The 57,671-nt window shown below is 61.1% G+C and carries 48 protein-coding genes and 2 pseudogenes (1 of these 50 running past the window's edge); 28 read left to right on the top strand and 22 right to left on the bottom strand.

Going from position 1 to position 57,671, the window contains the following annotated elements:
• The 4 genes from clpX to BBF94_RS25690 form a co-directional block, all read left to right on the top strand.
• A protein-coding gene (gene clpX / locus BBF94_RS25705) for an ATP-dependent Clp protease ATP-binding subunit ClpX (protein WP_065261733.1) crosses the window boundary here: on the top strand, positions 1–900 show its 3' portion. It extends 384 nt beyond the left edge of the window; the window shows 900 of its 1,284 coding nt (coding positions 385–1,284); its start codon lies beyond the left edge, outside the window; the stop codon is at positions 898–900.
• Between the two features lie 162 nt (positions 901–1,062).
• Positions 1,063–3,459: an endopeptidase La gene (gene lon / locus BBF94_RS25700; RefSeq protein ID WP_065261732.1), complete on the top strand. Its 2,397-nt coding sequence runs from the start codon at positions 1,063–1,065 to the stop codon at positions 3,457–3,459.
• 147 nt (positions 3,460–3,606) lie between these two features.
• A complete protein-coding gene (locus BBF94_RS25695) occupies positions 3,607–3,879 on the top strand; it encodes an HU family DNA-binding protein (protein ID WP_003183171.1) in 273 nt (90 codons plus the stop codon).
• 233 nt (positions 3,880–4,112) lie between these two features.
• Complete coding sequence (locus tag BBF94_RS25690) at positions 4,113–5,984, top strand: SurA N-terminal domain-containing protein (protein WP_065261731.1); 1,872 nt, start codon at positions 4,113–4,115, stop codon at positions 5,982–5,984.
• 60 nt (positions 5,985–6,044) lie between these two features.
• Here BBF94_RS25690 and BBF94_RS25685 read toward each other — a convergent pair whose 3' ends face one another.
• Positions 6,045–7,250, bottom strand: coding sequence for an MFS transporter (locus BBF94_RS25685; protein WP_065261730.1), 1,206 nt, complete (start codon positions 7,248–7,250; stop codon positions 6,045–6,047).
• Positions 7,251–7,371: 121 nt separating this feature from the next.
• On the opposite strand from BBF94_RS25685, the gene BBF94_RS25680 reads away from it, so the two are divergent.
• From BBF94_RS25680 to BBF94_RS28275, 3 genes are all read left to right on the top strand, one after another.
• Positions 7,372–8,271, top strand: a complete 900-nt coding sequence (locus tag BBF94_RS25680) for a LysR family transcriptional regulator (RefSeq protein WP_065261729.1) — start codon at positions 7,372–7,374, stop codon at positions 8,269–8,271.
• Positions 8,272–8,363: 92 nt separating this feature from the next.
• Entirely contained in the window at positions 8,364–9,221 is an 858-nt protein-coding gene (locus BBF94_RS25675; protein ID WP_065261728.1) for a DUF2242 domain-containing protein, read from the top strand.
• A gap of 155 nt (positions 9,222–9,376) precedes the next feature.
• Complete coding sequence (locus BBF94_RS28275; protein ID WP_263970172.1) at positions 9,377–9,505, top strand: hypothetical protein; 129 nt, start codon at positions 9,377–9,379, stop codon at positions 9,503–9,505.
• 4 nt (positions 9,506–9,509) lie between these two features.
• Here BBF94_RS28275 and BBF94_RS25670 read toward each other — a convergent pair whose 3' ends face one another.
• Positions 9,510–10,550, bottom strand: a complete 1,041-nt coding sequence (locus BBF94_RS25670) for an AraC family transcriptional regulator (protein WP_065261727.1) — start codon at positions 10,548–10,550, stop codon at positions 9,510–9,512.
• A gap of 3 nt (positions 10,551–10,553) precedes the next feature.
• Entirely contained in the window at positions 10,554–11,672 is a 1,119-nt protein-coding gene (locus BBF94_RS25665; protein WP_065261740.1) for a nitrilase-related carbon-nitrogen hydrolase, read from the bottom strand.
• Positions 11,673–11,877: 205 nt separating this feature from the next.
• Here BBF94_RS25665 and BBF94_RS25660 point away from each other — a divergent pair, with 205 nt between their 5' ends.
• Positions 11,878–13,914, top strand: a complete 2,037-nt coding sequence (locus BBF94_RS25660) for an oxidoreductase (RefSeq protein ID WP_065261726.1) — start codon at positions 11,878–11,880, stop codon at positions 13,912–13,914.
• A 174-nt stretch (positions 13,915–14,088) separates the two neighbouring features.
• Positions 14,089–15,003: a 1-aminocyclopropane-1-carboxylate deaminase/D-cysteine desulfhydrase gene (locus BBF94_RS25655; RefSeq protein WP_065261725.1), complete on the top strand. Its 915-nt coding sequence runs from the start codon at positions 14,089–14,091 to the stop codon at positions 15,001–15,003.
• Here BBF94_RS25655 and BBF94_RS25650 read toward each other — a convergent pair.
• The 3 genes from BBF94_RS25650 to BBF94_RS25640 all read right to left on the bottom strand — a co-directional run bounded on the left by BBF94_RS25650 (position 14,994) and on the right by BBF94_RS25640 (position 17,766).
• Entirely contained in the window at positions 14,994–15,548 is a 555-nt protein-coding gene (locus tag BBF94_RS25650; protein ID WP_065261724.1) for a cytochrome b, read from the bottom strand. The genes BBF94_RS25655 and BBF94_RS25650 overlap by 10 nt on opposite strands.
• A gap of 190 nt (positions 15,549–15,738) precedes the next feature.
• The gene (gene phnX, locus BBF94_RS25645) at positions 15,739–16,566 is read right to left on the bottom strand and encodes a phosphonoacetaldehyde hydrolase (RefSeq protein ID WP_065261723.1); all 828 of its coding nucleotides are present in this window, start codon (positions 16,564–16,566) and stop codon (positions 15,739–15,741) included.
• Positions 16,567–16,656: 90 nt separating this feature from the next.
• The gene (locus BBF94_RS25640; RefSeq protein WP_065261722.1) at positions 16,657–17,766 is read right to left on the bottom strand and encodes a 2-aminoethylphosphonate--pyruvate transaminase; all 1,110 of its coding nucleotides are present in this window, start codon (positions 17,764–17,766) and stop codon (positions 16,657–16,659) included.
• 113 nt (positions 17,767–17,879) lie between these two features.
• Between BBF94_RS25640 and BBF94_RS25635 the strand changes: the two genes are divergently transcribed.
• Positions 17,880–18,740 carry a LysR substrate-binding domain-containing protein gene (locus BBF94_RS25635; protein WP_065261721.1) on the top strand — a complete coding sequence of 287 codons (861 nt, stop codon included), beginning with the start codon at positions 17,880–17,882 and terminating at the stop codon, positions 18,738–18,740.
• 103 nt (positions 18,741–18,843) lie between these two features.
• Here BBF94_RS25635 and BBF94_RS25630 read toward each other — a convergent pair whose 3' ends face one another.
• Entirely contained in the window at positions 18,844–19,716 is an 873-nt protein-coding gene (locus tag BBF94_RS25630) for a LysR family transcriptional regulator (RefSeq protein WP_065261720.1), read from the bottom strand.
• A 270-nt stretch (positions 19,717–19,986) separates the two neighbouring features.
• Between BBF94_RS25630 and BBF94_RS25625 the strand changes: the two genes are divergently transcribed.
• Both BBF94_RS25625 and BBF94_RS25620 read left to right on the top strand, forming a co-directional pair.
• Positions 19,987–21,312, top strand: a complete 1,326-nt coding sequence (locus BBF94_RS25625; protein ID WP_065261719.1) for an MFS transporter — start codon at positions 19,987–19,989, stop codon at positions 21,310–21,312.
• A gap of 67 nt (positions 21,313–21,379) precedes the next feature.
• The gene (locus BBF94_RS25620) at positions 21,380–22,777 is read left to right on the top strand and encodes an FAD-dependent oxidoreductase (protein WP_141676630.1); all 1,398 of its coding nucleotides are present in this window, start codon (positions 21,380–21,382) and stop codon (positions 22,775–22,777) included.
• 3 nt (positions 22,778–22,780) lie between these two features.
• On the opposite strand, the gene BBF94_RS25615 is transcribed toward BBF94_RS25620, so the two are convergent.
• Positions 22,781–24,187, bottom strand: a complete 1,407-nt coding sequence (locus BBF94_RS25615) for a type VI secretion system Vgr family protein (protein WP_065261717.1) — start codon at positions 24,185–24,187, stop codon at positions 22,781–22,783.
• A 218-nt stretch (positions 24,188–24,405) separates the two neighbouring features.
• On the opposite strand from BBF94_RS25615, the gene BBF94_RS25610 reads away from it, so the two are divergent.
• Complete coding sequence (locus BBF94_RS25610; RefSeq protein WP_065261716.1) at positions 24,406–25,110, top strand: YebC/PmpR family DNA-binding transcriptional regulator; 705 nt, start codon at positions 24,406–24,408, stop codon at positions 25,108–25,110.
• A 124-nt stretch (positions 25,111–25,234) separates the two neighbouring features.
• Here BBF94_RS25610 and BBF94_RS25605 read toward each other — a convergent pair.
• Both BBF94_RS25605 and zapE read right to left on the bottom strand, forming a co-directional pair.
• Positions 25,235–26,547, bottom strand: a pseudogene (locus BBF94_RS25605) (leucine-rich repeat-containing protein kinase family protein).
• Between the two features lie 61 nt (positions 26,548–26,608).
• Complete coding sequence (zapE, locus tag BBF94_RS25600) at positions 26,609–27,739, bottom strand: cell division protein ZapE (protein WP_065261715.1); 1,131 nt, start codon at positions 27,737–27,739, stop codon at positions 26,609–26,611.
• Positions 27,740–28,037: 298 nt separating this feature from the next.
• Between zapE and BBF94_RS25595 the strand changes: the two genes are divergently transcribed.
• The 7 genes and pseudogenes from BBF94_RS25595 to BBF94_RS25565 all read left to right on the top strand — a co-directional run bounded on the left by BBF94_RS25595 (position 28,038) and on the right by BBF94_RS25565 (position 34,468).
• Positions 28,038–28,547 (top strand): Csu type fimbrial protein, encoded by a 510-nt coding sequence (locus tag BBF94_RS25595; RefSeq protein ID WP_065261714.1) that lies wholly within the window; start codon positions 28,038–28,040, stop codon positions 28,545–28,547.
• Positions 28,548–28,629: 82 nt separating this feature from the next.
• A complete protein-coding gene (locus BBF94_RS25590; RefSeq protein ID WP_065261713.1) occupies positions 28,630–29,163 on the top strand; it encodes a Csu type fimbrial protein in 534 nt (177 codons plus the stop codon).
• A gap of 19 nt (positions 29,164–29,182) precedes the next feature.
• On the top strand, positions 29,183–29,719 hold the full coding sequence (locus tag BBF94_RS25585; protein ID WP_065261712.1) for a Csu type fimbrial protein: 537 nt from the start codon (positions 29,183–29,185) through the stop codon (positions 29,717–29,719).
• A 4-nt stretch (positions 29,720–29,723) separates the two neighbouring features.
• Complete coding sequence (locus BBF94_RS25580) at positions 29,724–30,224, top strand: Csu type fimbrial protein (protein ID WP_065261711.1); 501 nt, start codon at positions 29,724–29,726, stop codon at positions 30,222–30,224.
• Between the two features lie 22 nt (positions 30,225–30,246).
• Positions 30,247–31,034 (top strand): annotated as a pseudogene (locus tag BBF94_RS25575) (fimbrial biogenesis chaperone).
• A 108-nt stretch (positions 31,035–31,142) separates the two neighbouring features.
• Positions 31,143–33,500, top strand: a complete 2,358-nt coding sequence (locus BBF94_RS25570) for a fimbria/pilus outer membrane usher protein (RefSeq protein WP_065261710.1) — start codon at positions 31,143–31,145, stop codon at positions 33,498–33,500.
• Positions 33,497–34,468: a Csu type fimbrial protein gene (locus tag BBF94_RS25565; RefSeq protein ID WP_065261709.1), complete on the top strand. Its 972-nt coding sequence runs from the start codon at positions 33,497–33,499 to the stop codon at positions 34,466–34,468. The genes BBF94_RS25570 and BBF94_RS25565 overlap by 4 nt, the downstream gene beginning before the upstream one ends.
• A 5-nt stretch (positions 34,469–34,473) precedes the next feature.
• On the opposite strand, the gene BBF94_RS25560 is transcribed toward BBF94_RS25565, so the two are convergent.
• Positions 34,474–35,226: an anti-sigma factor family protein gene (locus tag BBF94_RS25560; RefSeq protein WP_065261708.1), complete on the bottom strand. Its 753-nt coding sequence runs from the start codon at positions 35,224–35,226 to the stop codon at positions 34,474–34,476.
• On the bottom strand, positions 35,223–35,729 hold the full coding sequence (locus BBF94_RS25555; RefSeq protein ID WP_065261707.1) for an RNA polymerase sigma factor: 507 nt from the start codon (positions 35,727–35,729) through the stop codon (positions 35,223–35,225). The genes BBF94_RS25560 and BBF94_RS25555 overlap by 4 nt, the downstream gene beginning before the upstream one ends.
• Before the next feature lie 274 nt (positions 35,730–36,003).
• Between BBF94_RS25555 and BBF94_RS25550 the strand changes: the two genes are divergently transcribed.
• From BBF94_RS25550 to BBF94_RS25530, 5 genes are all read left to right on the top strand, one after another.
• Entirely contained in the window at positions 36,004–37,566 is a 1,563-nt protein-coding gene (locus BBF94_RS25550) for an amino acid adenylation domain-containing protein (protein ID WP_065261739.1), read from the top strand.
• On the top strand, positions 37,563–38,897 hold the full coding sequence (locus tag BBF94_RS25545; protein ID WP_065261706.1) for a ferredoxin reductase domain-containing protein: 1,335 nt from the start codon (positions 37,563–37,565) through the stop codon (positions 38,895–38,897). The genes BBF94_RS25550 and BBF94_RS25545 overlap by 4 nt, the downstream gene beginning before the upstream one ends.
• Before the next feature lie 46 nt (positions 38,898–38,943).
• Entirely contained in the window at positions 38,944–39,723 is a 780-nt protein-coding gene (locus tag BBF94_RS25540; protein ID WP_065261705.1) for an enoyl-CoA hydratase-related protein, read from the top strand.
• A gap of 106 nt (positions 39,724–39,829) precedes the next feature.
• Positions 39,830–40,924 (top strand): catalase family peroxidase, encoded by a 1,095-nt coding sequence (locus BBF94_RS25535; RefSeq protein WP_065261704.1) that lies wholly within the window; start codon positions 39,830–39,832, stop codon positions 40,922–40,924.
• Complete coding sequence (locus BBF94_RS25530; protein WP_065261703.1) at positions 40,921–41,466, top strand: cytochrome b; 546 nt, start codon at positions 40,921–40,923, stop codon at positions 41,464–41,466. The genes BBF94_RS25535 and BBF94_RS25530 overlap by 4 nt, the downstream gene beginning before the upstream one ends.
• A 9-nt stretch (positions 41,467–41,475) precedes the next feature.
• Here BBF94_RS25530 and BBF94_RS25525 read toward each other — a convergent pair whose 3' ends face one another.
• From BBF94_RS25525 to BBF94_RS25515, 3 genes are all read right to left on the bottom strand, one after another.
• Entirely contained in the window at positions 41,476–42,684 is a 1,209-nt protein-coding gene (locus tag BBF94_RS25525; RefSeq protein ID WP_065261702.1) for an MFS transporter, read from the bottom strand.
• A 150-nt stretch (positions 42,685–42,834) separates the two neighbouring features.
• Positions 42,835–43,986, bottom strand: a complete 1,152-nt coding sequence (locus BBF94_RS25520) for a M14 family metallopeptidase (RefSeq protein ID WP_065261701.1) — start codon at positions 43,984–43,986, stop codon at positions 42,835–42,837.
• A 477-nt stretch (positions 43,987–44,463) separates the two neighbouring features.
• Complete coding sequence (locus BBF94_RS25515; protein WP_065261700.1) at positions 44,464–44,802, bottom strand: DUF6124 family protein; 339 nt, start codon at positions 44,800–44,802, stop codon at positions 44,464–44,466.
• Positions 44,803–44,931: 129 nt separating this feature from the next.
• Between BBF94_RS25515 and BBF94_RS25510 the strand changes: the two genes are divergently transcribed.
• Positions 44,932–45,588: a LexA family protein gene (locus BBF94_RS25510; RefSeq protein WP_065261738.1), complete on the top strand. Its 657-nt coding sequence runs from the start codon at positions 44,932–44,934 to the stop codon at positions 45,586–45,588.
• A gap of 40 nt (positions 45,589–45,628) precedes the next feature.
• Here BBF94_RS25510 and BBF94_RS25505 read toward each other — a convergent pair whose 3' ends face one another.
• Genes BBF94_RS25505 through BBF94_RS25490 form a run of 4 tightly spaced genes read right to left on the bottom strand, consistent with a single transcriptional unit; the run spans position 45,629 to position 51,190 of the window.
• A complete protein-coding gene (locus tag BBF94_RS25505; RefSeq protein ID WP_065261699.1) occupies positions 45,629–47,578 on the bottom strand; it encodes an acetyl/propionyl/methylcrotonyl-CoA carboxylase subunit alpha in 1,950 nt (649 codons plus the stop codon).
• On the bottom strand, positions 47,578–48,393 hold the full coding sequence (locus BBF94_RS25500; RefSeq protein WP_065261698.1) for a gamma-carboxygeranoyl-CoA hydratase: 816 nt from the start codon (positions 48,391–48,393) through the stop codon (positions 47,578–47,580). Before BBF94_RS25500 ends, BBF94_RS25505 begins: the two co-directional genes overlap by 1 nt.
• A gap of 13 nt (positions 48,394–48,406) precedes the next feature.
• Positions 48,407–50,014: a carboxyl transferase domain-containing protein gene (locus tag BBF94_RS25495; protein WP_065261697.1), complete on the bottom strand. Its 1,608-nt coding sequence runs from the start codon at positions 50,012–50,014 to the stop codon at positions 48,407–48,409.
• A gap of 12 nt (positions 50,015–50,026) precedes the next feature.
• Entirely contained in the window at positions 50,027–51,190 is a 1,164-nt protein-coding gene (locus BBF94_RS25490; protein ID WP_065261696.1) for an isovaleryl-CoA dehydrogenase, read from the bottom strand.
• Between the two features lie 201 nt (positions 51,191–51,391).
• On the opposite strand from BBF94_RS25490, the gene BBF94_RS25485 reads away from it, so the two are divergent.
• Positions 51,392–53,089: an AMP-binding protein gene (locus BBF94_RS25485; protein WP_065261695.1), complete on the top strand. Its 1,698-nt coding sequence runs from the start codon at positions 51,392–51,394 to the stop codon at positions 53,087–53,089.
• Positions 53,090–53,683: 594 nt separating this feature from the next.
• On the opposite strand, the gene BBF94_RS25480 is transcribed toward BBF94_RS25485, so the two are convergent.
• The 3 genes from BBF94_RS25480 to BBF94_RS25470 form a co-directional block, all read right to left on the bottom strand.
• A complete protein-coding gene (locus BBF94_RS25480) occupies positions 53,684–54,583 on the bottom strand; it encodes a hydroxymethylglutaryl-CoA lyase (RefSeq protein WP_065261694.1) in 900 nt (299 codons plus the stop codon).
• 142 nt (positions 54,584–54,725) lie between these two features.
• Positions 54,726–55,127 carry a MerR family transcriptional regulator gene (locus BBF94_RS25475; protein WP_011334998.1) on the bottom strand — a complete coding sequence of 134 codons (402 nt, stop codon included), beginning with the start codon at positions 55,125–55,127 and terminating at the stop codon, positions 54,726–54,728.
• 55 nt (positions 55,128–55,182) lie between these two features.
• The gene (locus BBF94_RS25470; protein WP_065261693.1) at positions 55,183–56,127 is read right to left on the bottom strand and encodes a LysR family transcriptional regulator; all 945 of its coding nucleotides are present in this window, start codon (positions 56,125–56,127) and stop codon (positions 55,183–55,185) included.
• Between the two features lie 177 nt (positions 56,128–56,304).
• Here BBF94_RS25470 and BBF94_RS25465 point away from each other — a divergent pair, with 177 nt between their 5' ends.
• On the top strand, positions 56,305–57,534 hold the full coding sequence (locus BBF94_RS25465; RefSeq protein WP_065261692.1) for an acyl-CoA dehydrogenase: 1,230 nt from the start codon (positions 56,305–56,307) through the stop codon (positions 57,532–57,534).
• The last annotated feature ends 137 nt before the right edge of the window (positions 57,535–57,671 follow it).

The raw sequence follows: 57,671 nt of genomic DNA, 5'->3' as shown, positions 1-57,671 counted from the left end.
CTGCTGGCCGAAACCCTGGCCCGCCTGCTGAACGTTCCGTTCACCATTGCCGACGCAACCACCCTCACCGAGGCCGGTTACGTGGGCGAAGACGTCGAGAACATCATTCAGAAGCTGCTGCAGAAATGCGACTACGACGTGGAAAAGGCCCAGATGGGCATTGTCTACATCGATGAAATCGACAAGATTTCCCGCAAGTCCGACAACCCGTCGATCACCCGGGACGTTTCCGGTGAAGGCGTGCAACAGGCCTTGCTCAAGTTGATCGAAGGCACGGTTGCTTCCGTTCCGCCGCAAGGTGGCCGCAAGCACCCGCAGCAGGAGTTCCTGCAGGTCGACACCCGTAACATTCTGTTCATCTGCGGCGGTGCGTTCTCCGGTCTGGAGAAGGTCATTCAGAACCGTTCCACCAAAGGTGGCATCGGTTTCAATGCAGAAGTGCGCAGCAAGGAAGAAGGCAAGAAAGTCGGTGAGTCCCTGCGTGAAGTCGAGCCTGACGATCTGGTCAAGTTCGGTCTGATCCCGGAATTCGTCGGTCGTCTGCCGGTCCTCGCGACGCTGGACGAGCTGGATGAGGCTGCGCTGATGCAGATTCTCACCGAGCCGAAAAACGCCCTGACCAAACAGTACGCCAAGCTGTTCGAGATGGAAGGCGTGGACCTGGAATTCCGGTCCGATGCGCTGAAGTCGGTCGCCAAACGTGCGCTGGAGCGTAAAACCGGTGCCCGTGGCCTGCGTTCGATTCTCGAAGGTGTGCTGCTCGACACGATGTATGAAATCCCGTCGCAGTCCGACGTGAGCAAGGTCGTGATCGATGAAAGCGTGATCGAAGGCAAGTCCAAGCCACTGTATATCTACGAAAACAGTGAGCCGACGGCCAAGGCCGCACCGGACGCGTAAGCGTTCTGTCTGCCGAAATAAAAGAGGGGCCTTCGGGCCTCTTTTTTTTATGTCGTTTTTTACATCCGCTTTACGCTTGTTTTTTTTCAAGGCAGCCCCCATCTTGGTTTCAAGCTTAATTCCATCTGATTACGGCCATATGGCCGCCGTAGAGGCGAAATCATGAAGACAACCATCGAATTGCCTCTCCTGCCATTGCGTGATGTCGTGGTGTATCCGCACATGGTTATCCCGCTGTTCGTGGGGCGCGAGAAGTCCATCGAAGCCCTTGAGGCCGCGATGACGGGTGACAAGCAGATTCTGCTGCTGGCCCAGAAAAACCCGGCTGACGATGATCCCGGAGAGGATGCCCTCTATCGCGTGGGTACCATTGCCACGGTCTTGCAGCTGCTCAAACTGCCCGATGGCACCGTGAAGGTTCTGGTCGAAGGCGAGCAGCGCGGCACCGTCGAGCGCTTCAGCGAAGTCGATGGCCACTGCCGGGCCGAAGTGGCGCTGATCGAAGAGGTCGATGCGGCCGAACGCGAGTCTGAAGTGTTCGTACGTACGCTGCTGTCGCAGTTCGAACAATATGTCCAGCTGGGCAAGAAAGTCCCGGCTGAAGTCCTGTCGTCCCTCAACAGCATCGATGAGCCGAGCCGCCTGGTGGACACCATGGCTGCACATATGGCGCTGAAGATCGAGCAGAAGCAGGAAATCCTCGAAATCATCGACCTGCCGGCCCGTGTTGAGCACGTCCTGGCCTTGCTGGATGCCGAAATCGATTTGCTGCAGGTCGAAAAACGCATCCGTGGTCGGGTCAAGAAACAAATGGAGCGCAGTCAGCGCGAGTATTACCTGAATGAGCAGATGAAGGCCATTCAGAAAGAACTCGGTGACAGTGATGAAGGCCACAACGAAATCGAAGACCTGAAAAAGCGTATCGACGCTGCCGGTCTGCCGAAAGACGCCCTGGCCAAGGCCACCGCGGAGCTGAACAAGCTCAAGCAAATGTCGCCGATGTCCGCCGAAGCCACCGTTGTGCGTTCTTACATCGACTGGCTGGTGCAGGTGCCGTGGAAGGCTCAGAGCAAGGTGCGTCTGGACCTGGCCCGCGCTGAAGACATTCTCGATGCCGATCACTATGGTCTGGAGGAGGTCAAGGAGCGCATCCTTGAATACCTCGCCGTGCAGAAGCGTGTGAAGAAGATCCGTGGCCCGGTGTTGTGTCTGGTCGGTCCTCCGGGCGTGGGTAAAACCTCGCTGGCGGAGTCGATCGCCCATGCCACCAACCGTAAATTCGTGCGCATGGCCCTCGGTGGCGTGCGTGACGAAGCGGAAATCCGTGGTCACCGTCGTACCTACATCGGTTCGATGCCAGGAAGATTGATTCAAAAGATGACAAAAGTGGGCGTTCGCAACCCGCTTTTCCTGCTCGACGAAATCGACAAGATGGGCAGCGACATGCGGGGCGATCCGGCGTCGGCGTTGCTGGAGGTGCTCGATCCGGAGCAGAACCACAACTTCAACGATCACTATCTGGAAGTCGATTACGACCTGTCGGATGTGATGTTCCTGTGCACCTCGAACTCGATGAACATTCCGCCGGCACTGCTGGACCGGATGGAGGTGATTCGTCTGCCGGGTTACACCGAGGACGAAAAAATCAACATCGCCGTCAAGTACCTGTCGCCAAAGCAGGTTGCAGCCAACGGTCTGAAGAAGGGCGAGCTGGAATTCGACGAAGAAGCGATCCGCGACATCATCCGTTACTACACTCGTGAAGCCGGTGTGCGTGGACTCGAGCGGCAGATTGCCAAGGTCTGCCGCAAGGCGGTCAAGGAACATGCCCTGGAAAAACGTTTCTCGGTGAAAGTGACAGCCGATTTGCTGGAACACTTCCTCGGCGTGCGTAAATTCCGTTACGGTCTGGCCGAACAGCAGGATCAGATCGGTCAGGTGACCGGCCTGGCCTGGACTCAGGTCGGCGGTGAATTGCTCACCATCGAAGCAGCCGTCGTGCCGGGCAAGGGGCAGTTGATCAAGACCGGTTCGCTGGGTGACGTCATGGTCGAATCGATCACTGCAGCCCAGACCGTGGTCCGCAGCCGCGCCAAGAGCCTGGGCATTCCTCTGGACTTCCACGAGAAGCGCGATACGCACATCCACATGCCGGAAGGCGCTACACCGAAAGACGGCCCGAGCGCCGGTGTAGGCATGTGTACCGCACTGGTGTCCGCTTTGACGGGTATTCCTGTGCGTGCCGATGTAGCCATGACCGGCGAAATTACCCTGCGCGGTCAAGTTCTCGCCATTGGCGGCCTGAAGGAAAAACTCCTGGCCGCGCACCGTGGCGGAATCAAGGTCGTGATTATTCCGGAAGAGAACGTGCGTGATCTGAAGGAGATTCCTGACAATATCAAGCAGGATCTGCAGATCAAACCGGTTAAATGGATTGACGAGGTCCTGCAAATTGCGCTGCAATACGCGCCGGAGCCCTTGCCGGATGTGGCTCCGGAGATTGTCGCGAAGGATGAAAAACGCGAGTCCGATTCCAAGGAAAGAATTAGCACGCATTAATACGTATTTGGCTGGGGGGCTTGTTGACAGTTTTTTAGAGCCCTTGTTATAAAGCGGCTCTTAAGTGTCTGTAGGCCATTCAGCACTCGTTTTTGCTTTCACCAAAAAACTTAGAATCATACTCAAATAGATATAAGGGGACTTAGAGTGAACAAGTCGGAACTGATTGATGCTATCGCTGCATCCGCTGATATCCCGAAAGCTGCTGCTGGCCGTGCGCTGGACGCTGTAATCGAATCCGTCACTGGCGCTCTGAAGGCTGGCGACTCCGTAGTTCTGGTAGGTTTCGGTACTTTCTCGGTAACCGACCGTCCAGCCCGTACCGGCCGTAACCCACAGACCGGCAAGACGCTGGAAATTCCAGCGGCTAAAAAACCAGGTTTCAAAGCCGGTAAAGCCCTGAAAGAAGCCGTCAACTAAGTTTGATTCAGGTTTTTACCCATCCGGGTCGGGGTCAAGCCTGACCTGGCAGCGGAGCGGTAGAGCAGGCTGTCTGGAATGATTGTCCGCTACACCGGGATCGAAGGTTCGATCCCTGTCCGCTCCGCCAGTTACGAGAAGGCGCATCCTCGGATGCGCCTTTCTTCTATCCGGATTCTACCCACGCTCCACGGTTGCCCAATTTTTGAAGTTCAACCGTTTATGGGGGACGCATGCTGCAGAACATCAGGGACAATTCACAAGGCTGGATTGCCAAGACCATTATCGGGGTCATCGTCGTACTGATGGCCCTGACCGGTTTCGACGCCATTTTCAAGGCCGCCACTCACAAGAACGAGGCAGCCAAGGTCAATGGTGAAGAAATCAGCCAGAACGAGCTGAGCCAGGCCGTTGACATGCAACGCCGTCAGCTGATGCAACAGCTGGGCAAGGACTTCGATGCCTCCTTGCTTGACGAAAAGATGCTGCGCGAATCGGCCCTCAAGGGTTTGATCGATCGCAAGCTGCTGCTGCAAGGTGCAGAACAATCGAAATTCGCTTTCTCGGACGCTGCTCTGGATCAAGTGATCCTGCAAACGCCTGAGTTCCAGGTCGATGGCAAGTTCAACTCCGACCGCTTTGACCAGGTGATCCGCCAGCTGGGCTACAGCCGGATGCAATTCCGCCAGATGCTGGCTCAGGAAATGCTGATCGGCCAGCTGCGCGCCGGTGTGGCCGGCAGCGGTTTTGTCACCGACGCACAAGTTCTGGCCTTCGCCCGTCTGGAAAAGCAGACCCGTGATTTCGCTTCGTTGAACGTCAAGGCTGACCCGGCTGCGGTGAAGCTGACCGACGATGAGGTCAAGGCCTACTACGACGAGCACGCCAAGGAGTTCATGACTCCGGATCAGGTGGTCATCGATTACCTCGAGCTGAAGAAGTCCTCGTTCTTTGATCAGGTCACCGTCAAGGACGAAGAGCTGCAGGCGGCGTATCAGAAAGAAATCGCCAACCTGTCGGAACAGCGTCGCGCGGCGCACATCCTGATCGAGGTGAACGACAAGACCACCGAGGCGCAGGCCAAGGCGAAGATCGAGGAAGTTCAGGCACGACTGGCCAAGGGCGAGAAATTCGAAGCGCTGGCCAAGGAGTTCTCGCAGGATCCGGGCTCGGCCAACAATGGCGGCGATCTCGGTTTTGCAGGTCCTGGCGTCTATGATCCGGCCTTCGAGAAAGCCCTGTACGCGCTCTCCAAGGATCAGGTATCCGGACCGGTTCGCACCGACTTCGGCTTCCACCTGATCAAGCTGCTGGGTGTCGAAGCGCCTGAAGTGCCGACCCTGGCCAGCCTGAAAGACAAATTGACCCGCGAGCTGAAGGCCCAGCAGGTCGAGCAGCGTTTCGTCGAGGCGACCAAGCAACTGGAAGACTCGTCGTTCGAGGCGTCTGATCTGGCACAACCGGCGCAGGACCTGAAACTGACGGTACACACTTCCAAGCCGTTCGGCCGTGAAGGTGGTGAAGGTGTTGCAGCCAACCGCGCGGTGGTCACTGCCGCATTCAGCAGCGAAGTGCTGGATGATGGTGCCAACAGCACCGCCATCGAGCTGGACCCGGAAACCGTGATCGTGCTGCGCGTGAAGGAACACCTCAAGCCTGCGCAACTGCCGCTGGAGGCCGTGGCGACCGCCATTCGCACCCAGTTGGCCAAAGAGCACGCGAGTGCGGCGGCCAAGACCAAGGCCGAGCAACTGATCGCTGATCTGCGCGACGGCAAGATGCCGCTCGACAAGGCCATCGACGGTCAGAACTGGAAAGCCACCCAGGCGGCCACCCGCGCTCAGGAAGGTGTCGATCCTGCGGTGCTGCAAGCGCTGTTCCGTATGCCGAAGCCGGCAGCCAAGGACAAGCCGACTTTCAGCAGCGTGACACTGCCGGATGGCAGCCTGACCATCGTGCGTCTGAATGCAGTAAACGAAGCCGCTGCGCCTACCGATGAAGAGAAAGCGCAATACCGTCGTTTCCTCGCTTCTCGTGAAGGCCAGCAGGACTTCGCGGCGTACCGCAAGCAACTGGAAAGCGAAGCGGACATCAAGCGTTTCTGATGTCTGACTGAGCGGCAGGAAATGAGCCCCGGATGAAAATCCGGGGCTTTTTTCTGCGCGCTATTCGCTGCGCGCAAAGCCATGCTTGCGGGCATTTGCGGTCGTCCACAGAGTCAGTAGCAAGAGACCGGTGACGATCCAGGGAAACGTCTGCACGCCTGGCACGTTGAGCAGCAGGCCGCCTGCCAGCCCGCCGGCAGCGATGCCCACGTTCCAGAGTGTCACCAGCATCGATTGTGCGGTGTCTGCCGCCTCTGCGGCGGCTTTCGCCGAGGCCGTCTGCAACAGTGAAGGCATCGCGCCAAACGCCAGCCCCCATACAGCCGTCGCGGCATAGACCACGCCAGGCTGTTCCTGCCACAAGGCCAGTGCAATCGCCGACAGCATGAACAGTGTCGCGCTGCTCAGCACCAGTTGCCGCAACCAGCGATCGATCAGGCTGCCGACGATCCACAGACTCAGCACCGAGGCGAGACCGAACACCAATAACACCCGGTCAATTTCGCTGCCCAGACCGGACGGCTCCAGGAATGGCGCGATGTAGGTGTACAGAAGGTTATGCGCGACCACGTAGGACAGCGTCACGAACAGCACTGATCGCACGCCCGGCAAGATCAGGACCTGATGCAGTGGCAGTCGTTTGCCAGCCCGTTCACCGGCAAAATCCGGCACTTGCCAGCGCACCCAGATCACCAGCAGAAGGGTCATGCCGGTCATGATCGCGAAGCTCAGGCGCCAGCCGACGGCGGTGCCCAGCAGCGTCCCCGCCGGTATGCCCAGCGACAGGGCGAGCGGCGCGCCGAGCATGGCCACGGTAATTGCGCGACCTTGCAGCCGGGGTTCGACCATACGGCTTGCGTATCCGGCCAGCAACGCCCAGAGCAGCCCGGCGAATACGCCGGCCAGGAAACGTGCAGCCAGCGTCAACCAATAAACCTCCGACAGCGCGGTAACGCTGTTGGCGATGGCAAAGCCGCCAATGGCCGATAACAGCAGCGGTCGGCGGCGCCAGCCGCGCGTGACGATGGTCAGCGGAATGGCGGCCAGTATCGAGCCGATGGCGTACAGGGTGACCAATTGCCCGATCAGGGCCTGGGAGACGCCGAGGCCGGTGCTCATCTGTGGCAGCAGACCGGCAGGCATGGCTTCGGTCAACACGGTGATGAAACCGGCGGTAGCCAGTGCCAGCAACGCACCCAACGGCAACCGGTCGTTACGCTCGGCGGGTCTGGCAAGGGAGGGAGAGGTGAGCGGTGTGTCGTTCATGAATCAGCATCCATGTGGCCGAGGGAGATGAAGGCCACAGGGTAGGGCGCTGCATATTCGGGAAAAACAGGTTAGGGTTCCGAACATCTCGGACAGGAATGTCGTGAATCAGGGAAAAAGAATGGACAGTCTGGGCAGCATTTCCGTTTTTGTGCAGGTGGCGGAAACCCGCAGTTTCACCGAGGCCGGCCGCTTGCAGGGGGTGTCTTCATCGGCGGTCGGCAAGAGCATTGCGCGGCTGGAGGCGCGACTGGGCGTGAGGTTGTTCCATCGCACCACCCGCAGCATCACACTGACCAGCGAAGGTGCGCTGTTCCTCGAGCGTTGCCGCAAGATTCTGGCGGAGGTCGAAGCGGCAGAGTTCGAACTGTGCGACGCCGCGTCAGCACCCCATGGCAGGCTGCGGGTCAGTCTGCCTCAGGTGCATGAACTGGTGATGCCGGTGATGAACGAGTTCATGGCCTTGTACCCACAGATCGAGCTGGACCTGGACCTGACCGATCGCATGGTCGATGTGGTCGAGGAGGGCTTCGACGCCGTGATTCGTACCGGAAAACCCCGGGATTCGCGGCTTATGGCGCGACCGCTGGGCGAATTTCATATGGTCCTGGTCGCGAGTCCGGCCTATCTGCAAACACGCGGCGTGCCGCAGACACCTGCGGATCTGGCGCAGCACGCCTGTTTGCGCCACACGTTTCACGCCACCGGCAAACTGGAGCCGTGGCCGCTGAAGCATGAGGAGGGTACTGGCGAGCCACGCTTGCCGACACGCCTGGTCAGTACGTCGATAGAAGCCGTGCAGCATGCGGCGTTGGCAGGCATGGGAATCGCCTGCCTGCCGGACTTCATGATCCATGAAGCGCACCGTCAGGGGCGTCTGCAGCGGGTGCTCGATCATCACATCGAGCACGTCGGACAGTTCTGGATCCTGTGGCCGTCGAGCCGTCATGCCACCGCGAAATTGCGGGTGTTCATCGATCACCTGTCAACGCGACTTTTTCCTGTCGTCGACGGTCAATAGCGTTGTAACTGTTTTAAGACACTAATCGGTACGCCGCAGGGCCACGTTATGTTGCACAATACGCCCCGGACCGTTTTCCCTCAGGATGTTTAATGTTGAATTCTATTCCCGTGCGTTTTTTCGGGTTGGCGTTGTTGCTGACCGCCGCTGCCGGCTGCTCCAAGGACAAGCCTATCTACGAGCATGAGAACTTCGACGACTCCGGCACCTTTTCGCGCAATTACCCGGTCAACGATACAGCCAGTTGCGAAGCGGCACGCCGTGCCTTGCTCAGTCAGGGTTACATCATCACCAGCAGCGACCCGAAACTGGTCAGCGGGCACAAGAGCTTCCAGCAGACCGGTGAAACCCACATGGAGATCAGCTTCAACGTGGTGTGTACCGATGACGGCAGTGCCGCACACCACGCGACGGTGTTCGCCAACGCCCTGCAGGACCGCTACGCGTTGAAGAAAACCAACAACTCGGCCAGCCTGGGGGTGGGTGTGCTGGGTTCGGTGTCGATGCCGATCGGTTCCTCTGACGACTCGATGGTCAAGGTGGCCAGCGAAACCGTGTCCTCGCAGAAGTTCTACGAGCGTTTCTTCTCGTTGGTCGAATTGTTCCTGCCAGCCGAAGCAAAGAAGGCCGCACACATTACCGAGAAACCGAAAACCGACCTCGGTGTGCCTGAAGCCAAGGCGGCACCGGCAGCGCTGGCGCCGACACCGGCGACTGAACCGGCACCTGCCGCCGCGCCCGCTGCGACTCCTGCCGCTGCAGAGCCGGCACCGGTCAGCTCCGAGCCGGTCGTTCCACCCGCCGAAGCTGCGCCGATTACGCCGGCACCTGGCTCGGAGCTGGTTCCAACACCGGGACCGGCAACCGAAGTCATCACGCCACCGGCCAATCCAGCCGACCTGCCGCCACCTTCCGAGCCGATTCCGGCCATGCCGCCCTCCGGGCAGTGATCTTCACGCCATGGGTTCGGCTGCTGCCGGGCCCATGTCATTTTCATCGGAAAATCCCGCGATAAATTCCTGACCGGCTGCTACGTTTGTTTCATGAAGGCCGTGTTTCATTTTTCCTTCATGCGAGCGCCTTATGCTCGGGGCACTGGTCGATTGTGCCAGGCCATTTTCAGGTTGGCGGTCAGGGGGATTACGCGATGGATGACTATCAGGAAGAACTGCTCGAATTCCAGGCTTACGAGCTGGATTCACCGGAGCCTGCGGAAGACGCCACCGAGCTCTGAGGTTTCAGCCGGTCTTGCGATGGCTGCGGCGGAACTCGCCCGGGGTCTGCCCGTTCCAGCGCTTGAAGGCGCGCTGGAAGGCTTCGGCCGAGGCAAAACCGAGCAGGTAGGCGATCTCGCCGAACGCCAGTTCCGTGTCGCGGATGTAGGTCATTGCCAGATCACGGCGAGTATCGTTGAGGATCGCGCGAAATTGCGTGCCTTCTTCGGCCAGTTTTCGCCGTAACGTCCAGGTCGGCAGCTTCAGGCGTGCCGCCACTTCTTCCAGGTCCGGTTCGCGACCCCCATTGAGCAACGGCCCGAGCAATTGCGTGATGCGTTCACGCAGGCTGCGGGTGCGGGTCAATTGTTCCAGTTCCCGTTCACACAGTTGCAGCAGATGTTTCCAGGTGCTGGGGCAGTGTTGTGGATTGCGCCGGGCCAGGCTGGCCAGGTTCAGGCGCAGTTGATTGTGTTCGGCGCCGAACTGGATCGGGCATTCGCCCAGCACGGCGTAGGCGTCACGGTAATCCGGTGTCTCGAATTCGATTTCGATGCGTTCTGCACGCAGCGGTTCGAGGCTGACGCTGGATAACTGCTGCAGCCAGCCGGCGATGATCGAATCCACCACAAAGCGGTTGTAGGCGTTGTACGGGCTGATCGAATAGAAACGCAGCCAGGCGCCGTTCGCGTCCTCATGGAAACTCGACTGGCCGCGATAATTGGAGCCATACAACGGTTCGAAGCGCGTCAGGCAACGAGCGGCTTCGCGCACGGTCGGGGCTTGCGCCGCCGTGACACCGGCCAGCCCGGCCTGACTCAGGCGACTGAGCCGGCCCATGCGCAAACCGAGGGCCGGATCGCCGGTCAACTGGATTGCGCCATGGCCCAGGCGCATATAGCGAGGGATCGACAGGCGTGCCCCGGCCTCGGCCAGCCGCGCAGTATCAAGGCCGTATTGCTCAAGCAGCGGATGCGGATCGACACCATGACTTTGCACGGCATCGGCCAGGCTGTGGACGAACCCCACTGACAGATCCCCGAGGCGCATCGGCAGCGGCTTCATGGCTTATAACCAGAGGTTCAGCAAGCGTGCGCCACGGGCTTCACCGTCAGCGAACTGCTGGCCATTGCTGCTGAGAAAACTCTGCCCGGATCCCGGTTTATCCCAGAACTGCCCGCGCAGGAACACGCTCATGCCGGCAATCGCCTGGCTGCCCGGTGGTTGTGCCGTCAGGGTCAGGCGATGCCATGCCTGGCCCTCGCTGATCTCTCCCGGTTTAAGGTTGACCGAATCCGGCGCCCGCAAGCCCCTGTAACCCTGCCAGGGCAGATCCCACGCGCCATGGCCGATGACGAAGGCAGGCACTGCGATCAGTTGCGCGCCTTGCGCGTCGAGCCTGCGATAGTTGTCCGGATACCAGCTGTCGTTGCCGATCAGCACGCCGAGGCGTCCGGCCGGGGTATCGACCACGTTGATCTGTGATACATCGCCGGTTCCCGCATCGAAGATCGGTCGCATCTGCCGTTGTGGCTGGCCGAGTGGGGCGCCGTCACGACCGAACACCACACTGGTGTTATACAACGCGCCATGACCGGCCTTGAGCCGTCCGTCGATGATGTCGGGTTCCGGCAGCACGATCGAGCCGGCCACCAGGGTGATATGAAATTCCCTGGCCAGACCGCCGAACAGCAACTGATAGTCCTTGGCCATGTCTCGGGATTTCATTCGCAAGTGGGCGTCATCCAGGCGACTGCTGCCACTGGCGGAGAGCCAGGCGCGAGCGAACTGCAACGGGTTGCTGGCGGCGAGCCAGTTCATCGCTTCTTCCAGAGTGGGTGCCTGGTACAACTCGTCTTTTTCGCCGCTGATCATCAGCCAGGTACCGATATGCTCGGGCAGCACCACGACGGTTTTTTCATTGAGCAAACCCTGATCCTGCGCCTGTTGCAGATAGGCCGCGAGTTTACGGTGCAGGCGTTCGGAACTTTGATAGTCGGTGGGGAACAGTTCCGGCTGGATTCCCAGCAGGTTGCCGCGATCGGCGCGGGTGCCCTGATCGACCGCCAGCTTGATCCGCAGGTCCGACAGGTAGTGACCGGTCGGGCGGTCAGCCGCCCACATGGCGTAGAAGGTGAGCGCGGCGACCAGCGCCATGGAAAAGGTCAGGTACAGAAGTTTGCGCATGAAATCCAACAACAACCGGGTACAGGGTGTGGGACTAGGGTAGGGCCCATGCCTGCGCTTGCCAAGGGCCGCTGCGCATTTGGATCAATAACTTGTCAGTTACGGTCATTGAGTGACAGCGATGCGACTCTTAGGCTGTCGAGCATGACTGACGGGGGACGCAGAGCTCCCGCATTTTCCGTGATCGCTCGCTGTGGAGTTACCGATGACCGCCACTTACCCGCACCTGCTGGCCCCGCTGGACCTGGGATTCACCACGCTGCGCAACCGCACCCTGATGGGGTCGATGCACACCGGCCTGGAAGAGAAGCCGGGTGGCTTCGAGCGGATGGCGGCGTACTTTGCCGAGCGGGCCCGTGGCGGCGTCGGCCTGATGGTGACGGGCGGTATCGGCCCGAACGACGAGGGCGGTGTGTATTCCGGCGCTGCCAAGCTGACCACCGAAGAGGAAGCGCTCAAGCACCGCATCGTCACCCGCGCCGTGCATGAAGCGGGCGGCAAGATCTGCATGCAGATCCTCCATGCCGGCCGTTATGCCTACAGCCCGAAACAGGTCGCACCGAGCGCCATTCAGGCGCCGATCAATCCGTTCAAGCCCAAAGAGCTGGACGAAGAAGGCATCGAAAAACAGATCCGCGATTTCGTCACCTGTTCGGTACTGGCCCAAACCGCCGAGTACGACGGCGTGGAAATCATGGGTTCGGAAGGCTACTTCATCAACCAGTTCCTCGCGGCCCACACCAACCACCGCACCGACCGTTGGGGCGGCAGCTACGAAAACCGCATGCGCCTGCCGGTGGAAATCGTTCGCCGTGTGCGTGAAGCGGTCGGTCCGAACTTCATCATCATCTTCCGTCTGTCCATGCTCGATCTGGTGGAAGGCGGCAGCACCTGGGAAGAAATCGTCACATTGGCCAAAGCGATCGAGCAGGCCGGTGCGACGATTATCAACACCGGTATCGGCTGGCACGAGGCGCGGATTCCGACCATCGCCACCAAAGTGCCGCGTGCGGCCTTCACCAAGGTCACGGCCAAACTGCGTGGCTCGGTGAGTATCCCGCTGATCACCACCAACCGCATCAACACCCCGGAAGTCGCCGAGCAGATCCTCGCCGAAGGCGATGCCGACATGGTGTCGATGGCCCGGCCGTTCCTCGCCGACCCGGACTTCGTCAACAAGGCCGCCGCCGGCCGTGCCGATGAAATCAATACCTGCATCGGCTGCAACCAGGCCTGCCTGGACCACACCTTTGGCGGCAAGCTCACCAGTTGCCTGGTCAACCCGCGTGCCTGCCACGAGACTGAACTCAACTACCTGCCGGTCAAGCAGATCAAGAAGATTGCCGTGGTCGGTGCCGGCCCGGCGGGTCTGTCCGCCGCTACCGTAGCCGCCGAGCGCGGGCATCAGGTGACGCTGTTCGATTCGGCCAGCGAGATCGGTGGCCAGTTCAACGTCGCCAAGCGTGTGCCGGGCAAGGAAGAGTTCTACGAAACCCTGCGCTACTTCAAACGCAAGCTGCAGACCACGAATGTCGAGGTCTGCCTGAACACCCGCGTCGACGTGGCAAAACTGGTGGAGGGCGGGTACGACGAAGTCATTCTAGCCACCGGCATTGTGCCGCGAGTGCCGGCGATTCCGGGTGTCGAAAACGCCAAGGTGCTGAGCTACCTGGATGTGCTGCTCGAGCGTAAACCGGTGGGCAAGCGTGTGGCGGTGATCGGCGCCGGCGGTATCGGTTTTGACGTGTCGGAGTTCCTCGTCCATGAAGGCGTGGCCACCAGCCAGGATCGCGCCGCGTTCTGGAAAGAGTGGGGCATCGATACGAATCTGGAAGCCCGTGGGGGCGTGGCCGGAATCAAGGCTGCACCGCACGCACCGGCCCGGGACGTGTTCCTGCTGCAACGCAAGAAGTCCAAGGTCGGCGACGGTCTGGGCAAGACCACCGGCTGGATTCACCGCACCGGCCTGAAGAACAAGCAGGTGCAGATGCTCAACAGCGTCGAATACCTGAAGATCGACGACGAAGGTCTGCACATCCGCATCGGCGAAACCGGTGAGCCGCAAGTGCTGCCGGTGGACAACATTGTCATTTGCGCCGGCCAGGATCCGCTGCGTGAGCTGCACGACGGTCTGCTCGAAGCCGGGCAGAACGTGCACCTGATCGGTGGCGCCGATGTCGCGGCCGAACTGGATGCCAAACGTGCGATCAATCAGGGTTCGCGTCTGGCCGCCGAGCTGTAAGGCTGCAACCAGGTCCAACGTGCCAGCGACCATCGCGAGCAAGCTCGCTCCCACAGGTTTTGCGTCGTTCACAGAGGTTGTGAGCTGCACAAAGCCATGTGGGAGCGAGCTTGCTCGCGATGGCGTCTTTAGAGCCACTACAATGCTGGCTTTATTTAGATTGATAATTCGCCAATGCTTCTTCCCCCCGCTGACTGGCTACCTCAAGCCCCCCTCGAACCGCTTCATCTGGACTGGCTCACTGCCGCCGGCATTGAAGTCGCGATCCTGCGTCTGGACCGGATCGATCCGCTGATCAGCGGCAACAAGTGGTTCAAACTCGTCGAACACCTGAAAGCCGCCGACCGTGCGGGCGCGCAAGGCATCATCAGCCTGGGTGGCGCGCATTCCAATCATCTGCACGCACTGGCCGCAGCAGGCAAGCGCCTGGGGTTCGCAACGGTCGGTCTGCTGCGCGGGCATCCGCAAGACACACCGACGGTCAGGGATCTGCAGGATTTTGGCATGCAGCTGCACTGGCTCGGTTATGGCGGTTATCGGGCGCGGCTCGAACCGGGGTTTTGGGAGCCGTGGCTGACGCAATACCCGACGCTGCATCCGGTGCCCGAAGGTGGTGGTGGGTTGCCGGGGGCGCAGGGTTGCGCGTCCTTGAAGGATCAGGTCTGCGCGCAATTGGAGAGGATCGGCTGGGACGACTTTCACGGCTGGTGGCTGGCCTGTGGCACTGGCACCACGCTGGCCGGTCTGGTATTGGTGCAGGGCGGTCAACGCACGGTGTACGGCGCACTGGCCGTGCCCGGCGATCACGGCGTCGCGGCCAATGTCGAAGCGATTGTCGGTGAGGTTGGAGGCTATGAGCTGATCGACGCCAGCCGTGGCGGCTTTGCCAAAGTCGATGCGGCATTGCTTGAGTTCATCGCGCAGACCGAGCAGGTCTGCGGCGTTCCCCTCGAACCGCTGTATACCGGCAAGGCCCTGCTCGCGCTCAAGCAACACATCGAGGCGGGCCGCTTTGCCGGTGGCACGCGACTGATCTTCGTCCACACCGGCGGCTTGCAGGGCCGGCGTGGATTCGATGGTCAGCCCTGATTGCGCTTGGGCATCATCCGCAGCAGCGTGTTATCGCCTACCACGTAATGGTGATAGAGCCCCGCCAGTGCATGCAGGCCGATCAGCCAATAGCCGATATTGCCGATCAGCACGTGCCAGTGTTCAACCTGCTTGGCAAAGGCTTTGTCTTCGTGCACCAGCAGCGGCAGGTCGAAACCGTAGAACATCACTTGATGGCCCTCGGCACTGGTGATCAGCCAGCCGAGGATCGGCATGGCGATCATGAACAGGTACAGCGCCCAGTGCATCAGTCGGGCGAGCGCGGTCTGCCACAGCGGTGAAGCGGGGAAGATCTTCGGCGCCGGGCCGATGCTGCGTGCCAGCAGGCGAAACCACACCAGCACGAACACGGTCAGTCCCAGCATGTAGTGCACCTCACGGATCAGCGAGCGGCCACCGCTGCCCTTGGGGAAGATGCCACGCAATTCCATGCTGGCGTAAACCAGCACCAACAGCACCAGCATCAACCAGTGCAACAGGACTGACACGGTGCTGTAGCGTGATTCTGAACTTGTCCACGGCATACGGTATTTCCTCACGGATCAGGGTCGAAACGTGCCGTTCTTGAGCGACGGCATGCCTTAACTGTAATCCGCTTTGGCCGATTTGCGCGTGTCTGAAAATGCTTTCATTGCGCGAAATCAGCAGTTTGCCCATAAAAAAACGCCGGTGTCGGGCAGACACCGGCGTTTTTCTTTGCCGCAGGCTGTGCAATCAGCTGCTTTGTGGCATCTCGCCGTTGGCCAAGCGTTTGTTGATGTCGACGATCACTTCCGGCAAATCGCTGATGGTGTCGATCATGTAGTGAGGACGCGAGCCTTCGAACAGTGCATGAATGCGCTTGCGTTCGCTGGCCAGTGCGTCGCTGCCCAGTGCGCGGAAGCCTTCGTAGTCCAGACCCAGTGCATTGCCGGAGCAGATCAGCGCCACCGTCCACATCCCGGCGCGGCGACCTTCGAGGATTCCCGGCACGGTATCGTCGATCTTCACGCAGGCGGCGACATCATCGATACCCAGCGCAATCACGTTGGCCAGGGCCTGCGCCGGCCATGGTCGGCCGTTCGGCACTTCGTCGGTGGCCACGACGTGATCGGCGACGTAGCCATTGGTGGCGGCCAGCGCCACGACTTTGTCCATCACTTGTTTCGGGTAGCCCGAGCATGAGCCGATCTTGATCCCTTGCCGGCGCAGGTTGGCGATGGCCTCTAGCGCGCCGGGAATCAGCGCCGAGTGCTCGGCGATCTTCTCGATCTGCAGCGGCATGAAGCGGTTGTAGATCGCGGTCACGTCATCGTCGGTCGGGTTGCGACCGAACACTTTGCGATAGCGCTCGGCAACCTGCGGCAGGTCGCACAGGGTGCGGATGTGATCCCACTTGCCCATGCCCATCGGGCCGCGAGCCTCTTCGATGGAGACCTGAACATCGAATTCGGCGAAGGCTTCGACGAAGATCTGGGTCGGGGCGAAAGAGCCGAAATCGACGACGGTGCCGGCCCAGTCGAGGATGGCGGCTTGCAGTTTGCTAGGGTTGTTGTAATTCATGGCAGAAATTCCTGTGAGAACAAGCAATTCGGAGTTCGCTGTCCCTGTGGGAGCGGGCAAGCCCGCTCCACAGGGGATTTGTGGTGTTGCTTAAATTTCCAGGACTTCCATCTCGCGCAGCACTTCACCCACCGCCGCGACGGCTTCGCGCATCTGCGCCGGGGTGACGTGGCCGATGCAGCCGACGCGGAAGGTTTCCACCTGAGTCAGCTTGCCGGGGTAGAGGATGTAACCCTTGGCCTTGACCCGTTCGTAGAAGTCCTTGAACTGGTAGCGCGGATCTTTCGGTGCGTGAAAGGTCGCGATGATCGGCGCCTGAATCGCGGCGGGCAGGAAGCTGCGCAAGCCGAGTTTGCCCATCTCTTCCATCAGCGCCTGGCAATTGGCGGCGTAACGCGCATGTCGTGCCGGCAGGCCGCCTTCTTCGTTGTACTGCAGCAGGGCTTCGTGCAGCGCGGCGACCACGTGGGTCGGCGGGGTGAAGCGCCACTGGCCGGTCTTCTGCATGTAGCTGTGCTGATCGAACAGGTCCATCGCCAGCGAATGGGAGTTGCCGGCGGCAGCCGCCAGGGATTCCTTGCGGGCAAACACGAAGCCCATGCCCGGCACGCCTTCCAGGCATTTACCGGAGGCGGCGATCAGTGCATCGAACGGGACTTTCCGGGCATCCACCGGCAGCGCACCAAAGGAACTCATGGCATCGATGATCAAGCGTTTGCCATGTTGCTCGACGATTTGGGCGATGTCCGGCAGCGGGTTGAGGATGCCGGTGCTGGTTTCGCAGTGGATCAGCGCGACGTGGGTAATGGCCGTGTCGGCGCGCAGCAGGCGGTCGACGTCGGCGGCGGTGGTCGGTTCGTCCTCGGCGGTTTCAAAGGTACTGAACGAGCGGCCGAGCACTTCGCAGATTTTCGCCAGACGCTTGCCGTAGGCGCCGTTGATCAGCACCAGCACCTTGCCGTCGCGGGGGACGAGGGTGCCGATGGCGGCTTCGACGGCGAACGTGCCGCTGCCCTGCAAAGGCACGCAGTGGTGGGTGTCGGCGCCGTCGATGATCGCCAGCAGTTGCTCACAGAGGCTGGCGGTCAGCTTATTGAAGCGGTCATCCCATGAACCCCAGTCGACCATCATCGCCTGGCGGGTGCGGGCCGAGGTGGTCAACGGGCCGGGAGTGAGCAGGATGGGTGCGGCAGTACTCATTCGTGTGTCCTCGCGATAGCGCTGTGGGATGAAGCTACGGGGCATACGTTGCAATTCGGCGGATCATCAATCAAATTGTTTGTTGTTATGCCAGCCATCAGTGAGGGTTATTCATGAACCTGTTCCAGCTCCGCGCCTTCGACGCCGTGGCCCGGGAAGGCAGCTTCACCCGTGCCGCCGCACGCCTGTTCATCAGCCAACCGGCGGTCACCGGGCACATCAAGGCGCTGGAGGAGCACTATCAGATCACCCTGTTGCGACGGACGGCACGTCGGGTCGAACTGACGGAGGAGGGCACCAAACTGGCGGCAATCACCCGGGCGATGTTCGGCATGGCCGAAGAGGCCCAGGCGCTGCTCGAAGCCAATCGGCAATTGCTCAGCGGACGTCTCGAAGTGGCGGCGGACGGCCCGCACATGGTCATGCCGATGCTTGCCAGCCTGCGGGCGAGGTATCCCGGCATCACGGTGAATCTGCGTTTGGGCAATGCCCAGGAAACCCTGGCGGCACTGTTGTCGGAACATGCAGACGTGGCCGTGTTGACCGAGGTCGAACCGCGCAAGGGGTTGCACTTGCAGGCGCTGAATGAATCGCGAATCTGTGCGCTGGTGCCGGCGGGGCATTTATGGGCGACACGCCGTGGTGAAGTGAGCCTCAAGGAGCTGGATCAGGTGATCATGGTCTTGCGCGAGCCGAGTTCGATTACCCGTCGCACCTTCGATCAGGCCTGTGCGCAGGCATCGGTCAATCCACGGGTGTTGCTGGAGCTCGATAGCCGCGAGGCCGTTACCGAAGCGGTGGCGGCTGAGCTGGGGGTTGGTGTGGTGTCGTCGGTGGAGGTCAGTCATGACCCCCGGGTCGTCGCGATTCCCATTGCGGGAGAAGGGTTGGTCAATCGGCATATGATCGGCTGCGTGGAGCGGCGGCGGGAATTGCGCTTGATTCAGGCGTTTTTCGGGTTGGCGCCCAACTGATAACCGTATCGCGGCCATTCGCGAGCAAGCTCGCTCCCACAGGGTTTGTGCACGCCGCGGCTCCAGGTGGGACCGAGCTTGCTCGGGAAGGGGCCTGAACTGACTACACAAGGCTTTCGCGAACCATCTCAAGAAACGTCGCCACCACTCGCCGCGAACTCTGTTCGCGCAGGCACACCAGTGTCTCGGTCAATCGCCGGGTGCAATCGGTGATCGGCAGTGCGCAGACCCGCGCGTCCGCACCAAACTCCGCTGCCGACACCACCCCCACGCCAATTCCCACAACCACGGCTTCCCGCGCCGCTTCCCGGCCTTCCACCTGGATCGCCGGACGGATGCGGAAACCGGCGCGGGCCATTTCTTCTTCCAGGGTCTGACGGGTGACCGAGCCATGTTCGCGCAGTACCAGCGGTGTGTCGTCCAGATCCTGCAGGCAGATCGATTCGCGCGTGGCCCATGGATGATGGCGCGAGACAAATGCCACCATCGGATCATTGCGCAGCGGCACGCACAGCAGGCGTTCATCGCTGACATCTCGCCCGAGCAGCGCCAGATCGGCCTGATAGTTGAACAGGCGAAACAGCGATTCATCGGTATTGCCGGTCTCGATCTTCACGCTGATCCCCGGATAGCGCTCGCAGAACCGCGCAATCTGCGGCAACACGTGCACCGGCGCATCCACCGCCAAAATCAGACTGCCGGTCTGCAGGGCCTGGGATTCCTGCAACAACTCCTGGGCTTCGGCTTCGACCACGAACAGGCGCTGGGTAATTGCCAGCAAACGTTCGCCCAGATCCGTCAGGCGCACCGAGCGTTTGTTGCGATGGAACAGCAACACGCCGAAGCGTTCTTCGAGCTTGCGCACCTGGTCGGAAATCGCCGGTTGCGTCAGGTAAAGCCGTTCGGCGGCCTTGGTGAAGCTTCCGTGTACGGCGACGGCATGAAAGGCTTTGAGCTGGGCGTGGGAAACCGACATGGCTGACCTCGGTAACAAGCGGAGCTTATTTGTGAAATACGATAAATCGATTTTATTTATTAAACAGTAATTGCTTTGATCCGCTCACGCCAACGCTGACTGCCCGGTCGGGCAGTGACGCTGGCCATGAGCCCGTGCGTGCAACAGCAGGACTCATCTGACCGGTATCGCCGAAGGGACGGGGTGATATCGCAGTGCTCAACAATAAAAAACACAGGCGTTTACTTAACGATTCTGCCGGCACACTCACACCCTGAGGTCAGAACCACAATGAACAAGCACATCGGCACCCTTGCGCGTTGGCGCATGCAGATCTTCGCTGTCACCTGGCTCGCTTACGCCGCGTTCTATTTCACCCGCAAAGCCTTTTCGGTGGCCAAACTGGGCATCGCCGAAGACCCGGGTTTCACCCTCGACAAAATGGCCATGGCCAACCTCGATGCAATTTACCTGGCGGCCTACGCCATCGGGCAATTCACCTGGGGCATGCTCGCCGACCGCTTCGGTCCCAGGGTCGTGGTGCTCGGTGGCTTGCTGATATCCGCCGCTGCGGCGTTGGTGATGGGCAGTTTCGCGACATTGCCGATCTTCGCCACCTGCATGCTGATCCAGGGCTTGGCGCAGTCCACCGGCTGGTCGGGCCTGTGCAAGAACCTCGGCAGTTTCTTCCCCGCCGAACAGCGCGGGCGAGTGCTCGGGTTATGGAGTTCCTGCTACGCCTTCGGCGGCCTGGTGGCCTCACCGTTCGCCGGTTGGTGGGCTTACACGCTGATCGGCAGCTGGCATGCGGCGTTCATTTCAAGTGCGGCCGTGGTGGCCGTGGTGGCGCTGTTGTTCTTCATCTTTCAGCGCAACAGACCGGAAGACGTCGGACTGCCCGCCGTGGAGCCGGAGCCGGAACTCAGTGCCGAGCAAACCGCTGCCGACAGCAAGCTCAGTGTCTGGGAGCCGCTCAAGGAAATCCTGCGCAACCGCACGGTGCTGGTGCTGGGGCTGGCGTACTTTCTGCTGAAACCGGCGCGTTACGCGATTCTGTTGTGGGGCCCGGTGATCGTCTTCGAGCAGATGCCGGCAGTCGGCAAGGTCGGCGCGGCGATCATTCCGACTGCGTTTGAACTTGCCGGGCTGCTCGGGCCGATCATGATCGGTCTGGCCTCGGACAAACTGTTCGGCGCCCGGCGCATGCCGGCCTGCGTGTTGAGCCTGCTGGCACTGACCGTGACGCTGGCGCTGTTCATGGGTGCCTTGCACACCGGCAGCGTGTTGCTGGTGGTGGCCTTGCTCTTTGTCATGGGCCTGACCCTGTACGGCCCGGATTCGATGATCAGCGGCGCGGCCGCCATCGATTTCGGCAAGGCCAGGGCGGGCGCCACGGCGGCGGGATTCGTCAACGGTTGCGGCTCGGTCGGCGCGGTACTCGGCGGGTTGCTGCCGGGCTACTTCGACTCGGTGACGGTGTTCATCGTGTTCGCCGGTTGTGCGCTGTTTTCCGCGCTGGTGTTGATTCCGCACTGGAACAGTCGCCCGGTCGGCGTCATGGAACCCCGTGCCTCGGTGCCCAATCGGGCCCTGACCATCAAACCCCTGCGCAACTGAATCAACCCTGCCTCGCGGCCTGCTGCGGCATTCGCGGCAGGCTGTGCCGTGGCCGACTGACTGGAGAATGTTCATGAGACCGTTTTGGCTGGAGCAGGCCTTGCAGCTCGATACATCCGAGCCTTGCCCGCCGCTGCAAGGTGAGGTGCGCACCGACGTGTGCATCGTCGGTGGCGGTTACACCGGGTTGTGGACCGCGATCATGCTCAAGCAACAGAACCCCGAGCTCGATGTGTTGCTGATCGAAGCCGACATCTGCGGCGCCGGCGCCAGCGGGCGCAACGGCGGTTGTGCGCTGTCGTGGTCGGCGAAGTATTTCACCCTGGAGCGGCTGTTCGGCGTCGAAGAGGCGGTACGGCTGGTCAAGGAGTCCGAGCGCAGCATCCATGCCATCGGCGAGTTCTGCGAGCACTACGGTGTCGAGGCCGATTACCGCCTCGACGGTACGCTCTACACCGCCACCAATCAGGCGCAATGCGGCTCGACCGATGCGGTGATTGCGGCACTCGAGCGCAACGGCATCAACTCGTTCACCCAACGTCCCGTCGCCGATGTCCGGCGTATGGCCGGCTCCGACAAGCATCTGGAAGGCTGGTTCTCACCGGCAGCCGCCAGCGTGCAGCCGGGCAAACTGGTGCGTGGCTTGCGTCGGGTGGCGCTGCAACTGGGCGTCAGGATCCATGAAAACACCGCGATGACCGGGCTGGAGGAAGGGCGTCCGGCGCGCCTTCATACGGCCAGTGGGTGTGTGGTCGCCGATCGCGTGGTGCTGGCGATGAATGCCTGGATGGCCCGTGCTTTTGCGCAGTTCGAGCGCAGCGTGGCGATCGTTTCCAGCGACATGCTGATCACCGAACCGCGTCCGGAGCTGTTGCAGGAGATCGGCCTGACCAGCGGCGTGACCGTGCTGGATTCGCGGATTTTCGTGCATTACTACCACAACACTCCGGATGGCCGGATCATGCTCGGCAAGGGTGGCAATACCTTCGCTTACGGCGGCCGGATGTTGCCGGTGTTCGACCGGCCATCGCCATACGCCGGGTTGCTCAAGCGCAGCCTCGACGATTTCTTCCCGGCCTTCGCCGATGTAAAGATCGACGCGACATGGAACGGCCCTTCGGATCGTTCGGTCACCGGTCTGCCGTTTTTCGGTCAGATGAGCGCCAGCGGCAATGTGTTCTACGGTTTCGGTTATTCCGGCAGTGGCGTCGGACCGTGCCACATGGGCGGACAGATTCTCGCCTCGCTGGTGCAAGGTCTCGACAACCCCTGGACGCGCTCGCCGCTGGTCAACGGGCCGCTGGGCTATTTTCCGCCGGAGCCGATCCGCTATCTGGGTTCCTTGATGGTGCGCAACGCGATTCGCCGCAAGGAACGCGCCGAGGATCATGGACGACGTCCTCGGCATCTGGACGTACGCCTGGCGAAATTCGCAGCGGCTGCGGGCAAGGCCGACAAGGCCTGAACATCAGGCTGAAGGCGGGGTGCGGTTGAGCAGCCAGTCGAGCAGCAGATCGTCATCGAGCGGCTCCGACGGTGGCTGCGTCGCACGAACGTGGCCGACGTCCAGGCACAGAATCGGGCGGTCCGGATCGCTGTCGAGGAAACTCACCCAGACTTCACTGCCGGCGCGGGGCAGTGCTTCCCGAGTGATCGGGCCGCCACCTCCGACCATGGCAATCGCCAGCCATAACCCGTCATCGTCGGCATTCACGCTCTGTCGAGGCCATAACCGGACAGCGATTCGTCCCTGATCGTCCAATTGCGGCGGCTGTCCGGTCGGGCCAAGAACCCGGGCCGGTTGATACCCCGGAATGCTCGGGCGCGGTTGTCGAAGTGCAGGTCGAAACTCGCTCTGCCATGGCTGTGCGGTGAAGTCGTTGTGGTAGCGACGGGATGCGGGTGTCGTGTCGAGAATCGAAGGTTGTTGTCCCTGGTGATGCAACTCGGTCAGCAACCATTGGTCATTGAACCCACCCACCGGATGATCTGTAACCTGCAGCAGGCGGCCACTAAGTAACCGGGTGCAGTCGCTGCGGCCATGGAGACATCGATACCGGCAACGCTGGCGTTCCAGTTGGCGTCGGCTGCGTTGGTCGGCGTAGCGTTGCTCGCTCGTCGCAATGCCGTGCACGGGCAGCGGGTCTCCCGGTGGATGATTGGCAGCCTCGTCAGCATTGCTCAAGTACCCTCGATCACGGACGCCGGGCGAGATTTGCACCATGACCGCATCGTGACGCTGAAACAGAGAACTGAGGGCGGGCGACGGCGGCTCCGGTTCCATGCTGAAGGGGATCGGCACCGCTTGCTGCGCCAGGCTCAGACTGTCGTCGGCGAACACAACGACATGGCCGTCCGGTCGGTGTTCGAAGTGATAGTGGATGCCTTCCTCTTCGCACAAACGCTGCAACAGCGCCAGGTCCGATTCGTCGTACTGGATGCAGAACGGGCGCGGCGGGTAGTGGCCTGTCGTCAGGTCGAACCGGTAACCGTGCGCGGGCAGACGATGCTCGACGAGCAGTTGTTCAAGAATGTCCGGAACACTTGATCGGGTGAACACCCGGCGCCGGGGCTGCTGTTGCAGTTGCAGCAAGTGGGGGGCCAGCACCAGCTGGTAACCGATCCGATGGGCTCCGCGATGTTCGCAACTGGCACTGTGCAGGGTGCCGTGAATGCCATGATCCTCCCCCAGGTGCAGATAGGCTGGCGCATAGAGCAGGGTAGCCGGGGCCAGGGGCGGGGCCAGGCCAATGACGTCTATCTCGAAGCGGAAGGGCCGGTTCAGTGCTTCATGGCCGCGAAACCGCTGCACCGGCAGGCTCAGGCCACCCTCGATGAGGGTCAAAGTGAAGGGACTTTCCTTGTCATTGAGCATTCGTACGGGCTCTGTCGGGTAATACGGGCGGCAGAGGGTACGAAACCACGGCGGGAAAGGGGCATTGGAAAGCGGTTTTTCAGAATCGCCCTACAAGGTGCGTAGAAGATGTCGACAGCAGCGGATTTTTTGGTCGATTGCCGACTTTAGGCCGTATAAACTTGGCGCCACGCGTCGGCCAATAGATGTCTCGGCGCCACAGATCAAGAGAGTGAGTAATGGGCGCACAGTGGAAGGTTAAACACAAAGAAGCGGCAGCCAACGCCAAGGGCAAGATCTTCGGCAAGCTGGTGAAAGAAATCACCATCGCGGCCCGCAACGGTGCCGATACCGCCACCAACGCACACCTGCGTCTGGTGGTCGAACAGGCCAAGAAAGCCTCGATGCCCAAGGAAACCCTGGATCGCGCGATCAAGAAAGGCGCAGGCCTGCTGGGCGAGACCGTTCAGTACCATCGCGTGACTTACGAAGGTTTCGCGCCGCATCAGGTCCCGCTGATCGTCGAGTGCGTCACCGACAACATCAACCGTACCGTGGCGGAAATCCGCGTGGCGTTCCGCAAGGGCCAACTGGGCGCATCCGGCTCGGTGTCCTGGGACTTCAACCACGTCGGCATGATCGAAGCCACGCCGGACACCCCGGACGCTGATCCGGAACTGGCCGCGATCGAAGCCGGTGCGCAGGATTTCGAGCCGGGCGAAGAAGGTGCGACCTTGTTCCTGACCGACCCGACCGATCTGGACGCCGTGCAGAAAGCCCTGCCGGAACAAGGCTTCACCGTGCTGTCGGCCAAGCTGGGCTATCAGCCGAAGAACCCGGTCAGCGGCCTGACCGACGAGCAGATGGCAGAAGTCGAGGCGTTCCTCGAAGGCCTCGACAACCACGACGACGTGCAGGACATGTTCGTCGGCCTGGCCGGCTGATCTTGTTGCGAAGCTGAACTGTGGCGAGGGAGCTGGCTCCCGCTCGACTGCGCAGCAGTCACCGCAATCGGGATGGTTTCGCCATCCCGCGGGAGCAAGCTCCCTCGCCACAGGGTTTGTTCGGTCACAGCGTTTCCAGCATCTCAATGACTTCACTGAAGCCTGGCCGCGCAGCACATCCGGCTGGCAGCAGCGCCGCTCCACCTCCTCCAGCGCCTGACGCTGGCCATCGCTCAATCCCGAGTCGATTCGCGCCAGCAATTCCCCCAGCAAGATCCCGAACGCCCTCACCTCGAGGCGTTGCAGTGCGCGGGTTTCCAGGTTGTCGGTGGTGGCGTGGAACGAGGCTGCGCCAAAGTCCCCCAGCAGGCAGTCGCCGTCCTCGTTCAACAGAATGTTGTGACCGTACAGATCGCCATGGGTGATGCCCTGTTGATGCAAATGCTCGGCGACCGACGCGATACCCCGGGCGATGCGCAACGCGACATCGGCACTGAAGCGGCAATCACCCGCGTAGACATCCCGTGAACAGGACGCCAGGCTCGGCAGCGCAGCGAGGTTGCGATAGCTCGGATCGATCAGTTGCATCACCAGGCCTTGCCGGTCTTCGGGATGATGGCCGATACGACCCTCGACCCGGATCAGATTCGGGTGCAGGCCGGCGGTGATGCAGGCATTCATCTCGTGCAACGGCGAACCATCGCTGGTCATCTCGCCCTTGTAGAGTTTGACCGCCACCGAGCGTTCGGGCTGACCGGCCGGTTGCCACGCAGCCCTGGAAATCACCCCGGACGCCCCTTCGCCGAGACGCTGTTGCAGACGCAGGCTCGACCAGTCGATCAGCGGGGTGGCTTGCAGTGCGGCGGCATCGGCTTCGGTTTCCAGCGGATTGCCGGCGTAGGCCAGCCAGGTCAGGCTCGGCAGCGTCAGCAGCCATTGCGGCAATTCTGTCAGTTGGTTGGCGGCGATGCGGATCAGTTCCAGTCGATGGCATTGGCTCAACGATGGCGGCAGGGCACGCAGACGGTTGCCGGCGAGCATGAGCTTTTGCAGCAGCGGGCGCTCGCCCAGTTCGTCCGGCAGGGTTTCAATCAGGTTGTCGGTCAGGATCAGCCAGCGCAGCTGCGGTGGCAGGGCCGCACCGGTCACTCGGGCGATCCGGTTGGCCTTGAAGCCGATCATGCTCAGGGCCTGGCACTGACCGAGGCACTCGGGCAGTTCGGTGAACCGGTTGTCGGAGCAGAACAGCACGCGCAGATGCGGCAGGCGATGCAAGTCGTCCGGCAGGCTGCTCAACGCATTGCCGCTCAGGTTGAGCACCTCCAGGGTATCGGCAAGGTCGAAGATCTCACGGGGAAATTCGGTCAGGCCTTCGACCAGATCCAGCCGGGTGATGCCCGACAGTTCGCCGGCGCGCAATTGTGCAAGGGTGTGCATGAAGAGGATCGCTATCGAGAGGGCGTGGTACGCCGGAAATGGCCCGCATGATAACGGCAAATCAGATCGGTTCGCGCGTTTCCGACAATTGTCCCAGACGACTGCGGGTGCGGGCCAGATCAATGGCGTTGCCGGCCAGGCTTTCATGCAGAGGCAGATGCCCGAGCAGCGTCAGGTGTTTGTCCTGGTCGTAGAGCACGTCGATCAGATTGATAAAGCGTTGCTGGACGGCAATCGGGCAGTCGTCCAGCGCCGGCAGCTCCTCGATGACCCAGTGGTCGAAGTGTCGGCACAGTTCCAGATAATCCATCACTGCCGTGGGTTGCTCGCACAACGCATTGAAGGTGAAACCGACACGCCGATTGTCGCGCAGGCGCGCCTGCAGAATCCGGCTGCCCACCGCTATCGACTGCGGCGCGGCATCTTGTGGCGGCAAGTCCAGCGCCTGGCGCTGTGTCGGTGTGGCCGGCCATACGTAATGGCCCTGCGTGAAGACCTGATGCGCGTGGTGACGGGCCAGGCTGCGATAGTCGTGAGGGCCGCCAACTTCCATGACCTGCATGCGGGCATTGATCAGATCGATCACCGGTTTGAACCGCGCGTGATACAGCGGGTTCGGCAACAGGCCTTCGGGCGGATAATTCGAGGTCACCAGCAGCAGGATGCCGCGCTGGAACAGGGCTTTGTACAACCGGGTGATGAGCATCGCGTCGCCGATGTCATGCACATGGAATTCGTCAAAACACAGCACCCGGCAATCTCGCAACAGTTCGTCGAGTGTGGCGGCGAGGGCATCTTCCTGATCACGATGCCGGAACATGCCCTGATGGAGGTCGGCGAAGAACTGATGGAAATGCAGACGTTGTTTCTGCTGTGTCGGCAAGGCCTGGAAAAAGCCGTCGAGCAACCAGCTCTTGCCGCGTCCCACTGCACCGTGCAAGTACAGACTCGGAGGCGTTTGCGGGGCAGGACCGAACAACAGGCCCGCCTGTTGCGCCATGCAGTCGATCACCCGCTGTTGGCTATGGCTGAGGGTATAGCCCTGGGCATGGGCCTTGTGCCGGAAATAATCGCGGATCGCCTGAGCACTGGCGCAATGACCGGCACTGGCAGCATTGCGTATGCCGAACCAACGGCGCAGCACGGAAAAGCGCCGGGACAGACGTGAGGGTTCGGGCGTTCGGGCGGGCACGGTGGAGTCACTCCGTCATGATCAGGCCGGCTCCCCCGGAGCGCGGCGGCGTAGTGTAACCAGATGGGTAGTTTTTCTTCCACTGCGCTTTATCGGCAGGCGCTGCTTTCTGGACATTAATTTGCTGCGTGTAGAGGTTTTTTCAGCGTCCTGACGTGTTGAATCGACAACTTTTCGAAACATATCCCGTACGGTCAATGGATCCAATCGACTGGCGCAATCGGCGTCCGTTGCTAACCTGAAACACTGTAACGGCAGAGACGCTGTCGCCATCAGGGATCGGACGGTGAATGCAGGGATGGTCTGGGCATTGCTGGGCGGGCTTGCGGTACCGGTGCAGGCCGTCGACATGCAGGTCGAAGTGCGGGTCGACGTGCAGCGTGGCTGTCAGTTGGTCGGCCAGCAACGTGACGCCGGAATCGAGCAATCGGGTGTCCTCGATTTCGGCAGCACCGCGCGCCTCGATGATCCGGCCGGGCCGCTCGGGGCGGCGCTGAACACTTCGCGGTTGCCGCGTCTGGAATGCAACCCGGACACGCCGTATCAGTTGCGTGTCGACGGCGGACTGCATGGCGGGACCGGCGAAGTGCGTTACATGACGGGCGAGGCGGGAGACCGGATGATTCCCTATCGTCTGTATCAGGATCCCGCTCGACGGGTGCCGCTGGTGGTGGATGTTCCGGTCAGCGGTCGCGTGCCGGACAGCGGTTCGGTTGAATTGCCGCTGTACGGGCGGATCGAGCGGATGGCCGAGGTGCCGAGAGCCGGTCGCTATTCGGATCTGGTCAAGGTGACAGTCACCTGGTGATCGACCGGCATGATGTGGCATTGACGCGTTCAATGACGAACGCAGTGGACGATCCTCAGGGAGCGGAAGGAGAAAGGATGCAATGACGGGCAAGCACTGGCTGGTCATCACCGCAGGCGCATTGCTGTTTCTCACCGAGGATGCGCAGTCGTCGGTCAACGGGCAGATCCACGCCCGGTTGACCCTGATCGCCGGCTGCGAGGTGACCAACGCATCCTCGCCCGCCAGCCCGGTGGGGGATTTCGGCAAGCTCGACTTCGGTCAGCAGGGGCCGACCTGGAACGCTCCCATCAAGGCCAGCCTGGCCAATGACAGCAGTGGCAGGCTCAACGTGGCCTGCAACCCGTCGGTGACCGGTTTCACCGTGACCATTGACGGCGGCACCCATGGCGACGGCAATACCCGTCGCCTGAGCAATGGTCGTCAGACCATCCCCTATCAACTGTTCCTCGATGCTTCGGGCAGCCAGAGCTACAGCATCGGCCAGCAGCACAATTTCGCGGTCACCAGCGGCGCGCAGATACCGATTCCGGTGTTTGGCACGGTGGTGGCGAACACCCGCGCGGTACCGGCCGGTGTCTATACCGACACCCTGACGGTGACGCTCGACTGGTAAATCGTAGAGGAAGGACACCATGGGTACGATTGCATCAAGGATAGGTCTGTCGCTGCTCGGTCTGACACTGGCCTCCAGTGTCAACGCCGCTACCACGGTCACCGGCCAGATCACCTCCAGCCTGATCCTGATCAGCAGTTGCCAGGTCAACGGCTCGGGCGGTTCCACCGGACTGAACTTCGGTGCGCTGAATTTCGGCACGGCCAACAGCCTGTTCACCACCGCGACCGGACAGGTACTGGGTGGCGGTGGCGGGGCGTTGTCGATTCTCTGCTCCGCCGGCACCACGCCGACGGTCAAGGTGCGCGCCGGTGCCAATGACGGCAAGTCTCCGGGCGGTACCCGAGCGCTGTATGACGGCGTAGCCAACTACGTGCCTTACGACCTGTACACCGATGCCGGGCACTCGCAGTTGCTGGCCATCGACGGCGTGATCAGCCTCGCCGCCAGCACCGGGGTGGCGCAGACCGTGAACATCTACGGGCAAGCGGTGGGCAAGGCCGGTCTGCCGGCGGGCACCTACACCGACACCATTGCCGTTGAGCTGACGTTCTAGAGCCATGGGCCGGCGTGGCAGTGCAGCGCTGCTGGTGCTGTGCACAGGTGCAGTGCCGTTGCCGCTGGCAGCGGTGACCAGTCAGAGTTTTCAGGTCAGCGCGACCATCACGCCGGGCTGTCTGGTGGTGGGCGGCGTTTCGAACTATGGCGGGCTGAATTTCGGGTCGAGTCCGGCCCTGTCCACCGGCACGGTGCAGGTGGCCCTGACCGGTGGCGTGCAGTTGCAATGCACGCCGGGAGTGACGTTGAACATGACGGTCGATGGCGGCCAGTACAACAGCAGTGGCCGACACATGCAGCTCAACAGCGGCAGCGCGCGGGTGGCCTATGCGCTGTTTCGTGACGCCGCCTACAGCCAGAGCCTGGGGATCGGTCAGACCGTGGCAGTGGCGTACAGCGATGCCAACAACATCAGCCTGCCGATCTACGGTCAGGCGCAATTGCCGGGCAATGTGCCCGGGGGGACGTACAGCGATGTGCTGCAGGTGCAGCTGTCGTGGTGACGAACGGCACAAGGAGCGGGTTATGGGGGAGGTCTCGTCACGGCTGTTACGGGCGGGTTGCGCAATCTCAGTATGGATTTTGCTGGCAGCGGTCAAGGTGCAGGCAGCCAGTTCCGTGCTGATCTGGCCCATTGATCCGGTGCTGGAGGCGGATCAGCAGGCCAGTGCGTTATGGCTGGAAAACCGCGGCAGTGAAACCGCCAACCTGCAGATCCGTGTATTCGGCTGGAGTCAGAACGGTTACCAGGAGCAGTACCAGAATCAGCGCGATGTGATCGGCAGCCCGCCTGTGGCGAAGATCGAGCCGGGGCAGAAGCAGCTGGTGCGCCTGACCCGGACCCGAGACGTGCCGCCCGGCCAGGAACTGGCTTACCGGATCATCATCGACGAGATTCCTTCGGCGCAGCCACCTGTCGCCGATGCAGGAAAGACCGCGGCGGCCATTCGCTTCCAGATGCGCTATTCGGTGCCGCTGTTCGCCTACGGCGCGGGGCTCTGGGGCAAGGAGGACAGCACCCGCCAGCGTGATCCCAAGGGCATCGGCCTGCCGCAACTGAGCTGGCGGTCGGTCTCGGTCGATGGCAAGCCCTACGTGGAAGTACGCAATCAGGGAGCGGTGCATGCGCGCTTGACCGATGTCGCGTTCAGGCAGGGCGGGCAAAGCAAACCGTTGGCGGAAGGGTTGTTGGGTTACGTATTGCCTGGCGCGGTGATGCGCTGGCCGGCGCGGCGCCGGGTTCGGTGACGGGGGAACTGGCGGGCCGGATCAATGGCGCGGCACAGGTTCAGAGCATTACCCCGGCCAATTAAGGAATTCGGTCTGCGGATCGGGTAGTGCATGGCCACCGGGCAAGCGACAGGCCGGCGGGCAGCAGCGGTTTCAGGAGGAAGCAGTCCATTGACGGACGAAACACGCTAATGAGCCCGGGATGGGCTCGCCGTATTCAGCGTCCGTTGTGGCTTGTCACCGGCGCGTGTTGCCTGATGTTCATTCATCCATCCGGGGCTGGCGAACTGCCGCCGCCCCCCAGCGGCATGGAGGCCGTCAGCGATGCACAGTTGTTTCTGGAACTGGTGGTCAACCAGATGAATACCGGGCGTGTCGTGTCGGTGGAGCAGCGGGGCGGGCGGCTGTTCCTGCCGAGCAGTGTGTTGCGCGATACCGGCATGACACTGCCCGAGAGTGCCGCTGCCGAAGTCGATCTCGACGGCCTGCCGGGGCTGCACAGCGAGTACGACAGCATCGGTCAGCGACTGCTGCTGGATGTGCCGCCGGACTGGCTGCCGGAGCAGTTCATCGGCAACCGTCAGGTCTATCCGCGCACCCCGGCGCTGAGCAGTTTCGGTGCGTTGTTCAACTATGACCTTTACCTCAACGACACCGATGACGTCGGCACTTACCTGGCGGCGTGGAACGAGATACGGGTATTCGACAGTTGGGGCACGCTGTCCAGCACCGGGCAGTATCGGCGTACCTTGTCCGGTGATGAGGCCAGTACGCTGAACAACGGTTATCTGCGTTACGACACCACGTGGCGCTACTCCGATGATGAGCGGATGCTGACTTACGAGGCTGGGGACGTGGTCAGTGGCGCGTTGCCCTGGAGCAGTTCGGTGCGTCTGGGCGGCGTGCAGTTTTCCCGGGATTTTGCGGTGCGCCCGGATCTGGTGACCTACCCGCTGCCGCAATTCGCCGGCGAGGCGGCAGTGCCGTCCTCGGTGGACCTGTTCATCAACGGCTACAAGTCCAGCAGTGCCGATTTGCAGCCGGGACCGTACACCCTGACCAACATCCCGTTCATCAACGGCGCGGGCGAAGCCGTGGTGGTGACCACTGACGCGCTGGGCCGGCAAGTGTCCACTACCGTGCCGTTCTATGTCACCAGCAGCCTGTTGCAGAAGGGGCTGAGCGATTTCTCGGTGACGGCCGGTACGCTGCGCCGGGATTACGGGCTGAAGGATTTCAGTTACGGACCGGGTGTGACCTCGGGCAGCCTGCGTTATGGCGTCAGCGACAGCTTCACCCTGGAAAGCCACGCCGAAGCCGCCGACTCGCTGACCCTTGGCGGCCTCGGTGGCAATCTGCGGCTCGGCCATTTCGGGGTGCTCAATAGCGCGTTCAGTCAAAGCCGTTTCGACGGTGATGGCGGCCAGCAATACAGTCTCGGTTACCAGTACAGCGCCCAGCGTTTCAGTTTTTCCTGGCAACGCTTGCAACGCCGCGACCAGTACGCCGACCTCACGGTTGTCGACAGTCCTTACACCAGCCTCAGCAAGCGAAGCGAACAGGCGACCCTGAGCCTCAACCTTGAGCGCTGGGGCAGCCTGGGTGTCGGTTACTTCGATATCAGGGCGGCGGACGACTCTCGCACGCGGCTGCTGAACCTGAGCTGGAGCAAGCCGCTGTGGCGCAACAGCAGTTTCTACCTGTCCGCCAACCGCGAAATCGGTGATGCCAACTGGGCGGTGCAGGCGCAACTGGTCATCCCTTTCGATGTGCACGGCAGCCTGGCCATCAGCAGCGAGCGCAACAAGAACGGACAAAGCCAGCAGCGGGTCAACTACAGTCGCGCGGTGCCATCCGAGGGCGGGGTGGGGTTCAATCTCGGGTACGCCAAGGGCGACGGTGCCGATTACCGTCAGGCCGACGTGACCTGGCGTCTGCAGTCGGTGCAATTGCAGGCTGGCGTTTACGGTACTTCGGACGCCGAAACCCGCTGGGCCGATGCCAGCGGTTCGCTGGTCTGGATGGACCGGCAAGTCTTCGCCGCCAACCGCATCGACGATGCGTTCGTGCTGGTCAGCACCGACGGTTATGCCGATGTCCCGGTGCGCTACGAGAATCAGCAGGTCGGTCAGACCGATCGCAACGGTCACTTGCTGGTGCCGTGGAGCAGCGCCTACTACCGTGGCAAGTATGAAATCGATCCGTTGAACCTGCCGGCCAACGTGCGCAGTCCGAATGTTGAACAGCGTGTGGCCGTGCGCCGTGGCAGCGGTTATCTGCTGGAGTTTCCGCTGAGCCGGGTGATTGCCGCAAGTATCGTGCTGGTGGATGCGCAGCAGCAGGAGTTGCCGCTGGGCAGTGGCGTACTGCATGAACAGAGCGGGACGCGCACGGTGGTGGGTTGGGACGGGCTGGTCTATCTGGAAAACCTGCAGGCGCAGAATTCGCTGAGGGTAACGCTGGCCGATGGCAAGAGCTGTCAGGCGCAGTTCAGCATCGATCTGCAGCAGGAACAGGTGCCGTTGATCGGACCGCTGGTGTGCCAATGACGTGGATGAAATTGTGTCTCTGGCTGGTGCTGGTGTTGCCGGGGGCGGCGCAGGCGCTGTGTTCGGTGGTTTCGACCACGCCGGCCGGGTTCGGCACGCTCAGTTCGATTGCGGTGCGCACCACCTCGCAGCCCAGCTCCACGCTCAATGGCGGTTTGAGCTGTACCGGTTCGCTGCTGTCACTGTTGGCCAACAACGACCATTTCTGGGCCACGGTGACCTCGACCCAAAGCGGCCTGCTCGGGCCCACCGGGGATGTCATCAGCTATACGATCTACGCCAACAACAGCACCAGTTACCCGCTGACTCGCGGCACGGCCTACGATTTTGCCCGCAACGGCATCATCGATGCGCTGGGATTGCTCAACGGCACCGTGCCGAAAACCGTGCCGCTGTATTTCGGCACCACAATCGGCAGCAACGTGGCGGCGGGGGGCTACACCGAAACCCTGAGCATTTTCTGGAACTGGAATTACTGTTCGGGCATCGGTGCCGGCGGACTCTGCCTGGGTCGGGATATCAACAGTGGCACCACGACCCTGACGGTCAACCTGACCGTGGCCAACGATTGCACCATCACCGCCCCCAATATCGCGTTCGGCAGCGCACCGGTGATCAGCGCGTTTACCCCGGTGACCGGGCAGACCATCAATCTGGCCTGCACCAAGGGCAGCGCCTACACCGTCGGTTTGAGCGATGGTCAGAATCCGCTCAGCGTCGGCGGTCGACGACGAATGATTTCAGGCAGCAATTACCTGGCCTACGACATTTTCAAAAGCGCCGGAACCACCCGCTGGGGCAGCGTCGGTGCGGCACGTCGGGCGAGCACCGATGCCGAGGTCAATCCCGGCAATGGCCTGGGCACCGGCAGCCAGATTTTCAATTACAACGCCAGGATCTACACCGATCAGTCAACGCCGCCCGCCGGCACTTATCTGGACAACGTGGTGCTGGACGTCGGCTTTTGAGCGGGCTAGAAGCGCTCGGTGTGCCGGAGCAACGGTGCCGCCGGAATGTCGGTCGGAGTGACCATCGCGTAGTTGTACCCCTCACCGGACCAGTACTCGGCCTGCAGATCCCCGTCCTGACGGCTGCCCCGTGGCAGGAAGGTGTTTTTCGGGCCGGGTGGCCTGACGTAGAAACTGACCTTGTGCCCATCCCGATCCTCATACATCACCATCGCCGCCGGGCCTTCTTCAGTACTCAGCAAGCGCCCGCTGACCGGCCGGAAACCGGCTGACGTCAGATCCGGCAGTCGGTTGGCCTGCGTGAAGTAGCGGTCGAGCCAGCCCTGCATGTCGCCGGTACCGTCGACCTTGAAGTCCGCCGGCAGGAGCCCTTGCTGGGCGATCAAACGATACGCCTGCAGGGCATCGCTCATGGGCGCGACCGAGCGCACCCAGGTCATTTCCCGGGCCTGCCAGCCACTGACGCCGCCGAGGCTGACCGCCATCAGCAACACGGCCGCGCTGGCCCAGCGTCGACGCGATCGAGTCTTGAGCCGCTGACGGATCAGTGCCGGGTCCAGATCCGGGTTGGCCGGTTGCTGCAAGGCACCGCCAAGGGCGGCGCGCAGATGTTGGGCATCCTGTTGCCAGGCACGGATCAAGGCGGCCTCTTCGGAGTGACTGGCCAGCCAGTTTTCCAGCACACGCCGGTCGGTCTCGCTGAGCTGGTGGTCGATGTAGGCGTGCAAGTCACGCTCGCTGGGAGGCAGGCTGATCATTTGAGTATCCGCAGGGAAGGGCTGCTGATTTCACCGTCGCTGAGCTGGCGCAGTGCCTGGCGGGCACGGGACAGGCGCGACATCACGGTGCCGGTGGGGATGTCGAGGATCTCGGCGACCTCTTTGTAGCTCAAGCCTTCCACCGACACCATCAGCAACAGGGCGCGTTGTTCGGTGGGCAGGCGGTCGAAGGCTTGCAGGGTCGATTGGGCAATGACGGTGCGTTCCACCGAGGGTTCCGTGTCATCGCGGCCGGTGAAAAACTCGAGCATTCGGGCGTAGCGACGAGCGCGCCGGTGGGCATCGAGGAACTGGCGGTACAGGATCGAAAAAAGCCAGGCCCGCAGATCGCCTTCGACACGCTTGTCACCCCAGCTGGAGAGGGCACGTTCCAGGCTGGCCTGGACCAGATCGTCGGCGCTGCTGCTGTTGCGCGTCAACGACACGGCAAAGCGCCGCAATCGGGGGATCACTTCACGAAGTTGCTCGTCGAGTGTGTTCATGGCAGGGACATGCTCTGGCTCAGAAGCGCGGTAGTCATAAGGAGAGACGCCTCTCGACACAGCTTATTCCATGCTGTGGGCTGAAAGGCTTAATAACCTGCTGCGTAGGAAAGGTCACCACATCTTGTAGTCCATGTAATGGATTCAAATTTCCCGGCTCAACCCGTCCGACAAGCGCAAACAACCACCGAAGCCGCCTGATGGCTGCCGATGGCTGATTTGGCTGGAACGATCATTTGAGCAGTAGGGATGTTTAAAGATGCATGCATTCGCAATGGGTACCCCGTTCACATCACCTGTCCAATCCGACGCGTGGCGTCAGTTCGGATGCGGTCCGGTGGTCGAGCCTGGATTCTCGTTGATCCATCGCGCAATCGAAGAGCAGGCTGCGGCTCAACCGCATGAGCTGGCCGCGTGTTTTCAGGGGCAAACCCTCACCTACGGTGAACTGAACCGCCAGGCCAACCGACTGGCTACAGTGCTGAAGACTCATGGCGTGGTAGCGGGTGATCACGTCGCCCTGTTTGTCGAGCGTTCTATCCCGATGCTGGTGGGCATGCTTGCCGTCCTGAAGGTGGGGGCCGCTTATATTCCGCAACACGTTGGCATCACACCGACGACTCAATTACGCCACATCATGGACGTCGCCTCGACGCGGGTGGTGCTGACGCTGTCCACATGGGTGCATGCCATTCCGCTGACGGAGGGGCAGCAATGCATCCAACTGGACGCGTTCATCGCTTCCCCCGGTTCGATCGCCGATGATCTGAACGTGGGCAGTGACGCACCGCTCGATGATCCACTGTGCTTTGTCTTGTTCACGTCCGGCACGACCGGGCAACCCAATGGTGTGAGGGTTACCCAACGCAATGTCTGCAACATTCTGCTGACCGCTCCGGGCAATCTCGGTATTCGGCCAGGTTTGAAAGTCGGCCAGATCCTCAACATCGCTTTCGACATGGCGGCCTGGGAAATTCTGGGCTGCCTGGCCCATGGCGCAACGCTGATGATCCGCGGCAAGGACATCGCCGAGACGGCCGAGCAATGCGATGTGTTGATCGCCACGCCGTCGATTCTCGCCACGCTGGACCCTGCGCGTTGCGGTCAGGCGAAGGTAGTGGCGCTGGCGGGCGAACCCTGCCCGCAGCCGTTGGCCGATCGCTGGGCGTCCTTTTGCAATTTCTACAACGCCTGTGGACCCACCGAAACCACCATCATCAACACCCTGCAGCACTACAAGGGAACGGGCCGCTTGACCATCGGCAAACCGACGCCCAACAACACGGTGTATGTGCTCGATGAAGCGGGGCAATTGTGCGGGCCGGGGGAGCAGGGCGAGATGTGGGCCGGGGGCGACTGCGTGACGGCGGGTTATCTGGGCAATCCTGAACTGACTGCCGAACGCTACCGCCCCGACCCGTTTCTGGGGCAGGGGCGAATGATGTTTCGCACTCGCGATCTGGGACGCTGGACCGAAGAGGGCGAGCTGGAACACCTGGGCCGTGTGGATGATCAGGTGAAAGTCAGGGGCTTTCGGGTCGAGCTGGATTCGGTGTCCGCAGCGCTGGAATCGTCACCGGGCTGTGAGCGCGCCGTCACATTGAAGTTCGATAACCGCCATCTGGTGGCTTTCGTCTATCCCGCGTCCACGGACATTGACCAGGCACGACGCCGTTGCGAAGAGCGCCTGGCCTATTACTGCATTCCTTCGATGATTCTGCCGGTCGATGAAATTCCCCTGACCGCCCGGGGCAAGGTCGACAAACGCCTGTTGCTCGAGCAAGCGCAGGCGCACCACATGCAGCGTGTCGCCGCCGAACAGGAGGCGGGGCAATGAGTGGTCTGGACACGGGCCTCGGTTTGCCCGAGCCGCGTGCGTTATGGCGACGTCTGGGTACGCTGCCGCTGTTTTCCCATTACAACCGGCTGGTCGCGCTGGTGTTGATCTGCAATTTCGCCGCGCTCGGGTACGGGCTGACCGCCGGACAGTGGTGGTCTGTTTCGGGAAACGATCTGGAGATGCTGTCGCAACTGGTGCTGATCAATCTTTCGATGGCGATCCTGATACGTCAGCAGTACCTGATCAACCTGCTGTTCTGGCTGGCCACTCGTGCGCCTGTGAGCTGGCCGTTGGCGATTCGTCGGTCACTGGCCAAGGTTTATCACTTTGGCGGTTTGCACAGTGGTGGAGCGATGGCGGCGATTGCGTGGTTTATCGCGCTGTTCGGTTCGTTGGTCTGGCACAGGGTCGAGGGTGCGGGCGGGATTTCGCTGACGCTGTTGGCGATCAGCGGCAGTTTGCTCGGGCTGTTGCTGCTGATGGCAATCATGGCGTTGCCGGGGATACGTTCGCGGTTTCATAACGGTTTTGAACGTACCCATCGTTTTGCCGGTTGGGCCGCCCTGTTGCTGTTCTGGGCCATGACTGTGGTCTTCGCCCAGGACCGCAACCCGACCTCGGATCTGGCGCAGGTTTTAGTGACGTCTGCGTCGTTCTGGATGCTGCCGGTGCTGACGTTCAGTATCGCGTCGCCCTGGCTGCGCCTTCGCAGAGTGCCGGTAACGCTGGTCAAGCCATCGTCACACGCCGTCATCGCCCGATTCGATCACCATACGCCGTTCGCCGGTTCCTCCACCGCGATCAGTCGCAATCCGCTGTGGGAATGGCACTCCTTTGCCAATATTCCTGCACCGGGCGAGCGCGGTTTTCGCTTGATCATTTCCCGGGCGGGTGACTGGACAGGCGAGATGATCGAGCAACCGCCGACCCATGTCTGGGTCAAGGGCATCACCACCGCCGGGGTCGCCCGCATCGAAACCCTGTTCAGGTCGGTGGTTTACGTCGCCACCGGCAGCGGAATCGGCCCGGTGCTGCCGCATCTGTTGGCGGGGCAGGTGCCTGTTCATCTGATCTGGTCGACCCGCAGTCCGAGAAAAACCTACGGCGACGCGCTGGTCGATGAAATTCTTCAAGCGCGACCCGATGCGCATATCTGGGACACCGATCTGCAGGGCAAGCCGGACCTGGTGGCGCTGGCTTACTCGGCTGTTCAAACCCTCGGTGCGGAGGCGGTGATTTGCATTTCCAACCAGACGCTGACGGAGCGTGTGGTTCAGGGAATGGAAGGGCGAGGTATTCCGGCTTACGGCGCTATCTGGGACTCCTGACAGCCTTATGGCTGTTTTCCTTCCCATTACATAGAAAGAGATTGCAATGAATGTATTGATCGAACGACTGGGGCGCGTGGTGTTGATTCGCCTCAACCGACCCCAGGCCCGCAATGCGCTCGACACAGCGTTGATGTGTGAGTTGCTGGACACCTTGAAAACACTGGACAGCGATCCTGGCGTCGGGTGTTTCCTGGTGACCGGTACGAAGAAATATTTCGCGGCAGGTGCCGACATCAAGGAGATGTACGGAAAGTCTTGTCTGGACATGATTCAGGAGGATTACTTTGCCGGCTGGGACGCGTTTGCCGCGTTGCGCACACCGAAGGTTGCGGCAGTCGCTGGCTTTGCATACGGCGGAGGGTGTGAGCTGGCAATGATGTGCGATGTGATCGTGGCGGACGAGTCCGCACAATTCGCCCTGCCTGAAATCACCCTGGGGGTAATGCCGGGCATGGGGGGGACGCAACGCCTGACCCGCTTGATCGGTCGTGCAAAAGCCATGGACATGATCCTGACGGGACGCTCGATGTCCGCTCGTGAAGCGGAGCAGTCAGGGCTGGTATCGCGGGTGACCGCTGCCGGGCAATTGCTCGAGGAGGCATTGGCGATCGCCCATCGAATCGGCGGATTCCCTCGTATCTCGACATTGGCTGCGCGAGAGGCGGTGAACCGGGCTGACGAATCAGGGCTGCGCGAAGGCCTTTTGTTCGAGCGACGATCTTTCCACGGTTTGTTTGCAACGCCCGGCCAAAAGGAAGGCATGCAGGCATTTCTGGAAAAGCGCGAGCCACGCTTTGATCTGATTGAGTCGGCCCCGAAGTGAGCGTGCGCGTCATCGTGTGAAAGAAACTACAGTTCAAAGGGAATAAACCTGCGAGGCATGCGTCTCATAGCACCTTTCCCTATGGCCATTGGCCCTGGAGTCTTTCATGGTTGATCGCAGCTCACCGCCCGGCGGGGTACAACGTCCGCCATTGAGTGCCGCGAGCCTGGTGTTGCGTCTTGGCGCAATTGCCGTGGTGGTCGCGGCAGTGGCCGGGGCGTTTGCCTACGTTCACGGCAACCTGGACCCACAACGACTGACGCCCAAGGCGTTGGTCGATGTGCTGGAGAAAAACAACGGCGTGCATCCAGGGTTTCGTCGCAATCACGCCAAGGGTGTTTGCGTCATCGGCCACTTCGAAAGCAGTGGCGAGGTGCGTCCTTACTCTGTCGCGCAAGTGTTCAATGAGCCACGTACGCCGGTTGTCGGGCGATTCGCGCTGCCGGCGGGTAATCCCTATGCGCCGGACAGCGCCGTACCGATTCGCAGTCTGGCGCTGCGCTTCACCCAGGCCAACGGCCAGCAGTGGCGTACCGGGATGAACAGCATGCCGGTGTTTCCGGTCGGAACGCCGGAAGCGTTCTATCAGTTGCAGCAGGCGCAAGCGCCGGATCCGGCGACCGGCAAACCCGATCCCGCCAAAGTCCCGGCATTTTTTGCCGCGCATCCGGAGGCCGTGCCGTTTCTGACTTGGGTCAAGACCGCCAAGCCTTCGGCCAGCTATGTCACGGAAACCTATAACAGCGTCAATGCGTTCTATCTGGTCGACGCGAGCGGCAAAAAGCAGGCCGTACGCTGGAGCATGATGCCCCTGGCCCAGGATGCAGCAGGTGCTGCGGCCCCGGAAGGTAGCGATTTTCTCGAAAAGGACCTGGTGCAACGTCTGGCCGAAGGGCCGCTGCGCTTTCAGTTGAACATCACGTTGGCCAACGCTGACGATCCGGTCAACGACGCGAGCAAGACCTGGCCCGCCGGGCGCAAAGTGCTGAATGCCGGCACCCTGGTACTGGAAAAGACTCAGCCGCAACTGAGCGGCGAATGCCGCGACATCAACTATGACCCCTTGGTCCTGCCCGCCGGGATAGAAGGGTCCGACGACCCGTTGCTCGCCGCTCGCTCGGCCGGTTATGCCGATTCCTACCTGCGTCGCACCAGCGAAGTCAGCCAATTGCCCGGCAGCAAACAGGAGGCTCGCCCATGAGAACGCCACCGACGCATTTCAATCCGCTGGCGAGGCTGCTGCACTGGCTGATGGCGCTGATGATCATCGCCATGTTGTTCATAGGTGCCGGCATGGTGACTTCGGTGTCGGCTCGGCATGAGTGGCTGATCAACCTGCACAAGCCATTGGGCATCGCGATTCTGTTGCTGGTGATTGTGCGCATCCTTGTCCGGCTGGGGACTCGCCAGCCACCGCTGCCGGAGGACTTGCCGGGCTGGCAGGTGACGGCAGCCAAGGCTTCGCATCTGTTGCTGTATGGGCTGATGCTGGTGCTGCCGTTGCTGGGCTGGGCGATGATCAGTGCGGCGGGAGATCCGGTGATGCTCGGCCGTTCGCTGCAATTGCCATCGCTTCTGCCGGCGGATGCCCAGGTGTTTGCGCTATTGCGCAAGGCGCACGGTTATCTGGCCTATCTGCTGTTTCTGACCGTGTTGCTGCACCTGGCGGCGGCGCTGTTCCATGGTTGGGTGCGCCGCGACGAGGTGCTCGACAGCATGCTGCGGGGACGGCGTCGCGACTGATTCCGCGCACTATTGCGGCGTGGCGAGTGAGCAGATCTGCTCGCCACGTTTTTGCGGTGCGAGCGTTCGCCACCAGTAAAGCAACGCGACGATGTTGATCCCGGCGCCGAGCCAGCAGACACCGGGCCATCCTGCCCAGGCATACATGGCCGTCGAAGCGATTGAACCGACGGCGCTGCCGACCGAATAAAACAGCATGTAGCCGGCAGTCAGTCGGCTCTGTGCCTGCGGGCGAACGCTGTAGATCATGCTCTGGCTGGTGACGTGCACAGCCTGCAAGCCCAGATCCAGAGTGATCACCCCGAGCAACAGCGCCCACAATGACGATTGGGTAAACGCAATCGGCAGCCATGAACCGAGCATGAGCAGCAACGAAAAGCCGCTGACCCATTGCCCCAGACCTCGATCCGCCAGATGTCCGGCTCTTGCAGCCGCAAGTGCACCGGCCGCACCGGCCAGCCCGAAAAGTCCTATTTCACTGTGGGAAAGCGACAGCGGTGGGGCGGCGAGCGGCAACACCATTGGCGTCCATAGCACCATGGCGCTGGCAAAGGTCAGCAAGGCCAGTATCGCTCGTTGCCGCAGCACTGGCTCCTCACGAAACAGGCTGAACACCGAAGTCATCAAGGCTGCGTAGGACGTCGCCGGTTGCTGGCTCTCATCCTTGGGCAGCACGCGAAACAGCAGCAGGGCCATGACCAGCGTCAGTCCCGCCGACAGCAGATAAATCGCCCGCCAGCCGGCCAGATCCGCCATCCCGCCGGCCACGGTGCGTGCCAGCAGAATGCCGACCACGATGCCGCTGGTGATCACGCCGACGACGTGTCCGCGTTGTGCCGGGATGGCCAGTGTTGCGGCATAGGCCACCAGCACTTGAGTGACGACGGCGAGCAGACCGGTCAGGGTCATGCCGATCAGCAGCCAGGTGCCGTTGCCGGCCAGGGCGATCATCAGCAATGCGGCGACGGATAACAGGGTTTGCGTGACGATCAAGCGGCGACGGTTCAGCAGATCGCCGAGCGGCACGAGCAATAACAACCCTACACCATAGCCGACCTGGGTCAGCGTGATGACGATGCCGATGCTCGCGGGCGACAGGTTGAAGGCGTCGGCCATGGCGTCCAGCAGCGGTTGCGCGTAATACACGTTGGCCACGGCCAGGCCGCAGGCAATGGCGAACAGCAGTACGACGCCACTGCCAAGTTTTTGCGCGATCATGTCCTGATTCCTTTTCTGGTTTCAATTGGAAACTGGAATGACGGTAGATAATCTGGTTTTGTTTTGCAACCTGATTGGGTCGGTGTGCAGCGCAAAAAAAAGATCGCAGACACAGCTGCGATCTTTCATATGACACAGAACAGGTGAGGATCAGCGCAGAGTGTCGACCATGTTGGCGATGGTGGTCAGCACGTCCTTGCCCAATTGCTTCGAGCGTTTGCCTGACCAGCCGGTGAGCGGGTTCGGCGCGTCATCGTGATCCTTGAACGGCATTTCCAGGGTCAACGACAGGCAGTCGAATTTCTGGCCAACGCTGTTGCAAGCCAGGGTCATGTTGGCCTGACCCGGTTCATCGCGGGTGTAGCCGTACCTGGTCTGGAAGTCTTTGGTGGTGTGTTTCAGGTGGCTGCGGAAGTGCTCTTCGAGTTTCTCGATTCGCGAAGTGTAGCCAGGATTGCCTTCGCAACCGGCGGTGAACACATGAGGGATTTCTTCGTCGCCGTGTACGTCGAGGAACAGATCGACGCCGTATTTTTCCATCTGCTGTTGTACGAACAGGACTTCCGGGCTGACTTCCTGAGAGGCGTTCTGCCAGGCGCGGTTCAGGTCCTGGCCCATGGCGTTGGTGCGCAGGTGGCCGTGGAAGGCACCGTCCGGGTTCATGTTCGGCACCAGATACAGGTCGGCACTTTCCAGCAGTTTGTTCAGCTCTGGGTCGTTGTGATGTTCCAGACGTTCGATCACGCCTTCCATGAACCACTCGGCCATGTGTTCGCCGGGATGTTGCTGGGCGATGATCCAGATCTTGCGTCGGCCTTCGGCGCCGGTGCCCTTGCGCAACAGCTGAATGTCGCGGCCCTCGACGCTCTTGCCTGTGGCCAGCAGTTCACAGCCGGCCTTGGTCAACGCTTGCTCGATCAACCAGTCGTGACGGCCGCGGCTGTACGGCTCGAAGTAGGCGAACCAGGCGTGAGTCTGTTCGGCCTCAAGGCAGAAACGCAGGCTGTCGCCTTCGAATTGGGTCGGAATACGGAACCAGTTGACGTGATCGTAGGACGCGACGGCCTGATAGCCCGTCCAGGCTTTGTTGTAGGAGGACTGGCTGGCATTGACCAGGCGAAACCAGTGTTCCTGATGAACATGCAGGCCGCTGGCCTTGAAGTGGAACCACTGGAAATGAGCGCTGCGGGTATCTGGCCGAATTGCCAGAACCGGGTTGAGCGGATTGCTGATATCGATGACTTGGATGTTGCCGCTGTCGAAGTTGGCGCTGATGTCGAACGAAGATTTGGCCACGGTCATAATCGGTTCCTGAATATGATTTTTATGGCGGCTACTTTACACGCAAGACAAGGGTGAAACCGAGTGAAATTGCGGGGTGTGGCGGGGGGGCGTCTTCCATGACGCGGGTGCAGCTTAGTAGCTGTGCGATTGATTCTCAAGTGCTGATTGGCATTACTTTCCCTCAATACTGCCGGGGTTCCCTTGCCAGACGATGTGCTTTTGATATCATCCGCGCCATCGAATTTGCAGCATCCAAAGACTTCATTAGCCTGAAGCCATAAGCCAGAAAACTGGCAAAAAAAAGACCCGGCAAAAAGCCGGGTCAAAAACCGTGATTAGCCTGATGAGGAGATAGTCCAGAAGACCGACCTGAGGTCTCTGGTCCATCGACTGATCTCGCGACCAGTTGCTTGCAATAGTAATCATTATCATTTGCAAGTCAAACGTTTTTATCTGCGCGATTGGAAAATTCTTTCCTCCGCCCGCACACCCGCATTAACGAACACCGCCATCGAGCGAGTGATCGACCATCGCCCGTGCCATGTCCACCATGTGCACGACTGAAAATGCCAGATCCCGACTGACGCCCTGCAGGCCGTCCGCAGCCTTGAATGCAGTGGCCGCTGCGCATCGCAACAGATCGGAGGCGTGGACCAGTGATTCTTCGCCGCTCAGGTTGCTGTTCACACCGAAAAAACGTTCTTCCACATCCGGCTCCGAAACAGTTGGTTTCAAGTAATAGTCCAGTGCCCGCTGCGCCGCAGCACAGCCTTGTGGTGACTTGAAAGTGGTGTCCATCTGCAGGTCAGGCAGGTCGTTGCTGGTGATATTCATGGTGAAAGGTCACTCCTTGGTCGATTCAAATCCGTGTCCCAAGAATAGTACCTGTGGTATTTGTCACCATAATTTAAATACTACAATATGTGTTTTGCCGGCCGAAGGCGGGGACGTATGGTGCCGCACATGGATAAATGGATTGAGTTGGTCAAGGCCAAAATGAGTGAACTCAACGTCACTCAAGTCGAGCTCGGCGAACGTGTCGGCATGTCTCAGGGTGGAATCGGCCATTGGCTGAACAAACGCCGTGAGCCCGATGTCACGCAGATGAACCGCGTGCTTAAAGCGCTGGGCATGGAGTATCTGGAAGTCGCGTTGGTCATCCGCGAACCGCAAGTCGACAAGGACGACGAAATGCCGCTGGCCCAGAAATACAACCCTTACTTTCGCTATCCGGTCAGCGACTGGAAAACCCCGATCGAGGCCCGTGAAGCCCAACCGGCCTATTCGAGCGGCAAGGACAAGCGACGTTTCGAACTGACGGATTATCACGCCCGTGGTCCGGCCTTCTGGCTCACGGTGGCGGGCAACGCCATGACGGCACCCACCGGGCAGAGCATTGGGGAGGGCATGCTGATTCTGGTGGACCCTGCGCTGGAGGCGGAGCCCGGAAAACTGGTGATCGTCCAATGGCCGGACAGTGATGAGGCGATTTTCCGCAAACTGATCGAAGAGGGCGGCCAGCGCTACCTGGTGCCGCTCAATCCGACGTGGCCGAGAGCCTTGTTTACCGACGAGTGTCGAATAATCGGCGTCGTGGTTCAGGCAACGGCCAAATACTAGTCAGATCGATCCTCGCTTTGCGCAGGATCGATCCACTTTTTCAAGCGTCTTCCAACTCGACCAGTGCGCTGCCTTCACTGACCATTTCCCCTTCCTGGCAATACAGCGCCTTGATCACGCCGGCATGGGGTGCGCGGATGCTGTGCTCCATCTTCATCGCTTCCAGAACCACCAGTTGAGTGCCGGCTTCAACCGCTTGCCCGGGCTCCACCAGCACGCGCACGATGCTGCCGTTCATGGGCGCAGTCAGGCCGCCCTGATGACTGTGGCTGGCTTCGACCGCGCTGATAGGGTCATAGGTTTCAACGCGTCGCAACTCGCCGTCCCATTGCAGGTACAGCGCGTCACCTCGACGAATCGCACGATATTGACGACGCAAACCATCTTGCTCGATCACCAGTTGCTCGCCGAGCAATTTTGCGCTGCCGCCAGCACCGAAAGTCAGCGCCCGATCCTGTCCCTCGCAACTCAAGTGCAAAGTGATTTCCCGTGGCAGACCTGTACGCAAACCGCTGTGCAGTGCCCAAGGCGAAGCCGGGTCATCCGCCCGGGTCGTGCCCGGCAAGCTCTGCGCAAAAGCCTGTGCCGCCGCGTCCCAGAAGTCATCGCCCAGCGCAGCAGGCGCGGGCAGCAACTGCTCCTGATAACGCGGAATGAACCCGGTATCCAGCTCCGCCGCCGCGAACGCGGGATGACCGATGATTCGCCGCAGGAAATTGATGTTGGTCTTCAGCCCGCCAATCGCGAATTCATCGAGCATGCTCAAAAGCCGCAAACGCGCCTGCTCACGATCCTCGCCCCAGGCGATCAGCTTGCCAAGCATCGGGTCATAGAACGGCGAAATCTCGTCGCCTTCCTCGACGCCACTGTCCACGCGGCGCCCCGGCCCGGCGGCGGATTCTCGATACAGATCCAGACGCCCGGTGGCCGGCAGGAAGTCATTCGACGGATCCTCGGCATACAACCGAACCTCAATCGCATGCCCGTTCAGCGGTACCTGTTCCTGAGTGATCGGCAGCGCTTCACCACGGGCGACGCGAATCTGCCAAGCCACCAGATCAAGACCGGTGATGGCTTCGGTGACCGGGTGTTCAACCTGTAGCCGCGTGTTCATCTCCATGAAGAAGAATTCGCCGCGAGCATCCAGCAAGAACTCCACCGTACCGGCGCCGACATAACCGATGGCCTGCGCCGAACGCACGGCCGCTTCGCCCATCGCCCGCCGCAGCTCGGGGCTGAGCCCTGGCGCCGGCGCCTCTTCAACGACCTTCTGGTGCCGACGCTGAATCGAGCAGTCACGCTCGTTCAGGTACAGGCAATTGCCGTGCTGATCGGCGAACACCTGGATTTCCACATGGCGTGGTTTAAGCAGGTATTTCTCCACCAGCATCCGCGAATCGCCGAACGACGACTGTGCTTCACGCTGGGCCGATGCCAGGGCCTCTGCCAGTTGGCTGACATCTTCAACAACCTTCATGCCTTTACCGCCACCACCGGCAGTGGCCTTGAGTAGCACCGGATAGCCAATTCGTTCGCAGGCATCGCGGAAGGTATCCAGATCTTGCGCCTCGCCGTGATAGCCCGGCACCAGTGGCACGCCAGCCGTTTCCATCAGCGCCTTGGCGGCGGACTTGCTGCCCATCGCATCGATGGCCGAAGCGGGAGGGCCGAGGAAGATCAGGCCGGCCGCTTCGATGGCGCGGGCAAAACCGGCATTCTCCGAAAGAAAACCATAACCCGGATGAATCGCCTGAGCGCCACTGGCCTTGGCCGCTGCGATCAGTTTGTCGATCTGCAGATAACTGTCAGCCGCTTTGCTGCCGCCCAGATCGACGCGAATATCCGCTTCACGACTGTGCCGTGCATCGCGGTCGATGGCACTGTGCACGGCAACGGTGGTCAGGCCCAGGGCCTTGGCGGTGCGCATGACCCTGCAAGCGATTTCGCCACGGTTGGCCACCAGCAGGGTGGTGAGAACAGGTGCGCTCATCAATGCGGCTCCTTGGTGGTGGTTGTGGCTTGCCAGCTCGGTGGGCGTTTGTGCAAAAAGGCCCGCAAACCTTCCTGCCCTTCGGGGCTGACGCGGATGCGGGCGATGGCGTTTTCGGTGTAGCGGCGCAGGGCCGGGGTCAGCGCGCCGTTGCCGACTTCACGCAGCAGATCCTTGCTGGCGCGCATGGCGGCAGGGCTGTTGAGCAGCAGATTGTCGATCCATTGTTCGACTTTCTGCTCAAGTTCGGCCGCCGGATAACTCTCGGACAACAAGCCGATTTCTCGCGCACGTCGGCCGTCAAAGCGTTCAGCCGTCAGCGCATAACGTCGAGTCGCACGTTCGCCGATGGCTTGCACCACAAACGGACTGATCACCGCTGGCGCCAGACCGATGCGCACTTCCGACAGGCAGAACTGGGCGTCATCGGCACCTATGGCCATGTCGCAGCAACTGATCAGACCCAGCGCGCCGCCGAACGCCGCGCCTTGCACCACGGCCACGGTCGGGATTTTCAGTTTGGCGAGGTTGTACATCAGCTCCGCCAGTTCCCGGGCGTCATCGAGGTTGGTGTGGTAATCGAGTTCGGCCGATTGCTGCATCCAGGCCAGATCCGCACCGGCGCTGAAGTGTTTGCCGCGCCCGCGCACCAGCAGAAAGCGCAGGCTGGCGTCGCTGGCAACCTTGTCCAAAGCCAGAATCAGTTCGCGGATCATCTCGGCGTTGAACGCGTTGTTCTTTTCTTCGCGGTTCAGCCACAGGGTCGCGAAGCCCCGTGGATCGCTTTGCAATTGGAGGGTGTTGAAGTCGCTCATGAGGTTCTCCCGATCACATCCGGAACACGCCGAAGCGGCTCGGTTCGATAGGCGCGTTCAACGACGCGGACAGGGCCAGAGCCAGCACATCGCGGGTCTGCGCCGGGTCGATGACGCCGTCGTCCCACAGTCGTGCGCTGGAGTAATAGGGGTGACCCTGCTCTTCGTACTGGTCGAGAATCGGTTGCTTGATCTCGGCTTCCTGTTCCGCACTGAAGGTTTGGCCGCCGCGTTCAGCCTGTTCGCGCTTGACCTGAACGAGTACGCCGGCCGCCTGCTCGGCGCCCATCACGCCGATCCGCGCGTTCGGCCACATCCACAGGAAACGCGGATCGTAGGCCCGCCCGCACATGCCGTAGTTACCGGCGCCGAAGCTGCCGCCGATGATCACGGTGAATTTCGGCACCTTGGCGCAGGCCACGGCGGTCACCAGTTTCGCGCCGTGCTTGGCGATGCCGCCGGCCTCGTATTTCTGGCCAACCATGAAGCCTGTGATGTTCTGCAGGAACAGCAACGGGATACCGCGCTGACACGCCAGCTCGATAAAGTGCGCGCCTTTTTGCGCGGCTTCGGCGAACAGGATGCCGTTGTTGGCGAGGATCGCAATCGGATAGCCGTGCAGGTGAGCGAAACCGCACACCAGCGTGGCACCGAACAAGGCTTTGAATTCATCGAACACCGAACCGTCGACCAGCCGCGCAATCACTTCACGCACGTCGAACGGTTGTTTGGCGTCCGCTGATACCACGCCGTACAACTCGTCGCTGGCGTACAGCGGCGCAATCGGTGTGCGCTGCTGCACTTCGCCGAGCTTGCGCCAGTTGAGGTTGGCGACGCTGCGCCGGGCGAGGGCGAGGGCGTGCTCATCGCTTTCGGCGTAATGGTCCGCGACCCCGGACGTCTTGCAATGCACATCGGCCCCGCCGAGGTCTTCAGCGCTGACCACTTCACCGGTCGCGGCTTTCACCAAGGGTGGGCCGGCGAGGAAAATAGTCGCCTGATTGCGCACCATGATCGCTTCGTCAGCCATCGCCGGCACGTAGGCACCGCCAGCGGTGCAGGAGCCCATGACCACGGCAATCTGCGGAATGCCCATGGCGCTCATGTTGGCCTGGTTGAAGAAGATCCGCCCGAAATGCTCGCGATCCGGGAATACTTCATCCTGACGCGGCAGGTTGGCGCCGCCAGAGTCCACCAGATAGATGCACGGCAGGCGGTTCTGCTGGGCGATGGTCTGGGCGCGCAGGTGTTTCTTCACGGTCAGCGGATAGTACGAGCCACCTTTCACCGTTGCGTCGTTGGCGACGATCATGCACTCGACGCCTTCCACGCGGCCGATTCCTGCAATCACGCCGGCAGCCGGCACGTCTTCACCGTAAACGGCGTGGGCGGCCAACTGGCTGATCTCCAGAAACGGCGAGCCCGGATCGAGCAAGCGGTTGATGCGTTCGCGTGGCAGCAGCTTGCCGCGCGAGGTGTGACGCTCCTGCGCTTTCGCACCGCCGCCCTGGGCTACCTGGGCCAGCAGGGTGTGCAGGGCATCGACTTGTTGAAGCATCGCCGCGCTGTTGGCGGCGAACTCCGCTGAGCGAGGGTTGAGCTGGGTATGCAGGATAGCCATGGACAGCTCCGTTTAGCGGGTTTCGTTGAACAGTTCGCGACCGATCAGCATGCGACGGATCTCACTGGTGCCGGCACCGATTTCGTACAGCTTGGCGTCACGCAGCAGACGACCGGCCGGGAATTCGTTGATGTAGCCGTTGCCGCCGAGAATCTGGATCGCGTCCAGGGCCATTTGCGTGGCGCGTTCGGCGGTGTAGAGGATTACGCCGGCGGCGTCCTTGCGGGTGGTTTCATTGCGCTCGCAGGCCTGGGCCACGGCGTAGAGGTAGGCGCGACTGGCATTGAGCTGGGTGTACATGTCGGCGACCTTGCCCTGGATCAGCTGGAACTCGCCGATGCTCTGGCCGAACTGTTTGCGGTCGTGGATATACGGCACGATCAGATCCATGCAGGCCTGCATGATCCCGGTCGGGCCACCGGACAGCACGACGCGCTCGTAATCGAGGCCACTCATCAGCACTTTCACGCCGCCATTGAGCACCCCAAGGATGTTTTCTTCCGGCACTTCGACGTCATCGAAAAACAGCTCGCAGGTGTTGGAGCCGCGCATGCCGAGCTTGTCGAACTTGTTGCTGCGGCTGAAGCCTTTCCAGTCGCGCTCGACAATGAACGCGGTGATGCCGTGCGGGCCCTTTTCCAGGTCGGTCTTGGCGTAGATCACGTAGGTGTTGGCGTCGGGGCCGTTGGTGATCCAGGTCTTGCTGCCGTTGAGTACGAAGCGATCTCCGCGTTTGTCGGCGCGCAGTTTCATCGAGACCACGTCGGAACCGGCGTTCGGCTCGCTCATCGCCAGAGCACCGACGTGTTCGCCGCTGATCAGCTTCGGTAGGTATTTGGATTTCTGCTCGTGATTGCCGTTTCGGTTGATCTGGTTGACGCAGAGGTTGGAGTGGGCGCCGTAGGACAAAGCCACAGAAGCCGAGCCACGGCTGATTTCTTCCATCGCCACCACGTGGGCCAGGTAACCCAGACCCGCGCCGCCGTACTCTTCCGGCACGGTGATGCCGAGCAGGCCCATGTCACCGAACTTGCGCCACAGATCAGCGGGGAACAGGTTGTCGCTGTCGATCTGCGCGGCACGCGGGGCGATCTGATCGGCGACGAAGGATTGAACCTGATCGCGCAGCATGTCGATGGTTTCGCCGAGGGCAAAGTTCAGGGATGGGTAGCTCATGGGTCACCTTTTGGCTTTTTTGTTGGGCGGAGAGAGCGGCGGATCAGCTCTCACCTTTACGTTAACGTAAGCCTGTGACGAATGGCTGTCAATCACCCTTTACGTTAACGTCAACTTGAGCGAGAGTAGGGCCAGTTCTGAACGGTCGGAGCTGGCATGGCTCCGGTCCAACACCCACTAATAAAGACAATAGGGGTCGTCATGGATCAACCCAGTGCAAACCCGCAGCGCAGCTACACCCGTGGTTCACAGAGCAAAGCCTTGCTCGCGATGACCATCGGGCAGAAGTTCGACAAGACCGTCGCGCAGTACCCGGACGGCGAGGCGCTGGTGGTGCGCCATCAGCAGCTGCGTTACACCTGGCGGCAACTGGCCGATGCGGTGGATGTTCACGCCAGAGCCTTGCTGGCGTTGGGTTTGCAGGCCGGCGACCGGCTCGGCATCTGGGCGCCGAACTGCGCGCAGTGGTGCATCACACAGTTTGCCACCGCGAAGATCGGCGTGATCCTGGTAAACATCAACCCGGCCTATCGCAGTTCCGAACTCGAGTACGTGCTCAAGCAGTCCGGTTGCCAGTGGCTGGTCTGCGCGGGGGCCTTCAAGACCTCGAACTACCACGGCATGCTGCAAGGCCTGCTGCCGGAGCTGGCCGAGCACTCCATCGGCGAACTGCACAGCGAGCGCTTGCCGGAGCTGCGCGGGTTGATCAGTCTTGATTCGCAGCCGCCGTCGGGTTTTCTCCCGTGGTCGCAACTGGCAGATCTGGCCGCCAGTGTCTCTCCAGAGCAATTACGTGAACGCAGCGACAGCCTGCACTTCGATCAGCCCGTCAATATCCAGTACACCTCCGGCACCACCGGTTTCCCCAAGGGCGCGACCCTCAGTCACTACAACATCCTCAACAACGGTTACATGGTCGGCGAAAGTCTCGGCCTGTCCGCTTCTGATCGCCTGGTGATCCCGGTGCCGCTGTATCACTGCTTCGGCATGGTCATGGGGAATCTTGGCTGCGTCACCCACGGCAGCACCATGATTTATCCCAACGATGCCTTCGACCCGCTGCTGACCCTGAGCACCGTTGCCGAAGAAAAAGCGACCGCGTTGTATGGCGTGCCGACCATGTTCATCGCCATGCTCGATCAGCCGCAACGTGCTGGGTTCGATCTGTCGAACCTACGCACCGGGATCATGGCCGGCGCCACCTGCCCGATCGAGGTGATGCGCCGGGTCATCGTCGAAATGCACATGAGCGAAGTGCAGATCGCCTACGGCATGACCGAAACCAGCCCCGTGTCCCTGCAGACCGGGCCATCGGATGAACTGGAATTGCGCGTCACCACCGTCGGCCGTACCCAGCCGCAACTGGAAAGCAAGATCATCGACGAGGCCGGCAATCCGGTGCCACGCGGCACCATCGGCGAGCTGTGCACCCGTGGCTACAGCGTGATGCTCGGCTACTGGAACAACCCGCAGGCCACCGCCGAAGCCATCGATGCGGCGGGGTGGATGCACACTGGCGACCTGGCGAGCATGAACGACGAGGGTTACGTCTGCATCGCCGGGCGTAACAAGGACATGATCATCCGTGGCGGCGAAAACATTTACCCGCGTGAACTGGAAGAGTTCTTCTTCACCCATCCAGCGGTGGCGGACGTGCAGGTGATCGGCATTCCCTGCTCGCGCTACGGCGAGGAAATCGTCGCCTGGATCAAATTCCATCCCGGCCACAGCGCCACCGAACAGGAACTGCAAGCGTGGTGCAAGGAGCGCATCGCCCACTTCAAGACGCCGCGTTACTTTAAATTCGTCGAGGAATTTCCGATGACGGTGACGGGCAAGATCCAGAAATTCCGGATGCGTGAGATCAGTGTCGAGGAGTTGCGCAGTAACGAGGGTTGAGGAAAGAACTGTGGGGGCGTTGCTCCCACAGTGTCCTGCGGGATTTCAGAAGACCGGACAGCACAAAGGGGAGCCGAAGCTCCCCTTTAATTTTGTCGTCGCGTGCTCTTTTTATTATTGAGGGTCGGTCTGTTGTTGTTTTTGGCAACCGTGGCCCTTTACCGCTGTTTTTGGCGACCCCCATCCGGGGTCAAGAGCAAACGTATTTTTTTGAGCGCTGATCTGCTTTTTCGCCAAGGCGATCCAACCGATACGGGAGCTACCTGAAGGTAGTTTTATTGTTCTCTGCCCGGTTGCGGGTCATTCCGAGGAACACCCTGAAAAGCACACCTTCTCCAAAAAAATCTGTTAGCTGCGTCTCTGCCGTGTTGTTTTTGTTATGTCAGAGTCGTTTCGTCTTGTTTTTATTGGTTTGCCGCTTTTTATTCTTGTTATGCCATAGAAATAGCATAAGCCGTGCCAACTTTTTAAAACCCTTTTAAATCAACGGCTTGAGATTTTTGAGGGATTTTTCTGTCAGGCAAAACCAGACAATTTGTTTCCGTGTTACTCGCCTGTGCCCACGTTTCGCGCCAAGCGGTAACACTGTGCCCCTCACTGCGCGCTACGGGCCTTGGCCACGCGCGAACCGCTCGGGCGGCCCAGCACGGCACTGATCTGCTGGCCGGCGGCAATCAAGGCGTCGAGGTCGATACCGGTCTCGATACCCAGGCCATTGAGCAGGTACACCACGTCTTCGGTGGCGACGTTACCGCTGGCGCCCTTGGCATACGGGCAACCGCCGAGGCCGGCGATGGAGCTGTCGAACACCGCGATGCCTTCCAGCAGGCTGGCGTAGATGTTGGCCATGGCCTGGCCGTAGGTGTCGTGAAAATGGCCGGCGAGTTTCTCTCGCGGCACCTGCTTCGACACTACTTCGAACAGACGGCGGGTGGCGCCCGCGGTGCCGGTGCCGATGGTGTCGCCGAGCGAAACTTCGTAGCAGCCCATCGCGTACAGCTCGCGGGCCACCATGGCCACCTGTTCCGGCGCGACCGTGCCTTCATAAGGACAGCCAAGCACGCAGGACACGTAACCGCGCACGGTAACGCCGTGTTGTTTCGCGGCCTCCATGATCGGCGCGAACCGCGCCAGGCTTTCGCTGATCGAGCAATTGATGTTGCGCTGCGAAAAGGATTCGGATGCAGCCGCGAACACCGCCACTTCCTTGACCCCGGCCGCCAGCGCATCTTCAAAACCGCGCAGGTTCGGCGCCAGTGCGCCGTAGGTCACGCCGGGTTTGCGCCGGATCTGCGCGAACACGTCGGCGGAACCGGCCATCTGCGGCACCCACTTGGGCGAGACGAAACTGCCGACTTCTATGTAGCCGAGGCCCGCCGCGCTCAAGGCGTCAACCAGTTGCACCTTGTCGGCGACACTGATGGGCTGGGCTTCGTTCTGCAGGCCGTCACGGGGGCCGACTTCGATCAGGCGTACTTGGGAGGGGAGGGACATGGCGTTGACCTGCTCTTTTGAAATCGTGGCGAACCCTGTGGGAGCGAGCTTGCTCGCGATAGCGGTCTGACATTCAAAAATGATGCTGACGGTCTAACCGCAATCGCGAGCAAGCTCGCTCCCACAAGGGATTGGTGTTGGTTCACTGAACCGATTGCTGACTCTTGAGCGTCTGCTCCAGCGCCTGCACGCAGCGTTCTTCGGCGGTGTCGAGTTCCAGCTTCATCTGTTCGATGTCCAGCAATTGCTGTTCAAGCTGTGCCCGGCGCTCGCTGATTTTCGCCAGCATGCTGTTGAGTTGTTTGGTGTTACCGCTGGAGGGGTCATAGAGCTCGATCAGCTCGCGGCACTCGGCCAGGGAAAAACCGATGCGCTTGCCCCGCAGGATCAGCTTCAGACTGACCTTGTCGCGTGGCGAATAGATGCGTTCCTGGCCTCGGCGCTCAGGGCTGAGCAGGCCTTGTTCTTCATAGAAACGGATCGCCCGGGTGGTGATGTCCAGCTCGCGGGCGAGGTCGGAAATGCTGTAGGTCTGGCTGCTCATGAAAGCGCTCGAAAAAAGGTCCTGGCGCTAAGCTAATTGCAGGTTGACGTTTACGTCAAGTGGCGGGCGCCTGCAGCTTGTCGAGCTTCTTCTCATGGGCCGTCACCTGCTGGCAAAGCTCGATCATCTGCTCGCGCATCCAGCGGTTGGCCGGGTCCTGGTCGGTGCTTTCGTGCCAGTACAAATGGGTTTCCACCGGCGGCACATCGTTGACCGGCAGATTGAACGCGTGCAGGTCATGGCGTCGGGCGAAACGTTCCGGCACGGTCATCACCATGTCGGTCTGCTGCAACACCTGGGACGCCATCAGGTAGTGCTGCGAGCGCAGGGCGATCTTGCGCTGGATGCCCATTTTGCCGAGCGCCAGATCGACATGGCCCAGGCCATTGCGACGGCTGGAAATATGAATGTGGGTCAGCGACAGGTAATCGTCGAGGGTGAGTTTGTCCTTGGTCGCCAGTGGATGCCCCTTGCGCATCGCACAGACGTAACGGTCTTCCATCAACTTGACGTGGCGCACCTGCGGGTCGGTGTTGAGCGGCGCATCCACGGCGAAATCGAGGCGCCCGGCGGCCAGTTCCTTGGTGGTCTCCCGGCGCTTGGACAGAAAGCTTTCGATGATCACCGTCGGCGCCAGACGACGCAGACGCTGGAACAGCGGCGGCAGAATCACTGCTTCGGTCAGGTCGGTCATGCTGATGCGGTAGGTCTTGACCGCTTGCGAGGGATTGAAAATGCGGCTTTCCTGAACCGATACCCGCAGCAGCGACAGTGCATTGCGCACCGGGCCGATGATGTTCTGCGCCATGGGTGTCGGCACCATGCCCTGTGCCGTGCGGACGAAGAGCGGGTCGTTGAAGGTTTCGCGCAACCGTGCCAATGCGTTGGACACCGCCGGCTGGGTGATGCCGACGATCTGCCCGGCGCGGGTCAGGTTGGCTTCGGTGTAGATCGCGTCGAAGACGATGAAAAGGTTGAGGTCGACCTTGCTCAGATTCATTACGCGGCTCTCTTGTTATGGGTGGATGGCGCGGGTGAGGGCGGCCAGGAAAATCAACCAATCATATATCGGTGATGAATGTTTATACACGCCGAGAATAGGCTAGGTAAATTATCGGCGCTGTTCTAGCATCGATTGCATGACCTGAACAACCGCTGCCCAGAAAGGTAACTGCCCATGGATTTCGCCTATTCGCCCAAAGTGCAAGAACTGCGTGAGCGCGTGACCGCGTTCATGGACGCTTACGTTTATCCGGCCGAGGCCGTGTTCGAACGCCAGGTGGCCGAAGGCGACCGCTGGCAGCCGACCGCCATCATGGAAGAGCTCAAGGCCAAGGCAAAAGCCGAAGGGCTGTGGAATCTGTTTCTGCCCGAGTCGGAGCTGGGCGCCGGCCTGACCAACCTTGAATACGCGCCATTGGCGGAAATCATGGGCCGTTCGCTGCTGGGCCCCGAGCCGTTCAACTGCTCGGCACCGGACACCGGCAACATGGAAGTGCTGGTGCGTTATGCCAACGAAGAACAGAAACAACGCTGGCTCGAACCGCTGTTACGGGGCGAGATCCGCTCGGCGTTCGCCATGACCGAACCGGACGTCGCGTCCTCCGATGCCACCAACATGGCCGCCCGTGCCGTGCGCGAGGGTGACGAATGGGTGATCAACGGCAAGAAATGGTGGACTTCCGGCGCCTGCGATCCGCGCTGCAAGATCCTGATTTTCATGGGCCTGAGCAATCCCGACGCCCCGCGTCATGCGCAACACTCGATGATTCTGGTGCCGGTCGACACCCCCGGTGTGAAGATCATTCGTCCGCTGCCGGTGTTCGGTTATGACGACGCCCCGCACGGTCACGCCGAAGTGCTGTTCGATAACGTGCGGGTGCCCTACGAAAACGTCCTGCTCGGTGAAGGACGCGGCTTCGAAATCGCTCAGGGTCGCCTTGGCCCGGGCCGGATTCACCACTGCATGCGTTCGATCGGCATGGCCGAGCGGGCACTGGAACTGATGTGCAAACGTTCGGTGAGCCGCACCGCGTTCGGCAAACCGCTGGCGCGTCTGGGCGGTAACGTCGACAAGATCGCCGACTCGCGCATGGAAATCGACATGGCTCGCCTGCTGACGCTGAAAGCGGCGTACATGATGGACACCGTGGGCAACAAGGTCGCCAAGAGTGAAATCGCGCAGATCAAGGTTGTGGCACCGAACGTCGCGTTGCGGGTGATCGACCGGGCGATCCAGATTCATGGCGGGGCCGGGGTGTCGAACGATTTCCCGCTGGCCTACATGTACGCCATGCAACGTACCCTGCGCCTGGCCGACGGCCCGGACGAAGTGCACCGTGCGGCGATCGGCAAGTTCGAGATCGGCAAGTACGTGCCGAAGGAAATGCTGCGTAGCGAGCGCTGATCCAGCACTTCACCCCTGATAGTTCCCACGCAAGCGCTGCTCGCGGTGATCGTTCCCACGCTCTGCGTGGGAATGCATACCGTGACGCTTCGCGTCACAGTGGACGCGGAGCGTCCATGGCTGCGTTACCACGCAGA

Source organism: Pseudomonas bananamidigenes (genome assembly GCF_001679645.1).
GTDB lineage: Bacteria > Pseudomonadota > Gammaproteobacteria > Pseudomonadales > Pseudomonadaceae > Aquipseudomonas > Aquipseudomonas bananamidigenes.
This window is presented reverse-complemented; position numbering and strand designations above follow the sequence as displayed.

Coding starts and splice junctions, on each gene's coding strand:
- lon (WP_065261732.1), top strand. CDS start 1,063: ATGAAGACAACCATCGAATTGCCTCTCCTGCCATTGCGTGATGTCGTG.
- BBF94_RS25690 (WP_065261731.1), top strand. CDS start 4,113: ATGCTGCAGAACATCAGGGACAATTCACAAGGCTGGATTGCCAAGACC.
- BBF94_RS25685 (WP_065261730.1), bottom strand. CDS start 7,250: ATGAACGACACACCGCTCACCTCTCCCTCCCTTGCCAGACCCGCCGAG.
- BBF94_RS25680 (WP_065261729.1), top strand. CDS start 7,372: ATGGACAGTCTGGGCAGCATTTCCGTTTTTGTGCAGGTGGCGGAAACC.
- BBF94_RS25675 (WP_065261728.1), top strand. CDS start 8,364: ATGTTGAATTCTATTCCCGTGCGTTTTTTCGGGTTGGCGTTGTTGCTG.
- BBF94_RS25670 (WP_065261727.1), bottom strand. CDS start 10,550: ATGAAGCCGCTGCCGATGCGCCTCGGGGATCTGTCAGTGGGGTTCGTC.
- BBF94_RS25665 (WP_065261740.1), bottom strand. CDS start 11,672: ATGCGCAAACTTCTGTACCTGACCTTTTCCATGGCGCTGGTCGCCGCG.
- BBF94_RS25660 (WP_065261726.1), top strand. CDS start 11,878: ATGACCGCCACTTACCCGCACCTGCTGGCCCCGCTGGACCTGGGATTC.
- BBF94_RS25655 (WP_065261725.1), top strand. CDS start 14,089: ATGCTTCTTCCCCCCGCTGACTGGCTACCTCAAGCCCCCCTCGAACCG.
- BBF94_RS25650 (WP_065261724.1), bottom strand. CDS start 15,548: ATGCCGTGGACAAGTTCAGAATCACGCTACAGCACCGTGTCAGTCCTG.
- phnX (WP_065261723.1), bottom strand. CDS start 16,566: ATGAATTACAACAACCCTAGCAAACTGCAAGCCGCCATCCTCGACTGG.
- BBF94_RS25640 (WP_065261722.1), bottom strand. CDS start 17,766: ATGAGTACTGCCGCACCCATCCTGCTCACTCCCGGCCCGTTGACCACC.
- BBF94_RS25635 (WP_065261721.1), top strand. CDS start 17,880: ATGAACCTGTTCCAGCTCCGCGCCTTCGACGCCGTGGCCCGGGAAGGC.
- BBF94_RS25630 (WP_065261720.1), bottom strand. CDS start 19,716: ATGTCGGTTTCCCACGCCCAGCTCAAAGCCTTTCATGCCGTCGCCGTA.
- BBF94_RS25625 (WP_065261719.1), top strand. CDS start 19,987: ATGAACAAGCACATCGGCACCCTTGCGCGTTGGCGCATGCAGATCTTC.
- BBF94_RS25620 (WP_141676630.1), top strand. CDS start 21,380: ATGTTCATGAGACCGTTTTGGCTGGAGCAGGCCTTGCAGCTCGATACA.
- BBF94_RS25615 (WP_065261717.1), bottom strand. CDS start 24,187: ATGCTCAATGACAAGGAAAGTCCCTTCACTTTGACCCTCATCGAGGGT.
- BBF94_RS25610 (WP_065261716.1), top strand. CDS start 24,406: ATGGGCGCACAGTGGAAGGTTAAACACAAAGAAGCGGCAGCCAACGCC.
- BBF94_RS25595 (WP_065261714.1), top strand. CDS start 28,038: ATGGTCTGGGCATTGCTGGGCGGGCTTGCGGTACCGGTGCAGGCCGTC.
- BBF94_RS25590 (WP_065261713.1), top strand. CDS start 28,630: ATGACGGGCAAGCACTGGCTGGTCATCACCGCAGGCGCATTGCTGTTT.
- BBF94_RS25585 (WP_065261712.1), top strand. CDS start 29,183: ATGGGTACGATTGCATCAAGGATAGGTCTGTCGCTGCTCGGTCTGACA.
- BBF94_RS25580 (WP_065261711.1), top strand. CDS start 29,724: ATGGGCCGGCGTGGCAGTGCAGCGCTGCTGGTGCTGTGCACAGGTGCA.
- BBF94_RS25570 (WP_065261710.1), top strand. CDS start 31,143: ATGAGCCCGGGATGGGCTCGCCGTATTCAGCGTCCGTTGTGGCTTGTC.
- BBF94_RS25565 (WP_065261709.1), top strand. CDS start 33,497: ATGACGTGGATGAAATTGTGTCTCTGGCTGGTGCTGGTGTTGCCGGGG.
- BBF94_RS25560 (WP_065261708.1), bottom strand. CDS start 35,226: ATGATCAGCCTGCCTCCCAGCGAGCGTGACTTGCACGCCTACATCGAC.
- BBF94_RS25555 (WP_065261707.1), bottom strand. CDS start 35,729: ATGAACACACTCGACGAGCAACTTCGTGAAGTGATCCCCCGATTGCGG.
- BBF94_RS25550 (WP_065261739.1), top strand. CDS start 36,004: ATGGGTACCCCGTTCACATCACCTGTCCAATCCGACGCGTGGCGTCAG.
- BBF94_RS25545 (WP_065261706.1), top strand. CDS start 37,563: ATGAGTGGTCTGGACACGGGCCTCGGTTTGCCCGAGCCGCGTGCGTTA.
- BBF94_RS25540 (WP_065261705.1), top strand. CDS start 38,944: ATGAATGTATTGATCGAACGACTGGGGCGCGTGGTGTTGATTCGCCTC.
- BBF94_RS25535 (WP_065261704.1), top strand. CDS start 39,830: ATGGTTGATCGCAGCTCACCGCCCGGCGGGGTACAACGTCCGCCATTG.
- BBF94_RS25530 (WP_065261703.1), top strand. CDS start 40,921: ATGAGAACGCCACCGACGCATTTCAATCCGCTGGCGAGGCTGCTGCAC.
- BBF94_RS25525 (WP_065261702.1), bottom strand. CDS start 42,684: ATGATCGCGCAAAAACTTGGCAGTGGCGTCGTACTGCTGTTCGCCATT.
- BBF94_RS25520 (WP_065261701.1), bottom strand. CDS start 43,986: ATGACCGTGGCCAAATCTTCGTTCGACATCAGCGCCAACTTCGACAGC.
- BBF94_RS25515 (WP_065261700.1), bottom strand. CDS start 44,802: ATGAATATCACCAGCAACGACCTGCCTGACCTGCAGATGGACACCACT.
- BBF94_RS25510 (WP_065261738.1), top strand. CDS start 44,932: ATGGATAAATGGATTGAGTTGGTCAAGGCCAAAATGAGTGAACTCAAC.
- BBF94_RS25505 (WP_065261699.1), bottom strand. CDS start 47,578: ATGAGCGCACCTGTTCTCACCACCCTGCTGGTGGCCAACCGTGGCGAA.
- BBF94_RS25500 (WP_065261698.1), bottom strand. CDS start 48,393: ATGAGCGACTTCAACACCCTCCAATTGCAAAGCGATCCACGGGGCTTC.
- BBF94_RS25495 (WP_065261697.1), bottom strand. CDS start 50,014: ATGGCTATCCTGCATACCCAGCTCAACCCTCGCTCAGCGGAGTTCGCC.
- BBF94_RS25490 (WP_065261696.1), bottom strand. CDS start 51,190: ATGAGCTACCCATCCCTGAACTTTGCCCTCGGCGAAACCATCGACATG.
- BBF94_RS25485 (WP_065261695.1), top strand. CDS start 51,392: ATGGATCAACCCAGTGCAAACCCGCAGCGCAGCTACACCCGTGGTTCA.
- BBF94_RS25480 (WP_065261694.1), bottom strand. CDS start 54,583: ATGTCCCTCCCCTCCCAAGTACGCCTGATCGAAGTCGGCCCCCGTGAC.
- BBF94_RS25475 (WP_011334998.1), bottom strand. CDS start 55,127: ATGAGCAGCCAGACCTACAGCATTTCCGACCTCGCCCGCGAGCTGGAC.
- BBF94_RS25470 (WP_065261693.1), bottom strand. CDS start 56,127: ATGAATCTGAGCAAGGTCGACCTCAACCTTTTCATCGTCTTCGACGCG.
- BBF94_RS25465 (WP_065261692.1), top strand. CDS start 56,305: ATGGATTTCGCCTATTCGCCCAAAGTGCAAGAACTGCGTGAGCGCGTG.